Origin of the sequence: Serpentinimonas maccroryi (genome assembly GCF_000828915.1) — a bacterium.
In the GTDB taxonomy this organism is placed as follows: Bacteria; Pseudomonadota; Gammaproteobacteria; order Burkholderiales; family Burkholderiaceae_C; genus Serpentinimonas; species Serpentinimonas maccroryi.
Genome location: NZ_AP014569.1, coordinates 2531653 through 2577500 on the forward strand (window position 1 = coordinate 2531653; position 45848 = coordinate 2577500).

The 45848-nt window shown below is 66.9% G+C and carries 42 protein-coding genes and 1 pseudogene (1 of these 43 running past the window's edge); 23 read left to right on the top strand and 20 right to left on the bottom strand.

What is annotated here, in order from left to right:
- The 6 genes from SMCB_RS11580 to SMCB_RS11605 all read right to left on the bottom strand — a co-directional run.
- Window positions 1–168, bottom strand: partial view of a carboxysome peptide B gene (locus SMCB_RS11580; RefSeq protein WP_082027383.1) — the 5' portion only. Its footprint begins 156 nt before the window's first position; 168 of the gene's 324 nt are visible here — the first part of the coding sequence; the start codon lies at window positions 166–168; the stop codon falls past the left edge of the window.
- Window positions 168–428 carry an alpha-carboxysome shell vertex protein CsoS4 gene (locus SMCB_RS11585; RefSeq protein ID WP_045537168.1) on the bottom strand — a complete coding sequence of 87 codons (261 nt, stop codon included), beginning with the start codon at window positions 426–428 and terminating at the stop codon, window positions 168–170. Before SMCB_RS11585 ends, SMCB_RS11580 begins: the two co-directional genes overlap by 1 nt.
- Before the next feature lie 17 nt (window positions 429–445).
- Window positions 446–1975 carry a carboxysome shell carbonic anhydrase gene (locus tag SMCB_RS11590; protein ID WP_045537170.1) on the bottom strand — a complete coding sequence of 510 codons (1530 nt, stop codon included), beginning with the start codon at window positions 1973–1975 and terminating at the stop codon, window positions 446–448.
- A gap of 48 nt (window positions 1976–2023) precedes the next feature.
- Window positions 2024–3883 carry an alpha-carboxysome scaffolding protein CsoS2 gene (locus tag SMCB_RS11595; protein ID WP_045537171.1) on the bottom strand — a complete coding sequence of 620 codons (1860 nt, stop codon included), beginning with the start codon at window positions 3881–3883 and terminating at the stop codon, window positions 2024–2026.
- Window positions 3884–3992: 109 nt separating this feature from the next.
- Window positions 3993–4319: a ribulose bisphosphate carboxylase small subunit gene (locus SMCB_RS11600; protein ID WP_045537173.1), complete on the bottom strand. Its 327-nt coding sequence runs from the start codon at window positions 4317–4319 to the stop codon at window positions 3993–3995.
- A 53-nt stretch (window positions 4320–4372) separates the two neighbouring features.
- Complete coding sequence (locus tag SMCB_RS11605; RefSeq protein WP_045537175.1) at window positions 4373–5794, bottom strand: form I ribulose bisphosphate carboxylase large subunit; 1422 nt, start codon at window positions 5792–5794, stop codon at window positions 4373–4375.
- 151 nt (window positions 5795–5945) lie between these two features.
- Here SMCB_RS11605 and SMCB_RS11610 point away from each other — a divergent pair, with 151 nt between their 5' ends.
- Window positions 5946–6890, top strand: coding sequence for a LysR family transcriptional regulator (locus tag SMCB_RS11610; protein ID WP_045537176.1), 945 nt, complete (start codon window positions 5946–5948; stop codon window positions 6888–6890).
- Window positions 6891–7017: 127 nt separating this feature from the next.
- Entirely contained in the window at window positions 7018–8448 is a 1431-nt protein-coding gene (gene pyk, locus SMCB_RS11615; protein ID WP_045537177.1) for a pyruvate kinase, read from the top strand.
- On the opposite strand, the gene SMCB_RS11620 is transcribed toward pyk, so the two are convergent.
- Window positions 8426–9373, bottom strand: a complete 948-nt coding sequence (locus SMCB_RS11620) for a LysR family transcriptional regulator (RefSeq protein ID WP_045537178.1) — start codon at window positions 9371–9373, stop codon at window positions 8426–8428. The two genes, pyk and SMCB_RS11620, sit on opposite strands and share 23 nt — an antisense overlap.
- A 99-nt stretch (window positions 9374–9472) precedes the next feature.
- Between SMCB_RS11620 and SMCB_RS11625 the strand changes: the two genes are divergently transcribed.
- The 8 genes from SMCB_RS11625 to fba all read left to right on the top strand — a co-directional run bounded on the left by SMCB_RS11625 (window position 9473) and on the right by fba (window position 18570).
- A complete protein-coding gene (locus tag SMCB_RS11625) occupies window positions 9473–10249 on the top strand; it encodes an HAD-IA family hydrolase (RefSeq protein WP_082027384.1) in 777 nt (258 codons plus the stop codon).
- A 53-nt stretch (window positions 10250–10302) separates the two neighbouring features.
- A complete protein-coding gene (locus SMCB_RS11630) occupies window positions 10303–11397 on the top strand; it encodes a class 1 fructose-bisphosphatase (RefSeq protein ID WP_045537179.1) in 1095 nt (364 codons plus the stop codon).
- 53 nt (window positions 11398–11450) lie between these two features.
- A complete protein-coding gene (locus tag SMCB_RS11635) occupies window positions 11451–12335 on the top strand; it encodes a phosphoribulokinase (RefSeq protein ID WP_045537181.1) in 885 nt (294 codons plus the stop codon).
- A gap of 27 nt (window positions 12336–12362) precedes the next feature.
- Window positions 12363–14384 (top strand): transketolase, encoded by a 2022-nt coding sequence (tkt, locus tag SMCB_RS11640; protein ID WP_045537183.1) that lies wholly within the window; start codon window positions 12363–12365, stop codon window positions 14382–14384.
- An 80-nt stretch (window positions 14385–14464) separates the two neighbouring features.
- On the top strand, window positions 14465–15163 hold the full coding sequence (gph, locus tag SMCB_RS11645; protein WP_045538138.1) for a phosphoglycolate phosphatase: 699 nt from the start codon (window positions 14465–14467) through the stop codon (window positions 15161–15163).
- A gap of 62 nt (window positions 15164–15225) precedes the next feature.
- Window positions 15226–16233 carry a type I glyceraldehyde-3-phosphate dehydrogenase gene (gap, locus tag SMCB_RS11650; protein ID WP_045537184.1) on the top strand — a complete coding sequence of 336 codons (1008 nt, stop codon included), beginning with the start codon at window positions 15226–15228 and terminating at the stop codon, window positions 16231–16233.
- Between the two features lie 13 nt (window positions 16234–16246).
- Window positions 16247–17437: a phosphoglycerate kinase gene (locus SMCB_RS11655; RefSeq protein ID WP_045537186.1), complete on the top strand. Its 1191-nt coding sequence runs from the start codon at window positions 16247–16249 to the stop codon at window positions 17435–17437.
- Window positions 17438–17502: 65 nt separating this feature from the next.
- Window positions 17503–18570, top strand: coding sequence for a class II fructose-bisphosphate aldolase (gene fba, locus SMCB_RS11660; RefSeq protein ID WP_045537188.1), 1068 nt, complete (start codon window positions 17503–17505; stop codon window positions 18568–18570).
- 100 nt (window positions 18571–18670) lie between these two features.
- Here the strand turns inward: fba and SMCB_RS11665 are convergent, their stop codons facing one another.
- Together SMCB_RS11665 and SMCB_RS11670 are read right to left on the bottom strand one after the other, a co-directional pair.
- A complete protein-coding gene (locus SMCB_RS11665; protein ID WP_144400357.1) occupies window positions 18671–18997 on the bottom strand; it encodes a P-II family nitrogen regulator in 327 nt (108 codons plus the stop codon).
- A 170-nt stretch (window positions 18998–19167) separates the two neighbouring features.
- Entirely contained in the window at window positions 19168–20169 is a 1002-nt protein-coding gene (locus SMCB_RS11670; RefSeq protein WP_045537192.1) for a sodium-dependent bicarbonate transport family permease, read from the bottom strand.
- Between the two features lie 251 nt (window positions 20170–20420).
- Between SMCB_RS11670 and SMCB_RS11675 the strand changes: the two genes are divergently transcribed.
- The 4 genes and pseudogenes from SMCB_RS11675 to SMCB_RS11690 all read left to right on the top strand — a co-directional run.
- Window positions 20421–20990, top strand: coding sequence for a thioredoxin family protein (locus tag SMCB_RS11675; RefSeq protein WP_045537194.1), 570 nt, complete (start codon window positions 20421–20423; stop codon window positions 20988–20990).
- Window positions 20987–21892, top strand: coding sequence for a CoA transferase (locus SMCB_RS11680; protein WP_045537196.1), 906 nt, complete (start codon window positions 20987–20989; stop codon window positions 21890–21892). Before SMCB_RS11675 ends, SMCB_RS11680 begins: the two co-directional genes overlap by 4 nt.
- A 177-nt stretch (window positions 21893–22069) precedes the next feature.
- Entirely contained in the window at window positions 22070–24397 is a 2328-nt protein-coding gene (locus SMCB_RS11685; RefSeq protein WP_045537198.1) for an NADP-dependent malic enzyme, read from the top strand.
- Window positions 24398–24701: 304 nt separating this feature from the next.
- Window positions 24702–25097, top strand: a pseudogene (locus tag SMCB_RS11690) (barstar family protein); the annotation flags it as partial.
- 137 nt (window positions 25098–25234) lie between these two features.
- Here SMCB_RS11690 and rsmA read toward each other — a convergent pair.
- From rsmA to SMCB_RS11705, 3 genes are read right to left on the bottom strand one after another with little or no spacing between them, the layout of a single operon-like run.
- Window positions 25235–26140: a 16S rRNA (adenine(1518)-N(6)/adenine(1519)-N(6))-dimethyltransferase RsmA gene (rsmA, locus tag SMCB_RS11695; RefSeq protein ID WP_045537200.1), complete on the bottom strand. Its 906-nt coding sequence runs from the start codon at window positions 26138–26140 to the stop codon at window positions 25235–25237.
- Window positions 26141–26155: 15 nt separating this feature from the next.
- A complete protein-coding gene (locus tag SMCB_RS11700) occupies window positions 26156–27586 on the bottom strand; it encodes a peptidylprolyl isomerase (RefSeq protein ID WP_045537201.1) in 1431 nt (476 codons plus the stop codon).
- A complete protein-coding gene (locus SMCB_RS11705) occupies window positions 27579–30200 on the bottom strand; it encodes an LPS-assembly protein LptD (protein WP_052468527.1) in 2622 nt (873 codons plus the stop codon). The genes SMCB_RS11700 and SMCB_RS11705 overlap by 8 nt, the downstream gene beginning before the upstream one ends.
- A 58-nt stretch (window positions 30201–30258) precedes the next feature.
- Here SMCB_RS11705 and SMCB_RS11710 point away from each other — a divergent pair, with 58 nt between their 5' ends.
- Both SMCB_RS11710 and SMCB_RS11715 read left to right on the top strand, forming a co-directional pair.
- Window positions 30259–31368 carry an aminoglycoside phosphotransferase family protein gene (locus SMCB_RS11710; protein ID WP_045537202.1) on the top strand — a complete coding sequence of 370 codons (1110 nt, stop codon included), beginning with the start codon at window positions 30259–30261 and terminating at the stop codon, window positions 31366–31368.
- Window positions 31369–31409: 41 nt separating this feature from the next.
- Entirely contained in the window at window positions 31410–32174 is a 765-nt protein-coding gene (locus SMCB_RS11715) for a 16S rRNA (uracil(1498)-N(3))-methyltransferase (protein WP_045537203.1), read from the top strand.
- 84 nt (window positions 32175–32258) lie between these two features.
- On the opposite strand, the gene SMCB_RS11720 is transcribed toward SMCB_RS11715, so the two are convergent.
- Window positions 32259–32819: a YaeQ family protein gene (locus SMCB_RS11720; RefSeq protein WP_045537204.1), complete on the bottom strand. Its 561-nt coding sequence runs from the start codon at window positions 32817–32819 to the stop codon at window positions 32259–32261.
- A 274-nt stretch (window positions 32820–33093) separates the two neighbouring features.
- On the opposite strand from SMCB_RS11720, the gene SMCB_RS11725 reads away from it, so the two are divergent.
- From SMCB_RS11725 to SMCB_RS11740, 4 genes are read left to right on the top strand one after another with little or no spacing between them, the layout of a single operon-like run.
- Window positions 33094–34230, top strand: a complete 1137-nt coding sequence (locus tag SMCB_RS11725; RefSeq protein ID WP_045537205.1) for a Re/Si-specific NAD(P)(+) transhydrogenase subunit alpha — start codon at window positions 33094–33096, stop codon at window positions 34228–34230.
- A 47-nt stretch (window positions 34231–34277) separates the two neighbouring features.
- Entirely contained in the window at window positions 34278–34598 is a 321-nt protein-coding gene (locus SMCB_RS11730; RefSeq protein ID WP_045537206.1) for an NAD(P) transhydrogenase subunit alpha part 2, read from the top strand.
- On the top strand, window positions 34595–36028 hold the full coding sequence (locus SMCB_RS11735; protein ID WP_045537207.1) for an NAD(P)(+) transhydrogenase (Re/Si-specific) subunit beta: 1434 nt from the start codon (window positions 34595–34597) through the stop codon (window positions 36026–36028). Before SMCB_RS11730 ends, SMCB_RS11735 begins: the two co-directional genes overlap by 4 nt.
- Before the next feature lie 13 nt (window positions 36029–36041).
- Window positions 36042–36383, top strand: coding sequence for a YgiW/YdeI family stress tolerance OB fold protein (locus SMCB_RS11740; RefSeq protein WP_045537210.1), 342 nt, complete (start codon window positions 36042–36044; stop codon window positions 36381–36383).
- Between the two features lie 33 nt (window positions 36384–36416).
- On the opposite strand, the gene SMCB_RS11745 is transcribed toward SMCB_RS11740, so the two are convergent.
- Window positions 36417–36758 carry a hypothetical protein gene (locus SMCB_RS11745; protein WP_045537211.1) on the bottom strand — a complete coding sequence of 114 codons (342 nt, stop codon included), beginning with the start codon at window positions 36756–36758 and terminating at the stop codon, window positions 36417–36419.
- Between the two features lie 243 nt (window positions 36759–37001).
- On the opposite strand from SMCB_RS11745, the gene SMCB_RS11750 reads away from it, so the two are divergent.
- Window positions 37002–38546 (top strand): helicase HerA-like domain-containing protein, encoded by a 1545-nt coding sequence (locus tag SMCB_RS11750; RefSeq protein WP_045537213.1) that lies wholly within the window; start codon window positions 37002–37004, stop codon window positions 38544–38546.
- Between the two features lie 27 nt (window positions 38547–38573).
- On the opposite strand, the gene SMCB_RS11755 is transcribed toward SMCB_RS11750, so the two are convergent.
- The 3 genes from SMCB_RS11755 to SMCB_RS11765 all read right to left on the bottom strand — a co-directional run bounded on the left by SMCB_RS11755 (window position 38574) and on the right by SMCB_RS11765 (window position 40180).
- Entirely contained in the window at window positions 38574–38909 is a 336-nt protein-coding gene (locus SMCB_RS11755; protein ID WP_045537215.1) for a BTH_I0359 family protein, read from the bottom strand.
- Window positions 38910–39008: 99 nt separating this feature from the next.
- Window positions 39009–39791 (bottom strand): DUF3108 domain-containing protein, encoded by a 783-nt coding sequence (locus tag SMCB_RS11760; RefSeq protein WP_144400359.1) that lies wholly within the window; start codon window positions 39789–39791, stop codon window positions 39009–39011.
- 5 nt (window positions 39792–39796) lie between these two features.
- The gene (locus SMCB_RS11765; RefSeq protein ID WP_045537219.1) at window positions 39797–40180 is read right to left on the bottom strand and encodes a TraR/DksA family transcriptional regulator; all 384 of its coding nucleotides are present in this window, start codon (window positions 40178–40180) and stop codon (window positions 39797–39799) included.
- Window positions 40181–40369: 189 nt separating this feature from the next.
- Here SMCB_RS11765 and SMCB_RS11770 point away from each other — a divergent pair, with 189 nt between their 5' ends.
- Window positions 40370–41170, top strand: coding sequence for a PhaM family polyhydroxyalkanoate granule multifunctional regulatory protein (locus SMCB_RS11770; protein ID WP_045537221.1), 801 nt, complete (start codon window positions 40370–40372; stop codon window positions 41168–41170).
- Here the strand turns inward: SMCB_RS11770 and tgt are convergent.
- Window positions 41076–42278, bottom strand: coding sequence for a tRNA guanosine(34) transglycosylase Tgt (tgt, locus tag SMCB_RS11775; protein WP_045537223.1), 1203 nt, complete (start codon window positions 42276–42278; stop codon window positions 41076–41078). The two genes, SMCB_RS11770 and tgt, sit on opposite strands and share 95 nt — an antisense overlap.
- A 218-nt stretch (window positions 42279–42496) precedes the next feature.
- Here tgt and SMCB_RS11780 point away from each other — a divergent pair, with 218 nt between their 5' ends.
- Window positions 42497–43930 (top strand): bifunctional enoyl-CoA hydratase/phosphate acetyltransferase, encoded by a 1434-nt coding sequence (locus tag SMCB_RS11780; protein WP_045537224.1) that lies wholly within the window; start codon window positions 42497–42499, stop codon window positions 43928–43930.
- Between the two features lie 18 nt (window positions 43931–43948).
- Here SMCB_RS11780 and SMCB_RS11785 read toward each other — a convergent pair whose 3' ends face one another.
- Both SMCB_RS11785 and queA read right to left on the bottom strand, forming a co-directional pair.
- A complete protein-coding gene (locus SMCB_RS11785) occupies window positions 43949–44644 on the bottom strand; it encodes a DUF3334 family protein (RefSeq protein ID WP_045537225.1) in 696 nt (231 codons plus the stop codon).
- A 48-nt stretch (window positions 44645–44692) separates the two neighbouring features.
- Entirely contained in the window at window positions 44693–45772 is a 1080-nt protein-coding gene (gene queA, locus SMCB_RS11790; RefSeq protein WP_045537227.1) for a tRNA preQ1(34) S-adenosylmethionine ribosyltransferase-isomerase QueA, read from the bottom strand.
- Window positions 45773–45848: the final 76 nt, after the last annotated feature.

Sequence of the window (45848 nt, forward strand, 5' to 3'; positions counted from 1 at the left end):
CGCGCTGCCGGTGGTGACGAAGACCCACTTGCCCTCGGGCACCCCGACCGGGTCGGACGCCACCGACACCACCCCCTGCTCGCTTTGCAACACGCGCAGCGACACCGCCTGCATGCCCTCGACGCGCCGGGTGCACACCAGATCGGCCACAACTTGCAGCACTTCCATCAGGCGCTCCCCTCTGGCGTCCAGCGGTCGATGATGCCGACGATGGTCAGGTCGGAGGGGAAGTCGCGGCCGCCGGCGGCTTCGCGCGCGGCCGACGAACCGACGCAAATCACCCAGTCGCCCGGCACGCAGCCGATGGCATCGACCGCCACGCTACGCGCTCCGCCGGCGCGCTCTTGCAGCACCAGCAACGGCCGGTGGCCAAAGGCTTCGATCCGGTTGGTCGAAACCAGGGTTTTTTCCACGCACATGATCTTCATGGTTCGGCTCCTGCGCTTTAGTGCCCAGCCACCGTGGCTGCGGGCGCATCGGCCCATTCGAGCCGCTGGCCGCTGTGGCGCTCGCTCACCGCCACGCGGCAGTGCAGCAGACCGCGCTCGGCCAAGTGGGCAAAACGCTCCCGCGCCGCCTGCGCCACGCGCAAACCGCGCGCCACCGCGCGCTCGCGCGAACCCGGCACACGCGCGCTGTAGGTGAAATGCACCAGCAGCGGCAGCGGCAAACCGCGCTGCACGTTCAGGCCCTGAAAGATGCGCGCGCCCACGTCGAGGTCGGCGGCACCTTCTTCGACCGTGTCGAGGTGGGCAAAATAAAACTGGTTGCGCAACTGCAGCGAGGGCACGGCCTCGCCGGCGCAGACAAAGGCTTCGTCGTGGCCGATCACGGCGTAGCGCCCGCCGTGGTGCTGTTGCACGTAGTCGAGCTGCGAGAAGTTGCCGACCAGCCAGGCTTGGGCCAAGCCCAGCAGCCCGTGTGGGAGGTGGTAAAGCGCAGCGCCGCCGAGCTCGGTGGCATAGCGCTGCAGCGCAGCATCGAGCGCCTGCTGCGCTGCATCGGCGCTCAGGCCCAGCGTGGCGCGGTACAGCGCGGCGCTGTCGAGGTAGCGCTCGGCGCGCAACTGGCCGCTGGCGTCGGGCAGGTGGATGCGGATCGCGTCGCAATCGGTGTCAACCCCGAGCAGCAGCACCTGGGGCGCGGCGCCGTGGCCATAGGTGTTGTCCACCGCCACTTGCAGCGCGTGCAGGCGCTCGATCGCGGCGGCCACAGCGGCGGCGTCGTGGCTGCCGTGGGCGGCGCAACCTTGGTCACAGGGGGCCGAGCTGCTGTAGTGGTAGGCCGCGACTTTGAGGTAGTCGAGCCGGTCGCCGCCTTCGATGGCCCCGGTGAGGCGCTCGAGCTCGCGCTGGGTCCAGTCGGCCACGTCGTGCTCGACGTCAAACAGCGCGCCGGCGTAGGCCTTGACCCAGACGAAAGGCGCGGGCGCGGTGCGCAGCACAAAGGGCAGCAGGCCCTGCAAGCGGCCGTCGGCGCAGGGGCTGATGTCGATGGTGTGAAAACCCAAGGCGTGCCAGTGCACGCTCTGCAGCGTCATGCGCGGCTGCCAGCAGGCTTGGTCGATGCCGGCGTGATCCACCGAAGCGGCAATGGTCGCAAACAGGCAGTGTGCGTACATTGCCGACATATCGACACCCTGCACCCAGGCGCTGGCCAGCCAGTCGGCGGGCAACTCAAAGCCCAGCCGCTCGAGCGCCAGCGCTTGCGCCTGCTGCGCAAAGTCGCGCTCGTGCTGCAGATTGGAGAGTGTGCGCAACACATCGGTGACGGCAGCAAAGCGGCCGCGCAGCGTCAGCTCGTAGTGGCGCAGGCAGTCGTTGAGCGCCGCATCCACCAGCGCATGTTGTGGGCGCTCTGGGACCAGCGGCGCACCAGCCGACCGGGTGCGCGCCGACGCCCCTGCCCGTGCGGTGGGCGCAGGGTGGCTGCTGGCGCGTGCGCTCAGGGCCAGACGGCGTTGCAGGGTGTTCATGGTTGGCGCTTCAAGGTCAAACGAGGTGGACAAAGGCGGTGGTGGCGCTCAGCCGCGCGCGCCGCCCGATACCGTGACCGTGGCGCCGCGCCCGGTGCTGCCCGAGGAGCCGGTGACTGGGCTGGGCGGAATTTCGGGGCGCACTTGTTCGCGCACCTGCTCGCGCGCTGCCCGTGCATCCATGCCCACGCCGCGCGGCTGGCCGCGCAGCGTCGGGTTGCGTCCTTGGGACCAAGCGCCTTCGGTGCTCGAGACGCGGCTGTTGCCGCTCCAGGCGTCGCCGGTGACGCGGCTGCCCTGCTGGCGCCCGTCGCCCGAGATCTGGCTGGAGGCCGTTGCAGGCGGTGTGGCCGGGGCGGCGGGTGCGGTCGGCGCGGCTGGCGTGCGATCGCTGGCAAGCAGGCGCCCAGTGGCACGGGGGCTGGAGCCGTGGCGGAACTCGGGCGTGCCGGTGATCATGCCTTGGGCCTTGAAGCCGGGGCCGGTGATGCGCTCGCTGGCGCCGCCGCTGCCGCTGGCCACGCCGGTGACCGAGCGCACGCGCTCGGGGGCGCGCTGGCGCGCCGGCGGCACGATGCTAAAGCCCTGTGGCGCCGTGGGCACCTGCTCCAGCGCCAGCTCGGGGTGGCGGGTGAGCCAGGCGCCGTCGATGCGGCACGAGGCGTGCTGGTTGTCGGGCCCGATGTAGGCCGTGCCGGTGACCGGCTCGCAGGCGCCGCGTTCATCACCCGTGACACCGCCGCCGCCCACGCCGGGCCGATCGCCGGTGAGCGACTGCGGCCGCCAGCTGGCTGGCTGCACTTGCGTTTTCGCGCTGCTGGAGCGGGCATACTGGGTGCCGGTGATCGGGCGCTGCGCGCCGGCTTCGCCGCCGGTGACGCTGCCACCGCTGTGCAGCGTCACGCCGGTCACGGTCTGCTGGCCACGGCTGGACATCACGCTGACCTTGTGCGGGCCGCCGCGCAGCCCCTCGTCTTGGCACAGCTGCAGCGTTTCGGCGGCCAGGTACTGCGTGCCGGTGATGCCGCGGCAAGCGCCGGTCTGATTGCCGGTGACCACCGGTTTGGGATCGACTTCGGTGCCGCTCACGGTCTGCTGTTGCACCGTGGTGAGCGACTGCCCGACTTTGGGCGGGCGCGGTTGCGGCCGCGCTTCGCACCAGGCTTCGAACTGCTCTTGGCCAATGTATTCGGTGCCGGTGACGTTGCGGCAGGTGCCGGGTTCTTGGCCGGTGACCTTGCCGCTGCGCTCGACTTGGGTGCCGGTGACTTCTTGTCCGCTCAGGGTGTGGCCGGCTTCGACCTTTTGCAGCACCGGCCGGGTGCGCCCGCTGGGGCGCATGGCGGCCGAATGGCTGCTGGCTTCGGTGCGGCCAGTGAGCGAGGCCACCAAGCGTTTTTGCATTGCCAGCTGCCGACCGGTGGCGCCTTGCTCGAGCGCGGTCTGCCAATCGGCGCGGTCGGGCATCGAAGCGGCGATGCGCGTGGCATTGGCCACGCGCTGGATGCCGGGTTTGCCCACGGCGGCCAGCGCTTGGCGCCGTGCGCGGGCCAAGGTGCGGCCCGTGGGGGCGGCGTAGGGGTTGCGCACAGGCGCCGCTGCAACACTCACGGCTTCAGCAGGCGCAGCGTTGTTGCAGCCGCAGCCGCCCGCAGCGCCGGTGCAAGCGCATTCGTTGGCTGCATCGGCGCGCGGCAGTTCAATCTGCGGGCTTGGGCTCGTATGGGCAGCGGCCAGTGCGGCCCCGCCCAAGCCCGAACGGCTGCCCGATTGGGCCTGCGCCAGCAGCGACTGCGCGCTGGCGCGGCTCGCCACCTTGCCCGCCGTGGCCATGGCTTGGCGGCGCAGGCGCGCCAGTTCGCGCCCGGAAAGCGTCACGTCGCCGTGTTTGACAGTGCTAGGCCCCATGGCACACCCCTCGATACTTTCTGGCGCGCAGCAAAGCCGCGCCGCCCTTGCGATGCTTGTGGATACAAAAAAGAGGGCGCTTACAGCGGCTGCCGAGCGCCCAGCGCTTTCAGCGATAGACCACGAAGGCCAGACCCTGGCTTTGCGAGTAGTTGTCGTAGGCCACGAAGCGCACCACGTGGTTTGGGAACTCGCGGTGGCAGGCTTCGACCTCGGTCAACACCGCATCCACGCTTTGTTCGCCAAACAGCGGCAGCTTCCACATGTACCAAAAGCTGCTGGTGGCGGCGGTGCCGCGCTCGGTGTGCTCGACCGCTGGGTTCCAGCCTTGGGCAATCGCGTAGGCGATCTGGCGCCGCACCTGCTCGGGCTTCATCGGCGGCAGGTAGGAAAAGGTCTCGTAGCGCTGGGTTTGTTGGTAGGCTTGTACGGCCATGATGGGCTCCTGTCAATGCTCGATGGGGTTGCTGGAAGGTGTGGACGCGGGCATCACTTGTGGGTCACGTCGAGCTTGTCGACGGTGTCGAACTCGAACTTGATCTCTTTCCAGGTTTCCATCGCGATCTTGAGTTCCGGGCTGTGGGCGGCGGCGGCGCTGAGGATTTCTTTGCCCTCTTTTTCCAGTTGCCGGCCTTCGTTGCGCGCTTGCACGCAGGCTTCGAGCGCCACCCGGTTGGCGTGTGCGCCGGCGGCGTTGCCCCAGGGGTGGCCGAGCGTGCCGCCACCGAATTGCAGCACCGAATCGTCGCCAAAGATGCTCACCAGCGCCGGCATGTGCCAGACGTGGATGCCGCCCGAGGCGACTGCGAACAGACCGGGCATCGAGCCCCAATCTTGGTCAAAGAAGATGCCGCGGGCGCGGTTTTCGGGCACGAACGATTCGCGCAGCAGATCGATCCAGCCCAGCGTGGCCTCGCGGTCGCCCTCGAGCTTGCCGACCACGGTGCCGGTGTGCAGGTGGTCGCCGCCCGAGAGGCGCAAAATCTTGGTCAGCACACGGAAGTGGATGCCGTGGTGCGGGTTGCGGTCGATCACGGCGTGCATGGCGCGGTGGATGTGCAACAGCATGCCGTTTTCGCGGCACCAGTTGGCCAAGCCGGTGTTGGCGCAAAAACCGGCCGTGATGTAGTCGTGCATGATGATCGGCGCGCCGATCTCTTTGGCGTACTCGGCGCGCTTGTACATTTCCTCGGGCGTCGGGGCGGTGACGTTGAGGTAGTGGCCCTTGCGCTCGCCGGTCTCGGCCTCGGCCTTGAGCGTGGCTTCTTGCACAAAGTCAAAGCGCTGGCGCCAGCGCATGAACGGTTGGCTGTTGATGTTTTCGTCGTCTTTGGTGAAATCGAGCCCGCCGCGCAAGCATTCGTAAACGGCGCGGCCGTAGTTCTTGCCGCTCAAGCCGAGTTTGGGCTTGATGGTGCAGCCCAGCATCGGGCGCCCGTACTTGTTCAGAATGTCGCGCTCGACCTGAATGCCGTGCGGTGGGCCGCCACAGGTTTTCACGTAGGCGATCGGGAAGCGCACGTCTTCGAGGCGCAGCGCACGCACGGCCTTGAAGCCGAACACGTTGCCCACCAGCGAGGTGAAGACGTTGACCACCGAGCCCTCTTCGAACAGGTCGATCGGGTAGGCGATGAAGGCGTAGAAGCAGCTGTCGTCGCCGGGCACGTCTTCGATGCGGTAGGCGCGGCCCTTGTAGTAGTCGAGGTCGGTGAGCAAGTCGGTCCAGACCGTGGTCCAGGTGCCGGTGGACGATTCGGCTGCCACCGCGGCTGCGGCCTCTTCGCGATCCACCCCCGCCTGTGCGGTAATCTTGAACACCGCCAACAAGTCGGTGTCGAGGGGGATGTAATCGGGCATCCAATAGGTTTGACGGTATTCTTTGACACCGGCACTGTAAGACTTGACAGCCATGCTTGCTCCTGTTTGTAGAAGGGTGGAACCAAGTACCTGCACCCTTGCTGTGTTGAGTGCCGATCCAATGGTTTGCATTGTTGGCCCCTTTTTTGTTTGATGCAAGTAAATTGTTCAGACTGTCATGTTTTATTGAAGTAAACTTACGCCCATGAACCTGCGCCACCTCACCCTGCACCAGCTGCGCATCTTTCACGCTGTGGCGCGCCACGCCAGTTTCGCCCGCGCTGCCGAGGCGCTGCACCTGTCGCCGCCCACGCTGTCGCTGCAAGTCAAGCAGCTGTCCGAGACCGTCGGGCAGCCCTTGTTCGAGCAGATCGGCAAAAAGATTTTTCTCACCGCCAGCGGCCGCACGTTGGCCGACGCCTGCCACGACATCGAAGCGCGCATGGAGCGCCTGAGCGCCGACCTGTCGGCCCTGCAAGGGGTGGAGCGTGGCAGCATCAAGCTGGCGATCCTGACCACCGTCAAGTACACCGTGCCCAAGCTGCTGGGGCGTTTTTGCGCCGTTCATCCTGGTATCGAGGTCAGCATGCAGGTGGGCAACCGCGAGCTGCTGCTGCAGCGTCTGGCGCAAAACCTGGACGACCTGACCATCATGGGCCAGCCGCCCGAGCAGCTGGCGTTGGTCTGCGAGCCCTTTGCCGACAACCCGCTGGTGCTGGTGGCGCCACCCGATCACCCCTTGGCCGGCCAGCGCCAGATCGACCCGCAGCGCCTGCAGGGCCTGCCCTTTGTGCTGCGCGAACCGGGCTCGGGCACGCGCTTAACCAGCGAGCGCTTTTTTGCCAACCAAGGGATTGCGATCAAACCCCGGCTCGAGCTCGCCAGCAACGAGGCCATCAAGCAGACCGTGGCCGGCGGCTTGGGGCTGGCGGTGCTGTCGGCGCACACGGTGGTGGCCGAACTGGCGCTGGGCGAACTGGTGCAGCTCGACGTGCAGGGTTTCCCGCTGATCCGGCGCTGGTACGTGGTCTATCCGCAGGGCAAGCGCCTGTCGGCGGCGGCGCTGGCCTTCAAAGACTGGCTGTACACCCACCGCAGCCCCGAGAGGGCCGGAGAGCACAGCGCCGGCGCCGAATCAGGCGATGCTTAAGCGGGGTCACAAAAGAATTGAAGGCGTTGACAAGGCACAAGGGCCAAGCAGGGGCGGCGCCGTCACGGGCCGCACTTCACGATCTGGAATAATGTTTCATCCATCACCGCAGCAGCCCGGAGCCCCCATGACACCACGCGCCACCAAGATCGTCGCCACCCTCGGGCCGGCTTCCAACACGCCCGAGATATTGCAAGCCATCATCGAGGCCGGCGTGAACGTGGTGCGGCTCAATTTCTCGCACGGCACCGCCGACGAGCACCGCCAGCGCGCAGCCATGGTGCGCGCTGCGGCGCAAAGCGCCGGGCGGGTGGTGGGCATCATGGCCGACCTGCAAGGGCCGAAAATCCGCGTCGGCAAATTTGCCCAAGGGCGCGTGCAGCTGCAAACGGGCCAGCCCTTCGTGCTCGACGCCGCGCGCAGCCTGCCGGGCGACGAAACCGCCGTGGGGCTCGACTACAAGAGCCTGCCCGACGAGGTGCAGGTGGGCGACGTGCTGCTGCTCAATGACGGCCTGATCGTGCTGCAGGTGCTGCGCCTTGAGGGCGCGGCGGTTCACACCGAGGTGCTGCAAGGCGGCGAGCTCTCCAACCACAAGGGCATCAACAAGCGCGGCGGCGGCCTCACCGCCCCGGCGCTCACCGCCAAAGACATGGAAGACCTGAAGGTGGCGATGGCGCTGCAGGTCGATTTTGTGGCCGTGAGCTTCCCCAAAGACGCGGCCGATATGGAGCTGGCGCGCCAGCTGTGCCACTTGGCCAACCCAGACGGCCCGCAGCCGGCCCTGATCGCCAAGATCGAGCGCGCCGAAGCCATCCCCGTGCTCGAAAGCATCGTGCTGGCCAGCGACGGCATCATGGTCGCGCGCGGCGATCTGGCGGTCGAGGTCGGCAACGCAGCCGTGCCGGCGCTGCAAAAGCGCATGATCCGGCTGGCGCACGCGCACGACCGCTTCGTCATCACCGCCACGCAGATGATGGAGAGCATGATCCACGCCCCCATGCCCACGCGCGCCGAAGTCAGCGACGTGGCCAACGCCGTGCTCGACGGCACCGACGCCGTGATGCTCAGCGCCGAAACCGCCGCCGGCAAGTTCCCGCTCGAAACGGTGCGCGAAATGGCCCTGATCTGCGAGGCCGCCGAACGCGCCGACCGGCACGACCTCGAGTCCGACTTCAGCGGCAAAACCTTCACCCGCATCGACCAGTCGATCGCCATGGGCGCGCTCTTCACCGCCTCGCACCTAGGCGCCAAGGCGATCGTGGCGCTGACCGAATCGGGCTCGACCGCGCTCTGGATGAGCCGCCACAAGGTGCACATTCCCATCTATGCCCTAACGCCGCGCCTGCGGGCACAGCGGCGCATGGCGGTCTATCGCAACGTGCACCCAATGCTGGTGGACTCCAGCACCGACCGCGACACCGCGCTGGCCCAGGCCGAGCAGCACCTCAAGGCGCGCGGTATCGTCGCCGCCGGCGACGTCTATGCCATCACCTGCGGCGAACCCATGGGCACCCCGGGCGGCACCAACATGCTCAGAATTTCGCGGGTGGGTTAAAGGGCAGCAACTGTCCGAAGCGCGCCGCCAGAAAACCCTCGCCGCGCTCGAGGATGAAGTAGCGAAAGGCCTCGGCCGCCGGCGAGAGCACTTTCGACAAGGTGTGCACCAGATTCCACGCCCGCACCACCGGCGTGGCCTCCACCTCGAGCCGGGCAATCAGGCCGTGCTGCAGTTCCAACCCGATGGTGTGCAGCGACAAAAAGCTCAAGCCCATGCCGGCCATCACCGCCTGCTTGATGGCCTCGTTGCTCGACATCTCCATCACCACGCGCGGCTGCAAGCGGGTGCTTTGCAAAAACTTCTCCATCGCCGCCCGGGTGCCCGAGCCGCGCTCGCGCACGATGAAGCCATAGGGCTCCAGCGCTTGCGCCGTGGGGTGGCCGATTTTGAGCAGCGGGTGATCGATCGAGGCCACGAACACCAGCGGGTTGGCGGCAAAGGGTTCGGTGCGCGTGGCCAGTTCTTTGGGCGGCTGGCCCATGATGGCGATATCGACTTCACCGCCTTGCAGCATGCGCAGCAGCTGGTCGTGGTTGCCCAACACCAGCCGCGTTTCCACGCCCGCGTGTTCGAGCCGGAACTGGCCGATCAGGTGCGGCAAAAAATACTGCGCCGTGCCCACCATGCCGATCGTCAGCTGCCCAACCTCGACCCGTTTGAGGCGCGCGGCGGCGTCTTGGGCGTCTTTGAGCGTGGCCAAAATCTTGCGCGCATAGACCAGCATGTACTCGCCGGCGGTGGTCAGCGACACCTTGCGGCCGCTGCGCTCGAACAGCGGCAGCCCCACGTTGTCTTCCAACTCCTTGATTTGCATGGTCACGGCAGGCGGCGTGAGGTGCAGGGCTTCGGCGGCGCGGGCAAAACTGAGGTGGCGCGCGACCTCAGTGAAAACCCTGAGTTGGCGAAAGGTGGTGTTTTTCACTCAGCTTATCCTGAATCGGTTGTGAATAAAACGTAAATTTACCTTATCTGGCTTTGAAACTACATTGCGGTTTCCCCCTAAATTTGCACGCCGCTTTCTATGCTCAATGCCCTGATCTTCGACGTCGATGGCACCCTGGCCGACACCGAGAGCGTGCACCTCGCAGCGTTCAACCACGCCTTCGCGCAAGAGGGGCTGGGCTGGCATTGGGACGTGCCGCTCTACACCCAACTGCTCGACGTCTCGGGCGGCAAAGAGCGCCTGCTGCACTACTGGCGCATGGTGCAGCCGGGTCTGAAAGAGGTCGATGGCGGCGCCGTGCGCGACACCGTGGCGCGGCTGCACGAAATCAAAACCGCTTGCTACGAGCAAGCCATCAGCGCCGGCGCGGTGGCGCTGCGCCCGGGCGTGCTCACGCTCATGCAGGCCGCGCTCAACCAGGGCCTGCAGCTGGCGATCGCCACCACCACCTCGCCGGTGAACATCGCGGCGCTGCTGCGCACGGCCATCGGGCCAGACTGGCGCAGCCACTTTCTGGCCATCGGCGACGCCAGCAACGCGCCCCTCAAAAAACCGCACCCGCAGGTCTATCTCAAGGTGCTGGCCGACATGCGCCTCGACCCGGCGCAGTGCGTGGCCTTCGAGGACTCGGCCAATGGCCTGCAGTCGGCCACGGCGGCGGGGCTGGCAACCGTCATCACCCCCAGCAGCTACACCGCGCAGCACGATTTTGGCACCGCGCTGCGCGTGCTGCCCGACTTGAGCCAGCTCGATTTGGGGCAGTTGCGCCAGTGGTTGGTCGAGCGCGAAGCCACTCGGGCCACCCTTGGCGCCCGGCGCCCAGCGGCCAAGCCCCAGGGCGGCACCAAACGTTGACGCCCCCAATCTCCAGCCGCCCCCCACTTTCATAAAAACCACCGAGACAAACCATGCTCCAGACCAACCGCTCCACGCTGACCCAGTTTTTGATCGAGGAGCGGCGCCGCTTCCCGCAGGCCAGCGGCGACTTCAACGCCCTCATCCTCGATGTGACCTTGGCTTGCAAAGCGATTGCGCGCACCGTGGCCTATGGCGAACTCGGGGGGGCCATGGGCAACTATGCGCCCGAGGTTGGTGGCAGCGTCAACGTGCAGGGCGAAACGCAGAAAAAACTCGACGTGCTGAGCAACGAATTGTTCCTGCAGCGCACCGAGTGGTCGGGCCACTTGGCGGGCATGGCGTCCGAAGAAATGGACTTGCCGTATCAAATCCCGGTGCAGTACCCGCGCGGCCACTACCTGCTGGTGTTCGACCCGCTCGACGGCTCGAGCAACATCGATGTCAACGTCTCGGTGGGCAGCATTTTTTCGGTGCTGCGCGCCCCCAAAGAGGTGGTTGAAAGCGGCCGCGATGTGGTTGAAGCCGATTTTTTTCAGCCCGGCGCTACCCAAATGGCCGCCGGTTACGCCATCTACGGCCCCACCACCATGCTGATCCTGACCGTGGGCCGCGGCGTCAACGGCTTTACGTTGGACCCGAACCTGGGTGAATTCATGCTCACGCATCCCGACATGAAGGTGCCGCCGGATACGCAGGAGTTTGCCATCAACGCCTCCAACAGCCGCTTCTGGGAGGCGCCGGTCAAGCGCTACGTCGATGAATGCCTGGCCGGCAAGACGGGGGTGCGCGGCAAAGACTTTAATATGCGCTGGATCGCCTCGATGGTGGCCGAGGCGCACCGCATCCTGATGCGTGGCGGCGTCTTCATGTACCCGCGCGACACCAAAGACCCGCTCAAGCCGGGCCGGCTGCGCCTGCTCTACGAAGCCAACCCGGTCGGGATGCTCATGGAGCAAGCCGGGGGCCGCGCCAGCACCGGGCGCGAGCCCATGATGGACGTGGTTCCGACCTCGCTGCACCAGCGCATTGGCTTGGTGTTTGGCAGCAAGAACGAAGTTGAGCGCATCGAGCGCTACCACCGCGAACCCGCGCAGGCCAAAGAGGGCGAGCCGCTGTTCGCTTCGCGCTCGTTGTTCAGAGACTGAAGCCCTGCCGCGGCGCAAGCCGCCCTTAGCCATACACAATCTAGGAGACCGCCATGTCTGAACGCCACCCCATCATCGCCATCACCGGTTCATCGGGTGCCGGCACCTCGACCGTCACGCGCACCTTTCAGAACATTTTTAGGCGCGAGGGCGTCAAGGCCGCCGTGATCGAAGGCGACAGCTTCCACCGCTTTGAGCGTAAGGCCATGAAGCAGCGCATGGCCGAGGAGGAGGCCGGCGGCAACCGGCACTTCAGCCACTTTGGCGCCGAGGGCAATATGTTCGAGCAGCTCGAGGCGCTGTTTCGCGATTACGCGGCCAGCGGTCAAGGCAAAAGCCGCCTGTACCTGCACAACGAGCTCGAGGCCGCGCCCTACGGACTAGAGCCCGGCACCTTTACCCCGTGGACCGACTTGCCCGCCGGCACCGATTTGCTGTTCTACGAGGGCCTGCACGGCGCCGTCAAGACCGAGACCGTGGATGTGGCGCGCTACCCCGATTTGCTCATCGGCGTGGTGCCGACCATCAACCTCGAGTGGATTCAGAAGCTGATCCGCGACAAAACCCAGCGCGGCTACAGCCAAGAGGCGGTGGTGGACACGATTTTGCGCCGCATGCCCGACTACGTGAACTACATCGTGCCGCAGTTTGGCCTCACGCACGTCAACTTCCAGCGCGTGCCGGTGGTGGACACCTCGAACCCGTTCATCACGCGCGACATCCCCACCGCCGACGAAAGCGTGTGCGTGGTGCGTTTTGCCCAGCCCAAGGGCATCGATTTCCAGTATTTGCTGAGTATGATCAACGGGTCGTGGATGAGCCGCGCCAACACCATCGTGGTGCCCGGGGGCAAGATGGAACTGACGATGCAGCTCATCTTCACGCCCTTCATCTGGCGCATGATGGAGCGCAAAAAGCGTGCGCTCGGTCTGGCCTGAAACTGATTCCGACCTCAAACTCTACGCATGAACACCCCCACCCCCGAACTGGCGCGCCAGATGGCGAACGCGATCCGCATGTTGGCCGTCGATGCCGTGGAAAAAGCCAAGAGCGGCCACCCCGGCGCCCCGATGGGCATGGCCGAGATCGCCGAAGTGCTCTGGAACCGCCACCTCAAGCACAACCCCACGAACCCGCTCTGGCCCGACCGCGACCGCTTCGTGCTCTCCAACGGCCACGGTTCGATGCTCATCTACGCGCTGCTGCACCTGAGCGGCTACGACCTGCCGCTGAGCGAGCTGCAAAACTTTCGCCAACTGCACAGCAAGACCGCCGGGCACCCCGAAGTCGGCATCACCCCGGGGGTGGAGACCACCACCGGCCCGCTGGGGCAGGGCTTGGCCAACGCGGTCGGCATGGCGCTGGCCGAAAAGCTGCTGGCGGCCGAATTCAACCGCCCCGGCCACCGCGTGGTCGATCACCACACCTACGTCTTTTTGGGCGACGGCTGCCTGATGGAGGGCATCAGCCACGAAGTCTGTTCGCTCGCCGGCACGCTGCGCCTGCCCAAGCTGATCGCTTTTTACGACGACAACGGCATCAGCATCGACGGCCACGTCGAGGGCTGGTTCACCGACGACACGCCCAAGCGCTTCGAGGCCTATGGCTGGAACGTGATCGCGCGCGTCGATGGCCACGACCCGGCGGCGGTGGACGCGGCGCTGCGGCAAGCCAAACAGCAATCCGCCGCCGCCGACGGCAAGCCGACCCTGATCTGCTGCCAGACCGTGATCGGCAAGGGCGCGCCCAACAAAGCCGGCACCCACGACGTGCACGGCGCCGCCTTGGGCGCGGCCGAAGTCGCGGCCACCCGCGCCGCGCTGGGCTGGGAGCACGCCCCGTTCGTGGTGCCGGCCGACGTCGCCGCCGCGTGGGATGCGCGCGCCGCCGGCGCCCAAGCCGAGGCCGAATGGCAGCAGCGCTGGCAAGCCTATGGCCGCGAATTTCCGCAACAGGCGGCCGAGTTCGAGCGCCGCATGGCGGGCCAGCTGCCGCCCGACTTTGAAGCCCGCCTGCCGGCGCTGCTGGAGGCCATCGCGGCCAAGCCCGAAGCCATCGCCACGCGCAAAGCGAGCCAAAACGCGCTCGACGCGCTGGCGCCGCTGCTGCCCGAGTTCTTTGGCGGCAGCGCCGACCTCACCGGCTCCAACCTGACCAATTTCAAGGGCTGCGTCAAGGCCGGCCGCGACACCTGGGGCAACCACCTGAGCTACGGCGTGCGCGAGTTCGGCATGGCCGCGATCATGAACGGCATCGCCCTGCACGGCGGCTACCTGCCCTACGGCGGCACCTTCCTCACTTTTAGCGACTACTCGCGCAACGCCATCCGCATGGCGGCGCTGATGAAGCAGCGCGTGATCCACGTCTTCACCCACGACAGCATCGGCTTGGGTGAAGACGGCCCCACGCACCAGTCGATCGAGCACGTGCCGAGCCTGCGCCTGATCCCGAACCTCGACGTCTGGCGCCCGGCCGACGGGCTCGAGACCGCCGTGGCTTGGGCTTGCGCGATCGAGCGCCGCGACGGCCCGGCGGCCCTGTGCCTGTCGCGCCAGAACCTGCCGCGCGTGAGCACGCTGGCGCAGGCCGACGCCATCCGCCAGGGCGGCTACGTGCTGGCAGAAGTGGCCGCTGCGCAGGCGCTGATCGTGGCCACCGGTTCCGAGGTCGAAATCGCCTTGCAGGCCCAAGCCCTGCTGGCCGCCGAGGGCGTGCGCGTGCGCGTGGTGTCGATGCCTTGCACCAACGTGTTCGACCGCCAGCCGCCAGCTTACCAAGACCAGGTGCTGCCGCCGGGGCTGCCGGCGCTGGCGCTGGAGGCGGCGCAGCCCGACTTTTGGCACAAGTACGTGGGCCGCAGCGGCAAGGTGCTGGGCATCGCCACCTATGGCGAATCGGCCCCGGCCAAAGACCTGTATCGCCACTTTGGCCTCACGCCCGAGCGCGCCGCCGACGCGGTGCGCGCCCTGCTGCGCCGCAGCGTCTGAAACTTTGGCTCGAACTCTTAGAGCCCACCCCCTAGCCAACCCTTACAGCCCAGCCCCCAGCACACCCCTTGCCGCACGACGTGAACACCACCCCCCTTGGCGACCGCCCCTACGACCTGATCCTGTTCGACCTCGACGGCACGCTGATCGAAACCGCACCCGAGATCGCCGACGCCGTCAACGACACCCTGCTGCAGTTTGGCTATGCCCCGGCCAGCCAGCAGCAGATCACCGACTGGATCGGCCACGGCACGCGCGAACTGCTGATCCAAGCCCTGGCCCAAGCCACCCACACCACGGCCGACGCGGTGCGCGGCTCGGCGCAGTTTGCGACCATCGAGGCCGCCTTTGGCGAGCACTATTTGCGCCGTTGCGGCAGCCGCAGCCAGCTCTACCCGCAGGTGCGCGCCACGCTCACGGCGCTGCGCGCTGCCGGCGTGCGGCTGGCGCTGGTGACCAACAAAGAGGCGCGCTACACCCAAGCCGTGCTGGCCGCGCATCAGCTGGACCAGGCCTTTGACCGCGTCGTCTGCGGCGACACGCTGGCGGTCAAAAAACCCGATCCGGCCGGCATCGAGTCCTGTTTGCAGCAGTTTGGCGTGGCGCCAGAGCGCGCGCTGTTCGTCGGCGACTCGTCGATCGACGTGGCCACGGCGCGCAACGCCGGCATCGCGGTCTGGGTGCTGCCCTACGGCTACAACATGGGTCAGCCGATCGCCGCCAGCGCGCCCGATCGCGTCATCGTCGATGTGAGCGCCTTGCTGCCCACGGCGTTTTAAAAACCAGAGCGCCGCAGGGCAAGCCTTACAATTTTTGTTTTCAACCCCGGAGACATTCCATCATGAGCATCAAAGTCGGCATCAACGGTTTCGGGCGCATCGGGCGCATGGTTTTCCGTGCCGCCATCGCCGAGTTCAAAGACATCCAAATCGTTGCCATCAACGACTTGCTCGAGCCCGAGTACCTGGCCTACATGCTGCAATACGACAGCGTGCACGGCCGTTTCAAGGGTGAGGTGGCGGTCGAGGGCAAGGACCTGATCGTCAACGGCCAGCGCATCCGCCTGACGGCCGAAAAAGACCCGGCCAACCTCAAATGGGGCGAAGTCGGCGCCGAGGTGGTGATCGAAGCCACCGGCCTGTTCCTGACCCAAGAGGGCGCGCAAAAGCACCTCGACGCTGGCGCCAAAAAGGTCATCATGTCGGCCCCGTCCAAAGACGACACGCCGATGTTCGTCTATGGCGTCAACCACAACAGCTACGCCGGTCAGGCCATCATCAGCAACGCCAGCTGCACCACCAACTGCCTGGCCCCGGTGGCCAAGGTGCTCAACGACAAGTGGGGCATCAAGCGCGGCCTCATGACCACCGTGCACGCCGCCACCGCCACCCAGAAAACCGTCGATTCGCCCAGCAACAAAGACTGGCGCGGCGGCCGCGGCATCCTAGAGAACATCATCCCCAGCAGCACCGGCGCGGCCAAGGCGGTGGGCGTGGTGATTCCGGCGATCAAGGGAAAGCTCACCGGCATGGCGTTTCGCGTGCCCACCAGCGACGTGTCGGTGGTCGATCTCACGGTCGAGCTCAGCAACCCGGCCAGCTACGCCGAGATCTGCGCCGAAATGAAGGCCCAGAGCCAAGGCGCGCTCAAGGGCGTGCTCGGCTACACCGAAGACAAGGTGGTGGCGAGCGACTTCCGCGGCGAGCGCTGCACCAGCGTGTTTGACGCCGATGCCGGCATTGCGCTCGACAGCACCTTCGTCAAGGTGGTGGCGTGGTACGACAACGAGTGGGGCTACTCCTGCAAGTGCCTCGACATGGCGCGCGTGGTTGCCCAGGCAGCCAAATAACCAAGGGCGCGCGATGAACTTCCTGCGTTTTTCTGATGTATGCGCCAGTGGCCAGGCCACGGGCAAGCGGGTGTTCATCCGCGCCGACCTGAACGTGCCGCTGACCCCGGACGGCCAGATCAGCGAAGACACGCGGGTGCGCGCCAGCATGCCGGCGGTGCGCATGGCGCTCGACGCCGGCGCGGCGGTGATGGTGACCTCGCACCTCGGGCGCCCAAGCGAAGGCGTGTGGCGCCCCGTGGACTCGCTGGCCCCGGTGGCGGCGCGCATGGCCGAGCTGCTGGGCCGCCCGGTGCCCTTGGTCGCCGACTGGGTCGATGGTGGCTTCGAGGTGCAGCCGGGCCAGGTGGTGCTGCTGGAAAACTGCCGCCTCAACCCCGGCGAGAAGAAAAACAGCCCGCAGCTGGCGGCCAAGCTCGGGCGCTTGTGCGATATTTTTGTGCACGACGCCTTTGGCACCGCGCACCGCGCCGAAGCCAGCACCTACGGCATCGCCGAGACCGCGCCGCTGGCTTGCGCCGGCCCGCTGCTGGCGGCCGAAATGGACGCCATCGGCCTGGCGCTGGCCAACCCCAAGCGCCCGCTGCTGGCGATCGTGGCCGGCTCCAAGGTCAGCACCAAGCTGAGCATTTTGCAAAGCCTGTCCGACAAGGTCGATGGCCTGATCGTGGGCGGCGGCATCGCCAACACCTTCATGCTCGCCGCCGGGCTGCCGATCGGCCACAGCCTGGCCGAGCCGGACCTGGTGGAGCAAGCGCGCAGCGTGATGCAAGCCATGAAGGCGCGCGGGGCCGAGGTGCCCATCCCCACCGACGTGGTGGTGGCCAAGCGCTTTGCCGCCGACGCCGAGGCCTGCGTCAAAGCGGTGGCCGACGTGGCCGCCGACGACCTGATCTTGGACATCGGCCCCGAGACCGCCGCGCGGCTGGCGGCGATGCTCGAGCGCGCCGGCACCATCGTCTGGAACGGCCCGGTGGGCGTGTTCGAGTTCGACGCTTTTGCACTAGGCACCGAGGCCATCGCGCGCGCCATCGCCGCCAGCCCGGCCTTCAGCATCGCCGGTGGCGGCGACACGCTGGCGGCCATCGCCAAATACGGCATCGAGTCGCAAGTCGGCTACATCTCCACCGGCGGCGGCGCCTTCCTCGAAGTGCTCGAGGGCAAAACGCTGCCGGCTTTCGAGGTGCTGGCGCGGCGCGCCTGAGAGGCTGCAAGCCTCTGCGAGCTTCCCCTTTTACACCCCCCCAGCCCCGACCGAGAGGATTTACCATGGCCCTGATTTCATTGCGACAACTGCTGGACCACGCCGCCGAGCACGGCTACGGTCTGCCCGCCTTCAACGTCAACAACCTCGAGCAGGTGCAGGCCATCATGCAGGCCGCCGCGGCGGTCAACAGCCCGGTGATTCTGCAAGGTTCGGCCGGGGCGCGCGCCTACGCCGGCGAGCCCTTTTTGCGCCACCTGATCGCCGCCGCCATCGAGATGTACCCGCACATCCCGGTCTGTATGCACCAAGACCACGGCGCCACGCCGGGCGTGTGCTTTCGCTCCATCCAGTCGGGCTTTAGCTCGGTGATGATGGACGGCAGCCTGCGCGAAGACGGCAAAACCCCGGCCAGCTACGAGTACAACGTTGAAGTCACGCGCAAAGTGGTCGAGCTCGCGCACGCCTGCGGCGTCTCGGTCGAAGGCGAGCTGGGCTGCTTGGGCTCGCTCGAAACCGGCAAAGCCGGCGAGGAAGACGGCCACGGCGCTGAAGGCGAGCTCGACCACTCGATGCTGCTCACCGACCCCGACGAAGCCGCCGACTTCGTGCAAAAAACCCAAGTCGATGCGCTGGCCATCGCCATCGGCACCAGCCACGGCGCCTACAAGTTCAGCAGCAAGCCCACCGGCAAGGTGCTGCGCATCGACCGCGTCAAAGCCATCCACCAGCGCATCCCCAACGTGCACCTGGTGATGCACGGCAGTTCGAGCGTGCCCGAAGACTGGCTGGCGGTCATCAACCAGCACGGCGGCGACATGGGCCAGACCTACGGCGTGCCGGTGGAAGAAATCGTCGAAGGCATCAAAAACGGCGTGCGCAAGGTCAACATCGACACCGATTTGCGCATGGCCAGCACTGGTGCCATCCGCCGCCACTTGGCCACCGATCGCAAAAACTTCGACCCGCGCAAATTCCTCAAAGAAGCCACCAAAGCCATGCAAGCGATCTGCGAAGACCGCTACCGCGCCTTTGGCTCGGCCGGCATGGCGTCCAAAATTGGCGCCATCTACTCGCTGGAAGCGATGCAAAAGCGCTACGACAAAGGCGAGCTCAAACCGCTGATCGGCTAAACACCAAAGCCACCCCAAGCCTGCATGGCAGGAGGTGGCAGTATTGGGCAGGAACCACAATCCCTGCGCACCGACCCCCGCCCACAAAGCGGGGGTTTTTTTATGCGCCGGCTGGAGCCTCAGCCACCTTGCGTGGCAGGATCTGGATGTCTTGCACGATCGCCTTGATGCGGTAGCCGCGCTCCATCAGAGCGTCGATGTCTTCAAGCACCCCGACCAGACGCCGCTCCGACAGAATGATGTGGATCATCACATTGCTGTCGCTGGGCAGGGTGCCGGTGTTGAGCCCCGAGGTGCCGGCGCCGGTGACCGTGGAGATGGTGTAGCCGCCGATGCCGCGCGGGGCCAGGGTTTCAATCACCATGCGCTGCAAGGGCTTGGCGGCGATCAGGATGAGCATCTTTTTTTGTTCGAGTTGGCGTTTCATGGCGGGTCTCCAGAGAGTTTCAATGGGCTGACGGGGTTTGAGGGCTTGTAGGTCTTGGTGGGCTTTAGCATGCTGGTGTTGCAGCAGCGCCGACAGCTCGGCGCTGCGCAACAGTATGGCTTTGGGTATTCAAAAGGTCATTACAGCCCACAGATATCAGCAAACGGTTTTTAAGTGAAGTTATACAGCCAAAGAGCATAGCTGTAAAACAACGGCAAACCCAGCAGCAGGTTGAAGGGCAGCGTGATGCCCAACGACGAAGTCAGGTAGATGCCCGGGTTGGCCTCAGGCAGCGAAGCGCGGCAGGCCGCAGGCGCGTCGATGAACGAGGCGCTGGCGCACAGGGCCCCAAAGACGAAGGAGCTGCCTATGTCCAGCCCGATCAACTGCGCCAGCGTAACCCCGACTATTCCATTAAAAGCCGGTACCAAGGTGCCAAAGCCGAGCATGAACCAGCCCACCTCACGAAAGGCGCGTATGTGGCGCGCCGCCGTCATGCCCATCTCGAGCAAGAAAAGCATCAAAATGCCGCGGAACAGGTCGTCGTAAAAAGGAGCAATCCGCTCCCATTGCGAATCGCTGGTCAAGGCACCGATGGCAATGCCGCCGCCAAGCAAGATGATGCCGCGCCCGCGCAACGTGTCGAGCAGCAGTTCGCCTACGCGAATCTGGTTTTTGTTTCCTGGATTGTTGGCCGCCAGTTCGCGCGCCATGGCCACGCGCGCGATCAGCAGCGAAAAGATGATGGCAAACTCCATCAGCGCCACCATCGCCACCATGTAGCCGGCGGCTGGGGTGCCCATGGCAGTGGCCAGGGTAAGCGAGGAGAAAAAGGTGGCGGTCGAGACCGAGCCGTAGTGCGCCGCCAGCGCCGCCGCGTTGCTGATGTCAAAGCGCCCCAGCAGCCGCGTTACTGAATAGACAAAAAGCGGTATGGCCAAGACCATGAACAGCGTCAGCCCGATCAGGGGGAGGAGCCCGCCTAGGTCGGCCTGCGCAAGCTCGCGCCCGCCCTCGAGACCGATGGAAAACAGCAAGTAGATCGCCAGCAGGCTGACTACTGCAGCAGGCAGCTCGAGTTCGCTGCGCAAAAAACCCGCAATTGCCCCCAAAACGAAGGCCAGGATGATGGGCTGGATGAGGTTGGCGATGAGTAAGTCGAAGCCAGGCATGGTGTCACTTTCAGTTGTTGCTCAGGGCAGTTGCGCATTAGACCGATGATGATGATTCAGGTAAAGTCATAAATAATTTATAGTCGAGTAAGGTGAAAATTAACCATGACCGCTGGCCCAAACTGAGCCGACGCAAAAGGCTGGGCTTAGAATGAGCGCCAGCCGCTGGGGCGCACGCAGGGCCAGTCTTGCGCGCCCACGCCCGCGCTTGCCTTGTCTGACCACCTCGCCACGTTGGAGGCAACACACCTATGGCCCGCACCCCCTCGACCATGCGTGCGCTGGGCAGCGCCGCACCCGATTTCTCTTTGCCCGAGCCGCTCAGCGGGCGCTTGGTGCAGCGGTCTGGCTTCAGCGGCCAGCCGCTGCTGGTGCTGTACACCTGCAACCACTGCCCGTTTGTGCTGCACATCCTCGACGAGCTGGTGCGGCTGCTCAACCACTACCAGGCCCAGGGCTTGGCGGTGGTGGCGATCAACGCCAACGACGTGACGCGCTACCCCGACGACGCGCCCGACCAAATGGCGCAACTGGCGCAGCGCAGCGGCTTTGCTTTTCCCTACCTCTACGATGAAACGCAGGCGGTGGCGCAGGCTTACCAAGCCGCCTGCACGCCCGATTTTTTCCTCTACGACGCGGCGCACCGGCTGGTCTATCGCGGTCAGTTCGACGACGCCCGCCCCGGCAACGGCGTGCCGGTTACGGGGCAGGACTTGCGCGCCGCCATCGAGGCCGTGCTGGCTGGGCGCGCCCCCGTGGCCGAGCAGCGCCCCAGTCTGGGCTGCAACATCAAGTGGAAGCCGGGCCACGAGCCGCAATGAATTCGGGTCGCGCCTCGGGCAGCCTCAAGCTCAACGCCTTGCAAGGCACGCGCCTGCTCAGTCTGGCGCTGAATCTGCCCGGTCCAGCGGCCTTGCAGCGCCTGCATGCCATGGGGGCGCGCTGCACCCAGGTGCTGCCGCCCAGCGGCGACCCGATGGCGCAGTACAGCCCACGGGCGCAGCAACAGCTGTGCCGCGGCATCTGGCAGACCACGCTCGACCTCAAAAGCCCCGTCGGTCAGCGCCGCTTGCACGCCCTGTTGGGGCGCGCCGATGTGCTGCTCACGTCCTTTAGGCCCGCCGCCTTGCGCCGCCTCGGCCTCGAGGCGGCCGCGTTGCGCGCGCGTTACCCCAAGCTGTGCACGGTGGCCATCGTCGGGGCAGCGGGTGCGCGCGCCGACGAGCCCGGCCACGACCTGAGCTACCAGGCCGAGGCCGGGCTGGTGCCGGGGCTCGAGATGCCCGTGAGCCTGCTGGCCGACATGGCCGGGGCCCTGCTGGCCAGCGAGGCGGTGCTGCAGGTGCTGGCACAGCGCCAGCGCAGCGGCAGCGGCGCGCACCGCGAAGTCTCGCTCACCGAGGCCGCGCACTGGCTGGCTTTGCCGCGGCAATGGGGCCTGACGTCAACCGGTGCCTTGCTAGGCGGTGGGCAGGCCACGTACCGCATTTACCCCTGCTTGGACGGTCGGGTGGCGCTGGCGGCGCTGGAGCCGCATTTCGCCGCCGCGTTGGCGCGTTTGGTCGGTTTGGCCGGCCCGGGCGGTGCCGCCGCAGCGCCCGACTGGGGCAGCGCCCAGGCGCACCGGGCGGTGGCCGCCTTCATGGCGCAGCGCAGCTGCGCGCAGTTGGAACAGCTGGCCATGACGCACGATCTGCCCCTGCACATACTGCCCGTTGGCTGAGAAGCTCGGAAGCAATCACTCAACCCGCCTTAACGCGCCCAGCTGTGGCACCAGCTTGGGCTTGGGGGCTCTATGGGAGCGGCCCGCACCGGCAGCATCGACATGGCTTCGCGCCTACAATGCTTTTGCCCCGCCTAGCCCGGCGGTTGAACCTTACACCAGACGAAGGCCAGCACCATGTCCACCCATTCCGATGACCAACGCGCCGAATTGCGGCGCGCCGCGCTCAAATACCACGAGTTCCCCACGCCGGGCAAGGTCGCGATACGCGCCACCAAGCAGCTCACCAACCAGCACGATCTGGCGCTGGCTTACTCGCCCGGGGTGGCGGCGCCGTGCGAAGAAATCGTCGCCGACCCGGTCAACGCCTACAAGTACACCAGCCGCGGCAACCTGGTGGCGGTGATCACCAACGGTACGGCGGTGCTGGGGCTGGGCGACATCGGCCCGCTGGCGGCCAAGCCGGTGATGGAAGGCAAGGGCGTGCTGTTCAAAAAGTTTGCCGACATCGACGTCTTCGACCTCGAAATCAACGAAAAAGACCCCGACCGCCTAGTCGAGATCATCGCCGCGCTCGAGCCCACCTTTGGTGGCATCAACCTCGAAGACATCAAGGCCCCGGACTGCTTCTACATTGAGCGCAGCCTGCGCGAGCGCATGCAGATCCCGGTGTTCCACGACGACCAGCACGGCACCGCGATCGTGGTCGGGGCCGCGCTGCTCAACGGCCTCAAAGTGGTCGGCAAGCGCATCGACCAGGTCAAGCTCGTGACCTCGGGCGCCGGGGCGGCGGCGCTGGCTTGCCTGGGGTTGCTGGTCAAGCTCGGGCTGCCGCGCAGCAACATCTGGGTCACCGACTTGGCCGGGGTGGTCTATCAAGGCCGGACCGAGCTCATGGACCCCGACAAGGTGCAGTTTGCGCAAGACACGCCGCTGCGCACGCTGGCGCAGGTGATCGATGGCGCCGACGTGTTTCTGGGCCTGTCGGCCGGTGGCGTGCTCAAGCCCGACATGGTGCGCTGCATGGCGGCGCGGCCGCTGATTTTTGCCTTGGCCAACCCCACGCCCGAAATCTTGCCCGACGAAGTGCACGCGGTGCGTGGCGACGCCATCATGGCCACCGGCCGCAGCGACTACCCGAATCAGGTCAACAACGTCCTGTGTTTTCCCTACATCTTTCGTGGGGCGCTCGATGCCGGGGCGCGCACTATCACCGATGAAATGGAAATCGCCGCCGTGCACGCGATCGCCGAGCTGGCCGAGGCCGAACAAAACGAGGTCGTGGCGGCGGCCTACGTGGGCGAGCAGCTGTCTTTTGGGCCACAGTACCTGATCCCCAAGCCCTTTGATCCGCGCCTGATGATCAAGATCGCGCCGGCGGTGGCCGAGGCGGCCGCGCGCTCGGGCGTGGCACAGCGCCCGATCGCCGACCTCGAGGCCTACCGCGAGAAGCTGCAGAGCTTCGTCTTTGCCTCCGGCACCATCATGAAGCCGGTCTATGCCATCGCCAAGCAGGCGCAGCACAAGCGCATCGCCTTTGCCGAGGGCGAAGAGGAGCGCGTGCTGCGCGCCTGCCAGATTTTGGTCGATGAGGGGCTGGCGCGCCCGACGCTGATCGGGCGCCCGGCGGTGATCGGGCAGCGCATCGAGCGCTTTGGGTTGCGCCTGCAAGTCGAGCGCGATTTTGATGTCGTGAACATCGAGCACGACGCGCGCTACCGCGAGCTGTGGCAGGATTACCACCGCTTGCAAGAGCGCCGGGGGGTGACCGAGCAGATCGCCAAAATCGAGATGCGCCGCCGCCTGACCCTGATCGGCGCCATGCTGCTGCGCCGCGGCGACGCCGACGGCCTGATCTGTGGCACTTGGGGCACGCCGCAGATCCACCTCAACTACATCGATCAGGTGATCGGCAAGCGCCCCCACGCCAGCTGCTACGCCGCCATGAACGCGCTCATGCTGCCCGGGCGCCAGGTGTTCATGGTTGACACCCACATCAACTACGACCCGAGCGCCGAACAACTGGCCGAAATCACCCAGATGGCGGCGCGCAAAATGCTGCGCTTTGGCGTCACGCCCAAGGCGGCGCTGCTGTCGCATTCCAACTTTGGTTCGTCGGACCAGCCCTCGGCGCTCAAGATGCGCCGCGTGCTGGAGCTGCTGCGCGAGCACGCGCCGTGGCTCGAGGTCGAGGGCGAAATGCACGGCGACGTGGCGCTCGACGCCGCGGCGCGGGCGCGCCTGATGCCGCGCAACACCCTCGAAGGCGAGGCCAACCTGCTGGTGTTGCCCAACGTGGACGCTGCCAACATCGCCTACAACCTGCTCAAGACCGCCGCCGGCGGTGGCATCGCCGTGGGGCCGATGCTGCTGGGGGTGGCCAAGCCGGTGCACGTGCTCACCGCCAGCGCCACGGTGCGGCGCATCGTCAACATGACGGCGCTGTGCGTGGCCGAGGCGAATGTGGGGCCGCGCGCCGTCGCTGCGGGTGCAGAACCGGCCTGATGCCCGTGCGCCGCAGCGGATTGGGCTTGCTTTTTTGGGGTGCTTGAGGCAAAATCACGTCTTCGTTTCACAGCTGGGGTGGGGTAGGCAGGTGCAGACCTTGCCCAAGCTGCCGGTTCATGTTTTTTGTTGCGCACAGCCCCCTGTCTCTAGCCACGTGTCGCTACGTCAGACGCAATGCCGCCTCGGGCTGTGGCTGGGTGTGCCATGGCGTGGCTTAGCAAGGCGTGAGGCCCAGCGCACACGAACAGTTGCCGGTTTCGATTTCCTCGATTTTTTACTATTTTTTTGGACTTGCGCCGAGATGGACAACCCCCTTCGTCACGTGCGAACCAACATCGTGCAGTCGATCCGTGCCCACACGGTCAAAGACTTGCAAGCCGCGGCCGAGCAACTCGGACACCGCTTTTTGTACGCCGACTTGGCCGCTGCCCTGACCAAGCAAGACGTGATCGACCTCGTCGGTCAGCACCCCAGCTTGCCGGCTCAGGCGACCAAAAACTTCGACGCCCTGCACGACAAGCTCACCGATGCCCTGCACAAGTCGGGCCCGCAAGCCGGCTTCATCGTCGTGCTCGAACACATCCCCACCGGGCCCAAGTTCGACAAAGAGGCGCGCGAGCAGCTGCTCGACATTTTCCGCGACGTGGCCGACTACTGGAGCGAGCGCAAGGTGGCGTTTCGCTGCTTTTACTCGTTCTCGGTGGCCCGTGCGCCCAAGGCGGCCGACCTGCAGGCCGGGGTCGAGCCGGTGCTCACCGACAAACTGGTCGATGTGAGCCCGCAGGCGCTGCGCATGAGCAGCCCCTTCAACGCCGGCTATTGGTTGTCGGCGGCTTAAGCGCCCAAGGTGGCGGCGGTGGCGGGGTGGGCCGCCGGGGTTGGCGTTGCACCGGTGCCCAGCGCCTGCGCCAGCGCCACGTATTCGGCCACCGGCACCTCTTCGGCCCGGCGCTGCACGTCAAAGCGCCCGCCGTAGCCCTGTTCCTCGAGCCAGCGCCCTAGGCTGTGGCGCAGCAGCTTGCGCCGTTGCGAAAACGCCACCCGCACCAGGTTTTCTAGTGTCGGCATGTGCAGCGCCGCCGGCTGCGCCCGCGGCACCATGCGCACCACCGCGCTGTCCACCCGCGGCGGCGGCGTAAAGCTGTGCGGTGGCACCTCCAGCACGTTGTCCATCGCGTAGCGCCATTGCAGCACCACGCTCAAGCGGCCGTAGTCGGCGCTGCACGGGGCGGCCACCATGCGCTCGATCACCTCTTTTTGCAGCATGAAGTGCTGGTCTTGCACCCACTGCGCCCAAGGCAGCAGGTGAAACAGAATCGGGCTCGAGAGGTTGTAGGGCAGGTTGCCGACGATGCGCAAGCGCGGCGGTGGAGCGGCCTCCGGTGCGTCCACAGCGCACGGCGCGGGGCCGGGCTCGGGTGTGGGGAATAGGGCGGCAAAATCGACCCGCAGCACGTCGGACTCGATCACCCGCAGTTGCGGGTGCGCGCGCAGGCGCTGCGCGAGGTCGCGGTCGAGCTCGATCACCGTCAGGCTGCCCAGGCGCTCGACCAGCGGTTGCGTCAGGGCCGCCAGGCCGGGCCCGATCTCCACCATGAGCTGGCCGGGGCGGGGCGCGATAGCGTCCACCAAAGCGCCGATGATCGCTGGGTCGGACAAAAAATGCTGGCCAAAGCGCTTGCGCGCCCGGTGGCCATCGAGCTTGGCCGATGGGCTGTGTGCGGGGTTGCGCGGCGACACCGGGGTTGCAGCCGCTTAGCGCTCGGTGAGCCGCAGCTCGACGAAAGCGCGGCTGCGCAGTTCGCGCGCCCACTCTTCGTAGGCCTGATCGCTGCGCTGCTCGCGCAACCGCGCGCGCACCCAGTTGCGCCGCTCCAGCGCCGTGGTCTCGACCTCGCGCCGCTGCACCACCTCGATCAGGTGCAGGCCAAAGCGCGAGCGCAGCGGTTGCGACACCTCGCCCGGTGCCAGCCGGTTCATGACTTGCTCAAATTCGGTCACGAACTGTCCTTGGCTGGCCCAGCCCAAGTCGCCGCCCTCGGAGGCCGAGCCGTCGGCGCTGTGCTCGCGCGCCAGCTCCTCGAAGCGCGCCGTGCCGGCCACCAAGCGCGCGCGCCATTCGTTGAGGCGCTGTACGGCAGCGGCTTCTTCGGCGGCGTTGGTCGGGCGCAGCAGAATGTGGCGGGCGCGGGTTTGCACCTGGTGCGTGGGCGGCAGGTTGAGGTTGCGCTGCTCGAGCACCTGCAGCACGTGAAAGCCGGCGCCGCTGCGCAGCGGCCCCACCACGGCGCCGCGCGGCTGGCCCAGCACCGCTTCCACGAACAGCGTGGGGTAGCGGTCGGCGCTGCGCAAGCCCATCTGGCCGCCCATGGCGCGCTCGGGGCCTTCGGAATACTGGCGCGCCAGCGCGGCGAAGTCGGCGCCGGCGCGGGCGCGCTGCGCCAAACCGGTGGCCAGCGCTTGGCGCTCGGCCACCGTGGCCGCGTCGGCGCCCTCGGGCACGGCGATGGCGATTTGGGCAAGGTGCAGGGCCGTCTGGGCCAAGGCCACCGCACCGCCGTGCTGGCGCAGGTAGGCGTCGATCTCGAGTTCGCTGATGCGCACCCGCGCCGCCACTTCGCGCTCGCGCACGCGCAGCAGCAGCAGCTCGTTTTCTAGGTTGGCCCTAAAGCCGCTCAGGCTCAGGCCATCGGCTTGCAGGCGCTGGTGCAGTTGCGCCACGGTGACACCGTTTTGCCGCGCCACCGTGGCTTCGGCTTCGGCCAAGGCGGCGGCGTCGATGCGCATACCCGTCTGGCGCGCCCATTGGATCTGGGTGCGCTCGACGATCAGCAGCTCCAACACCTGGGCCTCGAGTTGCGCCGGCGGCGGCAAGTTGGCCGCTTGGGTGGCCTGCACCCGTTCGATGCGCTGGCGCAGCTCGCGCTCGGTGATCGGCTCCGAGTTGACCAAGGCCACGATGCGGTTGAGCTCGCGCGCCGGCGCGGCGGCGGGCAGCGGCGCTGGGCGGGGGGCAGTGGGTGCGGCTTGCGGGGCGGAAACGGGGGCGGCTTGCAACGCCGGGGCGGCTTGGGCCGGCCTTTGCAGTTGGGCGTGGGCGGGCGACCAGAGGCAGGCCAACGTGGCCCAGAGCAACAGGGCCAAGGGAGCGGGGCGGGCCCGGCGGCTGGAGGGGTGTTTATTCATGGCGCTGAAAGCGGCTGGGCGGGTTGATCTCTTCACGCAGGAACTGGTAGCGCGGGATGTGGTCGCGCAGCACCTGCAAGGGGTTGGAGCCAAGGCGCGAAAAGCCAGCAAACTCGAGCTGGAACAGGATGCGCTGGTTGGCCTGGGTGCGGCTTTGTTGCAGCCGCTCGACCACGATGCGGGCGATCCAGCACCCAGCATCGTACTCGAAACCAGCGATCAGATCCACGATGCGGCGCTCGGTGAAGCTGTAATTGACGCGCCCCACGCTGAACCAGTGCCCCGGCCCCAAGCCGCGCCCTGGCCCCAGCGCAGCCCCCGAGGGGCCGCGCAGCAGATCGCTCAGCGGCCACTGCCAGCCAAAGTCGATCTGCTCGCTGGTGTCGCGCTGCAAGCGGTAGGCGACGTTGAAAACGCGGAAATCGCCCGGGCTGTAGCGCGCGGCCAAGGTGGTGCGCTCGGTCTGGCCCAGTTCGGGGTTGTATTGCAGCGTGCCGTTGAAGGCCCACTGCGGGCTCCAGTTAAGGTTGGCAGCGAACAGCACATCGCTCAGCTCCTCGCGTATGGCTTGCTGCCCGGGCAGCACCACCTCTTGGTCGCGCAGCCGCAGCCGCTGCGCCACGCTCAAGTTGGCCCATTCGGCCCCGGTGGCCGGGTCGAGCAGGCGCGTGGTGGCCCCCAGGGTGACGGCGCTCAGATCGGCGATGCGGTCGTGGCCGCCAAAGGGGTTGGCAGAAAAAATCGAGTTCAGGTTGAAGTCGAAGGCCGAGCTGTCATAGACCGGCAGATAGCCTTGGCGGCGGTACGGGGTGTGCGCCACAAACAGGCGCGGCTCCAGCGTTTGCAGCACCGCGCGACCAAAATAGACCGCGTCGCGCTCCAGCACCAAGCCGGTATCGACAGAGACCGTGGGCACCAGCACGCTCGGGTTGCGTTCGCGTGCCCCCAGCGGCCCCACGGCCTGTTCGAGCTGATATTGTCGAGCGTGCAGCTGCAAAGCCGGGCGCAGGTAGGCGCCGGGGGTCTGCCAGGTTTTGTCCACGTTGAGCACGCCCAGCCAGCGCGTGCCGTTGACGTCGGTGCGCTGGTTGAAGGCGCCGATCAGCGGCTGGCGGTCGGTGCGAAACTGCGTCACGTCGGTCAGCAGCGACACGCTCCAACCCGCGCTCCCGGCCCAGCCAAAGGGGCCGCTGCGGTAGCTGGCCGACAGCGAAGGCAGGCGGTCGTAGGGGGCTTCGATGGGGGCGTCGCGGTCTTGCAGCGTCTGCCAGGTGTAGGCGCCAGCGCGCAAGGCCCAGTTGCCGCGGTTGGCAAGCAGTTCGATGTCGTTGCGCAGGAGGCGCGAGGTGAGCGAGGTGCCGGTGCGCGGGAAGTCGCGCCAGTAGTTGTCGTCGCTGACGCGGTTCAGGTCCAGCCGCAGGCTGGGCGCGCCGAGCCCGCCCAAGGCAGGCAGCGCGTGCTGGTGCTGCAGCGACACACCCCAGCGGTCGGCGTCGCGCAGGCGGTCGTCGGGCATGAAGGCGGCGCGCACCTGGCCGGCGTAGCGCGGCTCAAGGTAGCGAAACTCGCCCGCCCAATCGATGCCGCGCTCGCTCATCAGGGTCGGAAACAGGGTGGCGTCGCGGTTCGGAGCCAGGTTGAAGTAGTAGGGCAGGGTGAGCTCGAGGCCGCTGATGTTGTCAAGGTTGAAAGTCGGGGCCAGAAAGCCCGATTTGCGCCGGTCCGAGAGCGGAAAACTGATCCACGGCGCGGCCAGAATCGGCAGACCTTTGAAATTGAGCACCGCGCCGGTGGCGGTGCCGGTATCGGTCTGCTGGTCGAACACGATCCGGTTGGCGCTCAGGTACCAGTCGGGCTCCCAGTCGGCTGTGCGCGGGCGCGGGCAGGTGCTGTAGCGCACCTGGTGCGCCACGGTGCGACCCGGCCCCTCAAAGTCCACCCGGCTCGCTTCTCCGTAGCCGCCGTGGCGCAAAAGGCTAAATTTAGGCGATTCGAACTGGCCTTGGCGCGTGTCGAGTTGCAGCGTCAGCGCCGGGCCCTCGAACACATCGCCTAGGCGGTTGATGCGCACCTGCCCTTGGGCATGGGCGGTGCCGGTGGCCGCCTCGTAGCGCAGGGTGTCGGCGCGCAGCACGAGGTCGTGGCGGCGCAACTCGGCTTGGCCCTCGAGCTGCACCTCGTGCCCGGCTTGCCCGCTCATGCGCTCTGCCGACAGCAGCAGCGCCGCTTCGGATAAGGCCGCAGCGGGCAGCGCCTCTTGCAAGCGTTCGCTCAGCGTCAATGCAACGGCGCCAGCGCCGGCTGCGCTGGGTTTGGGCGCAGCAGGTGCCAGAGCAGCCGCAGCTGGTGTGGCTGCGGCGGCCTGCGCCGCATCCTGTGCGTGCGCTTGCGCCAGCAGCGCCGGTGCGCAGCAGGCCAGCAGGCTGGCGCGCGCCAGCGCACTCAAGCGCAGCCGCACCGAAGCGGGCGCGGCGCGCTGGACGGGGCTGCCTAGGGTCAGAAGTTGTGCGGAGCGCGGCAACAAGGGCATGAGGTGCAAAACGATCGGGGGGCGATCAGGTGGCATGGCCACCGAGCCAAGCAGCCAGCCAGCACGGCCAAAGGCACGGTCCATGCGGCTGCGTAGAATCAGCGGCCATTATCCACCAGCGCTGCGCCCGACCGCTCCACCCATGAACCCTGCCGACCCGATTGCGCCCGAGCCCATCACCTGGAGCGACCCGGCGCGTGCGGCCGCCTTTGAGGCCTGGCTGGCCGAGCAAGCGCCGGCGCACGCCTTGGTGCCCGCCAGCTTGCGCTTGGCCTCGGCCGACGCCAGCTTCAGGCGCTACCTGCGCCTCGACCGCCTGCAGGGGGGCAGCTGCATCGTCATGGACGCGCCGCCCGAGCGCGAAGACTGCCGGCCCTTCGTGCAGGTGGCGGCCTTGCTGCGCCAAGCCGGGGTGCGCGTGCCCGAGGTACTGGCGTGGCAGCCCGAGCAGGGCTTCATGCTGCTGAGCGACCTGGGCGCGCAGACCTTGCTCGAGGTGCTGGACCCGGCCCAGCCCGACGCCGCCTTGCCCTACTTCAAAGACGCGCTCGCCGCCTTGCTGGCCTGGCAGCAAGCCAGCCAGCCGGGGCTGCTGCCGGCCTACGACGCTGCCTTGCTGCGGCGCGAGCTGCAGCTGTTCCCCGATTGGTATCTGGGGCGCCACAAGGCGTTCGAACTGAGCGCGGCGCAGCAGGCCAGCTTGCAGCACAGCTTCGATCTGATCGTGCAGCGCAACCTCGCGGCCCCGCTGGGCTTTGTGCACCGCGACTTCATGCCGCGCAACCTCATGCTGCCCCACGGCGGTTTCGAGCCCAGCCAAGCGCAGCGCCGCTTGGGCGTGCTCGACTTCCAGGACGCCGTCTATGGCCCGCTGACCTACGACATCGCCAGCCTGATGCGCGACGCCTTTTTGAGCTGGGACGAAGAAGTGGTGCTCGACGTGACGGTGCGCTACTGGGAGCAGGCGCGCCGCGCCGGGCTGCTCGACTTCGACGGCTGGAGCAGCGACTTCGGCGCTTTTTACCGCGCGGTGGATTGGATGGCGCTGCAGCGGCACCTGAAGGTAGCGGGCATTTTTGCGCGCCTCACCTTGCGCGACGGCAAAGCCAAGTACCTGGCCGACGCCCCGCGCTTCATCCACTACATCCGCTCCACGGCGCTGCGCTACCGCGAGCTCACGCCGCTGCTGCGCCTGATCGACGAGGTCGAAGGCTGGCAAGGGGCCAGCGGTTTTGCCTACGGCCGCGTCTGAAGGCGCTCGGCCCCAGTCCTAGCTCCAGTCCTAGCCCCGCCATGCCGCGCATCCACCACCCCGAGCCGCTGCACCCGGGCCAGACGCTGGAGCTGGGTGCCGCCGCCACGCGCCACGTGCAGGTGCTGCGCCTGCAGCCGGGCGCTGCGCTCACCCTCTTTGGCGGCTGCGCGCACGGCAGCGAGGCCGTGGCCGAGGTGCTGCAGATGGGGCGCAACCGGGTGCAGGTGCAGGTGCATGCGCTGCGCCCCGGCGCGCCCGCGCCGCTGCGGCCGGTGCACCTGGCCGTCGGCATGCCGGCCAACGAGCGCATGGACTGGCTGGTGGAAAAGGCCACCGAACTCGGCGTGGCCAGCATCCAGCCGCTGCACACCGAGCGCAGCGTGCTGCGCCTGCAAGGCGAGCGCGCCGCCAAAAAAGTGGCGCACTGGCAGGCGGTGGCAGTGAGCGCCTGCGAGCAGTGCGGCGCCAACCACGTGCCGCCCATCCTCCCGGTGCAAGCCCTGCTGCCGTGGGTGCAGGCCTTGGGGGCCTTGGATGGCGCTGTGGGTGCCGAGTCCGACGCGGCGGCACCGTGGCGCGCCGTGTTGTCGCTGGCCTCTGGCAGCCAGCCTTGGCCGGCCGCGCTGGCGCAGGTGCAGCCGCGCACGCGGCCGCTGTGTCTGGTGCTGGGGCCCGAAGGGGGGCTGGCGGCGGCCGAGGAGCAGGCTCTGCGGGCCCACGTCTTTGCCCCGGTCAGCCTGGGGCCGCGGGTGCTGCGCAGCGAAACCGCGGCCTTGGCGGCGCTGGCCTTGGCGTTGGCCTGAACACGGGCCTACTCGCTGGCTAAGCCCGGCCTAGGTGGCCCAATCACGGACCCGCTGGGCCGGGGGTCGGCCCTATGGGAAGGCTTATTGCCAGCGCAGCGGCTCCAGCGTCACCGTGGCGCTGGGGCTCGAGAGCGTCAGCGCCCCGTCGTGCAGCGTGGCTTGCAAGGCCATGCTGCGCTCGGCCAAGGCGGCCAGCGCCTGCATCTCGGCGCTGGGCAGGCGCCAAACCTGCAGTTTGTCCAGCCGCGCCAGCGCGCCCTGTGCCCCCTGCCACCAGACCTCGGCCGCCGGCCCATAGGCATAGACGCGCACCGCATCGGCTTGGCTGCAGGCCTTGGACAGGGGTTTGGCCTCGGGCTGCCCCACCTCCACCCACAGCCGCTTGCGCCCGGTGAAGTCTGTCAAATGCACGTCCGGGTCTTGCGGGTCGGATAAACCGGCGCCAAAGGCCAGCGTGGCGTCGCCGCCGCACCAGTCTTTGATCAGGTGCGCGTTGAGCACCAGCGCCACCAGCCGCGCCATCAGGCGCGCGTCGGTCTCGCTCGGGTGCCGGGCCAGCGTCAGGGCGTGGTCGGCGTAGTAGCCGTGGTCGATGTCGGCGATGTGCAGGCTGGCTTTGAAGACGGTGGATTTGAGTGCCATGGGTTGGGGCTTTATACCGGCTGGTGTATATTCTTCCTGTCTAGAGGCGGCTGCCCGTGCGTTCGTTCAAGGCGGCCGCCCTCAGGCGCGGAGTTCAGCGCAGGTTCGTGCGGATCGATTATCGGGCCACAACGCGCAACGCAGGGCGCACCGTGCGCCCGCGCGCTTGCGGTAGTTGAGGCCGCATCGGCACAGCGCCCGCGCAAAAAGGGCTGAAAATGCCTGTAAGCTACGGGCAAGCGCGGATAGTCAAATTGAGTTGCAGGAGTTGCATATGTACATTGGTGTTCCGGCCGAAAGCGCGGCAGGCGAAACGCGGGTCGCTGCCACGCCCGAAACGGTCAAAAAACTGGTGGCGCAGGGTCATAGCGTGCGCGTGCAAAGCGGCGCCGGCGTGGCTGCCAGCGCCCCCGACGCCGCCTACCAAGCGGTCGGGGCCGAAGTGGTCGCTGCCGCCAGCGCCCTAGGGGCCGAGCTGGTGCTCAAGGTGCGTGCGCCCAGCGCGCCCGAGCTGGCCCTCATGCGCCCCGGCGCCACCTTGGTCGGTATGCTCAACCCCTTCGATGCGGTGGGCTTGGCGGCGCTGGCCCAAGCCGGCCTGACCAGCTTCGCCCTCGAGGCCGCGCCGCGCACCACGCGCGCCCAAAGCCTCGACGTGCTCTCGAGCCAAGCCAACATCGCCGGCTACAAGGCCGTGATGCTGGCCGCCAACCAGTACCAGCGCCTGTTCCCCATGCTCATGACGGCGGCGGGCACCATCAAGGCCGCGCGTCTGGTGGTGCTCGGGGTCGGGGTGGCCGGCTTGCAGGCCATCGCCACCGCCAAGCGCATGGGCGCGGTGATCGAAGCCTCCGATGTGCGCCCCAGCGTCAAAGAGCAGGTCGAATCGCTGGGCGCCAAGTTCATCGACGTGCCCTTTGATACCGCGGAAGAAAAAGAAGCCGCCGAAGGCGTGGGCGGCTACGCCCGGCCGATGCCCCCGAGCTGGCTCGAGCGCCAAAAGATCGAGGTCGCCAAGCGCGTGGCGCAGGCCGACGTGGTCATCAGCACCGCCCTGATCCCCGGCCGCGCCGCCCCGACCCTGATCACCGAAGACATGGTGCGCAGCATGAAGCCGGGCTCGGTGATCGTCGATCTGGCCGCCGGCAAAGGCCCCGACGGCGTGGGCGGCAACTGCCCCCTGACCGAGGCCGATCGCACGGTGCAAAAGCACGGCGTGTTTCTGATCGGCGAGACCAACCTGCCCGCGCTGGTGGCCGCCGACAGCTCGGCGCTGTACGCGCGCAACGTGCTCGACTTCCTCAAATTGGTGCTGCCCAAAGACGCCAGCGCGGTGCAAGTGCCGCTGGACGACGACATCGTCGCCGCCTGCCTGATGACGCATCAGGGCGAAGTGCGGCGCAAGCCCTAAAGCCGCTGCGCCCCACCACACCCCACCCCCAACGAGGAACCCGCGCCATGGAAGCCGTCTCACCCATCGTTTTTAACTTCATCATCTTCGTGCTGGCGATCTACGTCGGCTACCACGTGATCTGGAACGTCACGCCGGCGCTGCACACGCCGCTCATCGCCCTGACCAACGCGATCTCGGCCATCATCATCGTCGGCGCCATGCTGGCCGCTGCCCTGACCGAAACCACGCTGGGCAAAACCATGGGCGTGCTGGCGGTGGTGCTGGCATCGGTCAACGTCTTTGGCGGCTTTCTGGTCACGCGCCGCATGCTCGAGATGTTCAAGAAAAAAGAGCGCAAATCTGCTGCTGAAGGGGCTGCCAAATGAGCATGGATCTGGTCGTTTTGTTGTACTTGGTGGCTTCGGTCTGCCTGATCCAAGCCCTCAAGGGCCTGAGCCACCCAACGTCGGCCCTGCGCGGCAGCGTGTTTGGCATGACCGGCATGGGCATCGCCATCCTCACCACCTTTGGCTTGATTTTCACCATGGCGCAGCACCTAGGGGTGAACGCCACCCAAGGCGTGGTGTGGATTTTGCTCGGCATGGTGGTCGGTGGCGGCTTTGGCACCTATCTGGCCAAACGGGTCGAAATGACCAAGATGCCCGAGTTGGTGGCCTTCATGCACAGCATGGTCGGGCTGGCGGCGGTGTTCATCGCCATCGCCGCCGTGGCCGAGCCCTGGGCCTTTGGCATCGCCGAGCGCGGCGAGGCCATTCCCCTGGGCAACAAGATCGAGCTCTTTTTGGGCTCAGCCATCGGTGCCATCACCTTCAGCGGTTCGGTGATCGCTTACGGCAAGCTCAGCGGCAAATACAAATTCCGCCTGTTTCAGGGCGCGCCGGTGGTGTTTGCCGGCCAGCACAAGCTCAACCTCGTGCTCGGGCTGGTGATCATCGCCCTGGGCGCCTATTTTGCCGCCACCGGCAACTGGACCGCGTTCATCGTGCTCACGGCGCTGGCCTTCGTCATCGGGGTGCTGATCATCATCCCCATTGGCGGCGCCGACATGCCGGTGGTGGTCTCCATGCTCAACAGCTACTCGGGCTGGGCGGCGGCGGGCATCGGTTTTGGCCTCAACAACAGCATGTTGATCATCGCCGGCTCGTTGGTGGGCAGCTCGGGCGCGATCCTGAGCTACATCATGTGCAAGGCCATGAACCGCAGCTTCTTTAGCGTCATTCTGGGTGGCTTCGGCGGCGAAGAGGGCGTAGTGGCCGCCGGTGCCGCGCAGCGCAGCGTCAAGAGCGGCAGCGCCGACGACGCCGCCTTCATCTTGGGCAACGCCGAGACCGTGATCATCGTCCCCGGCTACGGGCTGGCGGTGGCGCGGGCGCAGCACGCGGTCAAAGAGCTGGCGCACAAGCTGGCCGACAAAGGCATCACGGTCAAGTACGCCATCCACCCTGTGGCCGGCCGCATGCCGGGCCACATGAACGTGCTGCTGGCCGAGGCCGAAGTGCCCTACGACCAAGTATTCGAGATGGAGGACATCAACAGCGAGTTCGGCCAGGCCGACGTAGCCATCATCCTGGGCGCCAACGACGTGGTGAACCCGGCGGCGCTGCAAAAAGGCAGCGCCATCTACGGCATGCCGATCCTCGAGGCCTACAAGGCCAAGACCGTGATCGTCAACAAGCGCTCCATGGCCGCAGGCTACGCCGGCCTCGACAACGACCTGTTCTACATGGACAAAACCATGATGGTGTTTGGCGACGCGAAAAAGGTGGTCGAAGACATGGTCAAGGCCATCGAATAAAGGAAGCCACACCATGCACAAAATCCTCGCCGCCGCGCTGCTCGCTGCAGGCGTTTCTCTGGCCCAAGCCCAGTTCACCGGCCCCAGCGTGAGCGTCAGCGCCAGCACGGTGCTGCAAGCGCAACAGGTGCGGCTGGGCAGCTATGTCACCCTCAGCGGCCACATCGTGGCGCACCAGCGCGAGCAGTACTACCTGTTCCGCGACGCCAGCGGCGAGATGCGGGTCGAGATCGAGTCTGCCCTCTGGCAAGGCCGCCGCGTCAGCCCCGAAACCCGGGTGCAGCTGCACGGCGAGATCGACCAAGGGCTGCGCGGGCGCTACATGTGGGTCAAGTCGATCCAGATCGTCAACTAAAGCGCCAGCACCCGGTGCCAGTCGGGCGGTGGTTTAGCGCCGATCGAGGTGTTCCGGTCGCGCCACGATGTCGCGCTTGGACACATCGACCTTCCAGTAGGTGTAGGTGTCGCCGTCGGTATCGACCAGTTTGATGTCGAAGATCGGGCTGCGGTAGCCGTTGAGCGTGACGCGCTGGGTCGCATCCCGGGCCAGCACCTTGTTGCCCAGCACGTCTGCTTCCCAGCTGCTCGAATCGGCTGGGCTGATGTAGATGTGCGTGATCACGAACCCGGTGCGGTTGGTGATGTCCACGTAGTAGCTCTGCGCCCACGCGCCGGCGGCAAACCAGAGCGAGGCCAGCAGCAGAAGCCAAAACCGGATGTGTTTGTGCATGAAAGTACTCCTGGATTTAAGGTCAACCTAAATTTGTCGGCATAGGGCCTGCAAGGTTGCAGCAGCCTGAAAGGTGCCACGTACGGCCCCCACTCCAACGCCTGCAGTCTAAAGCAAATGATTGTTTTGGTAAAGTGACAGTGTCTGTTTGTCTAGACCCGCCCAGCGGGTCAGCGCAGCCCACCATTGGCCCCTTGGCCCAGCCCTTACACTGCGTGAGTTCAATTTTGGGAGCCCCAAGCCATGCCCGAACCGCTGTTGATCGCGCGCAACGCCACCACCGAATGCCAGCTGCTGCCCGGGCTGGCGAACCGCCACGGCCTCATCACCGGGGCCACCGGCACCGGCAAAACCGTGACCTTGCAGACCATGGCCGAGCGTTTCTCGGGCTTGGGGGTGCCGGTGTTCATGGCCGACGTCAAGGGCGACCTGAGCGGCATCAGCCAGCGCGGCCAGATCGGCCCCAAGCTGGCGCAGGTGCTGGCTGATCGCGACTTGGCTGCGCCCGAGCCGCTGGCTTGCCCGACCACGCTCTGGGATGTGTTTGGCGAGCAGGGGCACCCGGTGCGCGCCACCGTGTCGGACATGGGGCCGCTGCTGCTGGCGCGCATGCTCGACCTCAACGACACCCAGGCCGGCGTGCTCAACCTGGTGTTCAAAATCGCTGACGACCAAGGCCTGCTGCTGCTCGACCTCAAAGACTTGCGCGCCATGCTGCAGCACCTGGGCGACAACGCGCGCCAATACACCACCGAATACGGCAACATCAGCGCCGCCAGCGTTGGCGCGATCCAGCGCGGTCTGCTGCAGATCGAGAGCCAGGGCGGCGAGCAGTTCTTTGGCGAGCCCATGCTCGACCTGAACGACTTCATGCAAACCGTGGGCGGGCAGGGCGTGGTCAACATTTTGGCCGCCGATCGGCTGTTGAACGCGCCACGCCTCTACGCCACCTTTTTGCTCTGGATGCTGTCCGAGTTGTTCGAGCAACTGCCCGAGATCGGCGACCCCGAAAAGCCCAAGCTGGTGTTCTTTTTTGACGAGGCGCACCTGTTGTTCAAAGACGCGCCCAAGGTGCTGGTCGAGCGCATCGAGCTGGTGGTGCGGCTGGTGCGCTCCAAGGGCGTGGGGGTGTATTTCGTCACGCAAAACCCGCTCGACATCCCCGATGCGGTGCTGGGCCAGTTGGGCAACCGCATCCAACACGCGCTGCGCGCTTTCACCCCGCGCGACCAAAAAGCGGTGCGCGCCACGGCGCAGACCATGCGCCCCAAGGCCGGGCTCGACATCGAGGCTGCGATCACCGAACTGGCGCTGGGCGAGGCGCTGGTGAGCCTGCTCGACGCCAAGGGCCGGCCGCACGAGACCGCGCGCGCCTACGTGCTGCCACCGGGCAGCCAGCTCGGCCCGATCACGCCGGCGCAGCGCCAGACGCTGATGCAGCAGTCGCTGGTGGCCGGGGTCTATGAGCAGGTGCTGGACCGTGAAAGCGCCTACGAGCTGTTGCGCCAGCACGCCGAAGCTGCGCTGGCCAATGAGCCCGCAGTCGGCACGCGAGGCCAGGCTGCCAGCACAGGGGCACGCGCACCAGCCAGCGCAGCCGGCTCGGGCGGCATGGCAGGCATGCTGCAAGATGCCTTGCTCGGGCGCACCGGGCCACGCGGCGGTCAGACCCACGGTCTGCTGCAAACCATGGCCCAGACGGCAGCGCGCGCTGCCGCCAGCCACGTCGGGCGCCAACTGGTGCGCGGCGTGCTGGGCAGCCTGCTGGGGGGTGGGCGCAGGCGTTAAAAGGGTGATGGGCGCTCCGTGCGCCCCTCAGTGCACCGCCACCGGAGTTTGCGCCAGCGTGGCGTAGCCTTCCAGCGTGTCTTCCACTTCCTCTTGGGTCGGGGTGTTGCGCTGCCAGGCGTGGATCTGCTGCTGGAACAGTTCGGCCCAAGAGCCGTCCAGATAGACCTCTTTGCCCGAGCGCTTGTCCACGATCTCGAAGCCGTGCCGGGGCATTTGGTGCGCGGCCGTGTCGGGCGCGGATGTCGCAACCAAGCCTTCAATGCCGAGCTGCGCCACGCCGGGCAACCCCGCCGGCAGGGACGGGGCTTGCGCCAAGATGTGGACCACCACGAAGGTGTCGGAGTCGTAGAGCGTGTGCATGGTCGTACTGTGCGCTGAAACGGAAAACCTTGCAAGGGCTTGGGCTGCGGTGGCCGCCGCGAGGTGCATGGTCTTTAGATGGGGCGCTAGCGCATTTGTTCAAGCTTGGGGCAGTTGCCGCAGGCGCTGGTCAGCCCAGTCGCCATCGGGTTCTTGCAGCAGGATGCGCACGGGCAAAAAGTGCACGGTTTCGGCCAGCCACAGGCTCATGCGCGTGTCCTCGGGTTGCGTGTTGTGGCGCGCCAGCCGCCACGCCGGCAACACGCCCGCCGGGGTTTCGGTGGGCTCTTGGGCGCGCAGCCGCAGCGTCCAAGGCTGCACCCCGCCCGCGCCCAGCACGGGCACGGTCCAGAGCGCATCGGCAACCGGAGGCTGCAGGCGCAACCGCCGGGCGAGCTCGAAAAACAAGCTGAGCCGGTCTTGGGTGCCCGTTTGCAGGGGGCCGACCTGCTCGGCCTCGTGGTCGCGTTGGTGGCGGTAGCGCAGCGCGGCCCAGTCCAGCTCGAAGCGGCGCAGGCGCCGGGTTTGGTCACTGAAAGCCAGCGGTTGCACACCATTGGGCAGCAGCCGCCCGCGCGAGCGCTGGATGCGCGCGCCCACCAGCGGCAAGCGCATGGTCAGGCTGGCCTCGTACAGGTCGCCTTGCAGCAGCCACTGCAGTTGGCCGCTGGCGCGCAGCGGCAGGGAGCCCACGCGCGCGCTGACCTCGTAGTCCAGCTGCAGCCGCTCGGGCCATGCCGAAGGCCCCTTGCGCGGGTTCATCTGCGCAGCCGGGGTGGCTTGGGCTGCGCCGCCGCCAGCCAGGCCCAGCGCCAGCGCCCAAGCCAAGCATTGGCGCCGATTCGGCTGCTCAGCCGTGCCAAGCTCGCAGGCGGACTGCACGGCGCTTACATCGATGGATGGGGCTCGGCGCGCGCATGCTCGAGCTGGCTTTGGCAGCTCACGCAGCGCGCCGCCGTCGGGTTGGCGTGCAGGCGCGCGGTCGGGATTTCGACCCCGCAGGCGGTGCACAGGCCATAGCTGCCGGCTTCGATGCGCTTGAGCGCAGCGTCGATGGCCGACAGGGCTTCGGTCTCGCGCACATCGATGGCCATCGCCAGATCGCGTTCGGCCTCGTTTTGCGCCCGGTCTCCGCTTTGCACGTCGTGGCGGTCGGGCGCCGCCTCGGCGCGGCCAATCTTGCCACCGCGCTGCGCCCGCAACTGCGCGATCAGATCGGTGCGCATTTGCTGCAACTGCGAGGCAAAGGTGTCGGAAATGTTCAGGCTCATGGCGAAGGCTCCTAGTGCTGCATACGCTTGCATTGTGCGGCAAAAACCCGCGCCGGGTGTTGACGCAGCGCAAGGGTGCCGTTGCGACAGTGCCATCCATGCCGCCCCTCCCGCGCCATCCGTGCCGATAGACGCGCACCACAGCGCCCGTGTCCTGTGGCATGATCTGCGCAAGCAGAGGAGCGCGCCATGTCAAGCCAAGAACCACCGAATCACGCCCACACCATACCCGGCTTCGATTTTTTGAGCAAGCTCAGCCAGCACGGCGCGACCGGTTTGGGCGGCGCCGCCGCTGCGCTGCCGGGTCTGCCGCCCATGAGCCACTGGATCGCACCGGTGTTCGATCCCGAGGAACTCGACAAACGCATCCACGACTTGCGCGCGGTGCATTTCTGGCTCGATCAAAACACCAAGGCCCTGGCCGCCACGATCCAGGCGCTGGAGTTGCAGAAAATGACCCTGCTCACGCTCCGGGGCATGAACGTGAGCATGCAGGAAATGGCCGAGTCCTTTGTGGCCAAACCTGCGCCTGCCGCAGAGGCCGCCACCGGCGCAGCCCGCACCACCGCCGGCTGGCCGCAAAGCGCCCAAAGCGCCCAAGCCGAGCCGGCGCCGGCGCCGGCGCCGGCCGCCAAGCAGGCCGCCAAGCAGGCCGCAGCCGCTGATGCGCCCGCGGCGCCCGCGCAGCCGGGCACCACGCCGCCCGCAGTCGATCCCGTGCAGTGGTGGGGCGCCCTCACCGAGCAGTTTCAAACCATCGCCAATGAGGCGCTGCGCGACATGTCCGCGCACGCCAGCCGCGCCACCGAGCACATGGCACACAGCGTGCAAGCCAGCACCGAAGCCATGGCCAGCGCCCAATCGGCCGCAGCGGCGGCACCGGCCGAAGCCGCCGCTACACCCCGCGCGAGCGCTCCACCGCAAAGCGCGCGCGCCAAGCCGCGAAAGCGCCCGCCTCCAGCGCCGCGCGCAGCTCGCGCATCAAGTTGAGGTAGTAGTGCAGGTTGTGGATGCTGGCCAGCATCGGCGCCAGCATCTCGCCGCAACGCTCGAGGTGGTGCAGGTAAGCGCGGGAAAAGCCGCCGCGCCCGCCTTGCTCCCAGGGCACACCCTCGGGGCCCGCGCAGGCGGTGCAGCTGCACGAAGGGTCGATCGGCTGCGGGTCGTGGCGGTGGCGGGCATTGCGGATTTTCAGGTCGCCATAGCGTGTGAACAAGGTGCCGTTGCGCGCGTTGCGTGTCGGCATCACGCAGTCGAACATATCCACGCCGTCGGCCACGCCCTGCACCAAATCCTCGGGTGTGCCCACCCCCATCAGGTAGCGCGGCTTGTGCGCCGGCAGCCGGTGCGGGGTGTGGGCCATGATCTGGCGCATCAGCTCCTTGGGCTCGCCCACGCTCACGCCGCCGATGGCGTAGCCGGGCAAATCCAGATCCACCAGCGCCTGCAGCGATTCCAGCCGCAGGTGCTCGAACATCCCGCCTTGCACGATGCCAAACAGCGCGTTCGGGTTTTGCAGGCGCGCAAACTCGGCCTGCGAGCGCCGTGCCCAGCGCAGGCTCAGCTCCATGCTGGCGCGCGCCTCGGCCTCGGTCGTCACGTGGCCGCTGCCGCCCTTGGCCGCAGCCGCACCATCGCCTTGCCAGTAGGGGGTGCATTCGTCGAACTGCATCGCGATGTCGCTGTCGAGCACGGTCTGAATCTGCATGCTCACCTCGGGCGACAGAAACAGCTTGTCTCCATTCACCGGGCTGGCAAACTGCACCCCCTGCTCGCTGATCTTGCGCATCGCGCCCAGGCTCCAGACCTGGAAGCCACCCGAATCGGTCAAGATCGGCGCCTGCCAGTTCTCAAAGCCGTGTAGGCCGCCAAAGCCTTGCACCACCTCCAGCCCCGGGCGCAGCCAGAGGTGAAAGGTGTTGCCCAAAATGATCTGCGCCCCCATCTGTTGCAAGCTCTGCGGCAGCACCCCCTTGACGGTGCCGTAGGTGCCCACCGGCATAAAAATCGGGGTTTGCACCACGCCGTGGCGCAGGCTCAGGCGGCCGCGGCGCGCGTGGCTGGTGGGGTCGGTAGCGAGGATTTCAAACTGCAACATGGGCGCGATTTTCGCCCAGTCGGCGGTGCGGGCGCCGCAACCAGCCCGTTGGCGTCACAAAAGTTGTTTTAAGGTCGCATTGCAGTGCTAGGATGAGGGCCAATAGGATTTGGATTGCTGCCGTGGGCCGGTCCGCATCGCGCCTAGGGGGTGTGAAGGCGTTGTCGGAGGTGCGCGCTTCATCCCATGTCGCGCGCCCAACACCCCTGCTTAGCCAAATGGACAACATCACCCCATCAGTTGCCGAGTGGCTCGAAAACCACACCTTCGACGAACTGGCGCTGGGCCAGACGGCGCGCCTGCTGCGCACCCTGACGCAGCAAGACATCCAAGCCTTCGCCGCCGTGTCGGGCGATACCAACCCCACCCACCTCGATCCGCAGTATTCCCCGCACACCCGCCTGCACGGTGTGGTCGGGCACGGCATGTGGGGTGGGGCGCTGGTCTCGGCGCTGCTGGGCACGCAGTTCCCGGGCCCGGGCACCATCTACCTCGAGCAGCAGCTCACGTTTTTGCAATCAGTGCACATCGGTGACACGCTCGAGGTGTTGCTCACCGTGGTGTCCAAAGACGAGGTCAAAAAGCGCGTCGAACTCGACTGCAGCGCCACCAACCAGCACGGGGTGCGGGTGTTGCAGGGGCTGGCGCGGGTGCTGGCCCCGACGCAAAAGCTGCGTTTGCCCCGGCCCAACCTGCCGCGCCTGCAGTTGCTCGACCCCGAGGCCCGGTTGCGCGAGCTGCTCTCGCTGGCCGACGGCATGGCGCCGATGCGCTGCGCCGTGGTGCACCCGTGCGACGCCGGCTCGCTCTCGGGCGCACTCGACGCCACCCGCCACGGCCTGATGATCCCGTTGTTGATCGGCCCCAAGGAAAAAATCCTGGCGGTGGCGCGCGAAGCCGGGCTCGACTTGGCTGATTGCCAAATCCTGCCCGTGCCGCACAGCCACGCCGCCGCCGAGCTGGCGGCCGATCTGGCCGCCACCGGCCAAGTCGATGCCCTGATGAAAGGCAGCCTGCACACCGACGAGCTGATCGCGGCCGTGCTGCAGCGGCGCGAGCTGCGCACCGGGCGCCGCATGTCGCACGTGTTTCGCTTCGACGTGCCGCTCTACAGCAAGCCGCTGCTGATCACCGACGCCGCGCTCAACATCCGCCCCTCCTTGAGCGAAAAGGTCGACATCGTGCAAAACGCGATCGACTTTGCGCGCATCTTGGGCGTGGAGCAGCCGCGAGTGGCGATCTTGTCGGCGGTCGAGACCGTCAACCCCAACATCCCCTCCACCATCGAAGCCGCGGCGCTGTGCAAAATGGCGGATCGGGGCCAGATCAAGGGCGGCGTGCTCGACGGCCCGCTGGCTTTCGACAACGCCATTTCGGCGCAGGCCGCGGCCATCAAGCACATCGAATCGCCGGTCTCGGGCCAGGCCGACATCCTGATGGTGCCGGATTTGGAGAGCGGCAACATGCTGGCCAAGCAGCTCGAATACCTGGGCGGCGCCACCGGCTCCGGCATCGTGCTGGGCGCGCGCGTGCCGATCGCGCTCACCAGCCGCGCCGACGGGCCGCAGTCGCGCGTGGCCTCGGCGCTGCTGGCCTTGCTGGTGGCCAACCACGCGCGCCGCCCCCTGCCGCGTGAGGCTTGGGGCCGCTAAAAGCCTGTGCTCAGCCGCTCACATGCCCAGCGAGCGCAGCAAGGCGTCGGTGTCGCTGTCGCCGCCCCCTTTGGCGGCCGCTGGTGCAGGAGCCTGTTGCGCGGCGGCCTGCTCCATTAATTCATCCGGGTTTGGCGCTTCCTGGGGCTCAAAATCATACAGCCGTACAAACTCGGTGCGGTCGGTGGCAAGTTCCAAGTAAAAAATGTTGTTGCGTGCGGTGTAAAACGTCACGCGCCGCGCCTCCGGCTGGTCCAAATGTGCGTCCACGCTCAGCACCACCTGCTTGCTCAGCACCAGCATCTTGGGCTGGCTCTGCAAAATGTGGGTGTGCAGTTCGCGCTGCACCTTGCTGGTGAAATCGCCCAGCACCTGGTTCATCAGCTCACCCATCACGTTGCCCACCTCGTCCGAGGTGTGCGAGTTGGCCAGATCCTCCCGCGCCATGCCCATGCTCACCAGGTAGCTGTGGTAGATCTCCAGCGCCGCAGGGGCGCTGAAATTGAGGATCACCAAGCCCGAAAAGCCGCCGTCAAACAGCACGAAGCAGCCAATGTCGGGTTTGAGGCAGGTCTTGTGGATGCGCTGCACCATGCCCGAGTAGGTGATCGAGCTCTGCGTGGCCACACCCAGCACCTTGGTGACCGAGTTGCACAGGCTGGTCAACAAGTCTTCGGTGTTGAAAACGACTTCGGTGCGTTGGACGGGGTTCATGGGGGAGGCAGTGGAGCGGTGTGGTGGGGTGGACGGTTGCAAGTGTGCTCAGACGCTCGCGCGCTGCAGCAGCATCGAATCGCCGTAGCTAAAAAAACGGTAACGTTGCGCCACCGCATGACTGTACAGCGCCATCACGTGATCGTAACCGGCAAAGGCCGTCACCAGCATCATCAGCGTGCTCTTGGGCAGATGAAAGTTGGTGATGAGCCGATCCACCAGCGCGAACTCAAACCCGGGCGTGATGTAGAGCGCCGTGTCGCCACTGGCCGCACCCGTGCGCGCCCAGCTCTCCAGCGTGCGCACCGAGGTCGTGCCCACCGCCACCACGCGGCCGCCGCGAGCGCGCGCGTCGGCAATGGCTTGCTGGGTGGCCGCAGGCACCTCGTACCATTCGCTGTGCATCACATGCTCATGGATGTTTTCGCTCTTGCAGGGCACAAAGGTGCCGGCCCCGATGTGCAGCGTCACGCTGGCGCGCTGCACCCCGAGCCGATCCAGCGCATCGAGCACGCCCTGATCAAAGTGCAGCGCCGCCGTCGGGGCCGCCACGGCGCCGGGGCGCTGGGCAAACACGGTTTGGTAGCGCTCCTCGTCTTGCGCGTCATCGGCGTGTTCAATATAGGGCGGCAGCGGCACGTGCCCGTGCGCCGCCATCAGCGCATAAGGGTCTTGATCGAGCGCCAAGCGAAACAAGGTGCCCTCCTCATCGGGCCAGCGCCCCAGCAGGGTGGCTCGGGCAGCCACCGAGCGGCCATCGCGCTGCCACAGGTGCAGCACCGTGCCTGCAGGCGGCTTCTTGCTCACCTTCAGGTGCGCCAGCACCTCGTGGCCAGAGCTGGGCAGCACGCGCTCGATCAGCAGCTCCACCTTGCCGCCCGAGGGTTTCTCGCCATACAGGCGCGCCTTCATCACCTGCGTGTCGTTGAACACCAGCAGGTCCAGCGGGCTGAAGAAATCCGGTAGGTCGCGGAAAATGCGATCCCTTGGGGGCCAGCGGGTGCCATCGAGCAAGCGCGCTGCGCTGCGCTCCGGCGTGGGGTGTTGCGCGATCAACTCAGGCGGCAGGTGGTAATCGAAGTCGCTCAGCGTGAAAGCGCGTGAGGCGTCAGGGGGTGCAGATGGCATGGTGTGCTTGAGGGCCGGACAGGCCCGTTCCAAGTTGATAAGGGGTCTATTTTGCCGGGCTTTGGAGCCGGTGCTC

Excerpts from the sequence above, each read along its gene's own strand:
- SMCB_RS11785 (WP_045537225.1), bottom strand. The coding sequence starts at position 44,644 with ATGAACCCCGTCCAACGCACCGAAGTCGTTTTCAACACCGAAGACTTG.
- SMCB_RS11685 (WP_045537198.1), top strand. The coding sequence starts at position 22,070 with ATGTCCACCCATTCCGATGACCAACGCGCCGAATTGCGGCGCGCCGCG.
- SMCB_RS11770 (WP_045537221.1), top strand. The coding sequence starts at position 40,370 with ATGTCAAGCCAAGAACCACCGAATCACGCCCACACCATACCCGGCTTC.
- SMCB_RS11585 (WP_045537168.1), bottom strand. The coding sequence starts at position 428 with ATGAAGATCATGTGCGTGGAAAAAACCCTGGTTTCGACCAACCGGATC.
- SMCB_RS11765 (WP_045537219.1), bottom strand. The coding sequence starts at position 40,180 with ATGAGCCTGAACATTTCCGACACCTTTGCCTCGCAGTTGCAGCAAATG.
- SMCB_RS11625 (WP_082027384.1), top strand. The coding sequence starts at position 9,473 with ATGCTCAATGCCCTGATCTTCGACGTCGATGGCACCCTGGCCGACACC.
- SMCB_RS11720 (WP_045537204.1), bottom strand. The coding sequence starts at position 32,819 with ATGGCACTCAAATCCACCGTCTTCAAAGCCAGCCTGCACATCGCCGAC.
- SMCB_RS11725 (WP_045537205.1), top strand. The coding sequence starts at position 33,094 with ATGTACATTGGTGTTCCGGCCGAAAGCGCGGCAGGCGAAACGCGGGTC.
- SMCB_RS11755 (WP_045537215.1), bottom strand. The coding sequence starts at position 38,909 with ATGCACACGCTCTACGACTCCGACACCTTCGTGGTGGTCCACATCTTG.
- SMCB_RS11705 (WP_052468527.1), bottom strand. The coding sequence starts at position 30,200 with ATGGACCGTGCCTTTGGCCGTGCTGGCTGGCTGCTTGGCTCGGTGGCC.
- SMCB_RS11710 (WP_045537202.1), top strand. The coding sequence starts at position 30,259 with ATGAACCCTGCCGACCCGATTGCGCCCGAGCCCATCACCTGGAGCGAC.
- SMCB_RS11750 (WP_045537213.1), top strand. The coding sequence starts at position 37,002 with ATGCCCGAACCGCTGTTGATCGCGCGCAACGCCACCACCGAATGCCAG.
- SMCB_RS11735 (WP_045537207.1), top strand. The coding sequence starts at position 34,595 with ATGAGCATGGATCTGGTCGTTTTGTTGTACTTGGTGGCTTCGGTCTGC.
- SMCB_RS11665 (WP_144400357.1), bottom strand. The coding sequence starts at position 18,997 with ATGAAACGCCAACTCGAACAAAAAAAGATGCTCATCCTGATCGCCGCC.
- SMCB_RS11680 (WP_045537196.1), top strand. The coding sequence starts at position 20,987 with ATGAATTCGGGTCGCGCCTCGGGCAGCCTCAAGCTCAACGCCTTGCAA.
- SMCB_RS11600 (WP_045537173.1), bottom strand. The coding sequence starts at position 4,319 with ATGGCCGTACAAGCCTACCAACAAACCCAGCGCTACGAGACCTTTTCC.
- SMCB_RS11610 (WP_045537176.1), top strand. The coding sequence starts at position 5,946 with ATGAACCTGCGCCACCTCACCCTGCACCAGCTGCGCATCTTTCACGCT.
- SMCB_RS11655 (WP_045537186.1), top strand. The coding sequence starts at position 16,247 with ATGAACTTCCTGCGTTTTTCTGATGTATGCGCCAGTGGCCAGGCCACG.
- SMCB_RS11740 (WP_045537210.1), top strand. The coding sequence starts at position 36,042 with ATGCACAAAATCCTCGCCGCCGCGCTGCTCGCTGCAGGCGTTTCTCTG.
- gap (WP_045537184.1), top strand. The coding sequence starts at position 15,226 with ATGAGCATCAAAGTCGGCATCAACGGTTTCGGGCGCATCGGGCGCATG.
- SMCB_RS11630 (WP_045537179.1), top strand. The coding sequence starts at position 10,303 with ATGCTCCAGACCAACCGCTCCACGCTGACCCAGTTTTTGATCGAGGAG.
- SMCB_RS11590 (WP_045537170.1), bottom strand. The coding sequence starts at position 1,975 with ATGAACACCCTGCAACGCCGTCTGGCCCTGAGCGCACGCGCCAGCAGC.
- SMCB_RS11605 (WP_045537175.1), bottom strand. The coding sequence starts at position 5,794 with ATGGCTGTCAAGTCTTACAGTGCCGGTGTCAAAGAATACCGTCAAACC.
- SMCB_RS11745 (WP_045537211.1), bottom strand. The coding sequence starts at position 36,758 with ATGCACAAACACATCCGGTTTTGGCTTCTGCTGCTGGCCTCGCTCTGG.
- SMCB_RS11730 (WP_045537206.1), top strand. The coding sequence starts at position 34,278 with ATGGAAGCCGTCTCACCCATCGTTTTTAACTTCATCATCTTCGTGCTG.
- pyk (WP_045537177.1), top strand. The coding sequence starts at position 7,018 with ATGACACCACGCGCCACCAAGATCGTCGCCACCCTCGGGCCGGCTTCC.
- SMCB_RS11595 (WP_045537171.1), bottom strand. The coding sequence starts at position 3,883 with ATGGGGCCTAGCACTGTCAAACACGGCGACGTGACGCTTTCCGGGCGC.
- SMCB_RS11715 (WP_045537203.1), top strand. The coding sequence starts at position 31,410 with ATGCCGCGCATCCACCACCCCGAGCCGCTGCACCCGGGCCAGACGCTG.
- tgt (WP_045537223.1), bottom strand. The coding sequence starts at position 42,278 with ATGTTGCAGTTTGAAATCCTCGCTACCGACCCCACCAGCCACGCGCGC.
- SMCB_RS11780 (WP_045537224.1), top strand. The coding sequence starts at position 42,497 with ATGGACAACATCACCCCATCAGTTGCCGAGTGGCTCGAAAACCACACC.
- queA (WP_045537227.1), bottom strand. The coding sequence starts at position 45,772 with ATGCCATCTGCACCCCCTGACGCCTCACGCGCTTTCACGCTGAGCGAC.
- SMCB_RS11635 (WP_045537181.1), top strand. The coding sequence starts at position 11,451 with ATGTCTGAACGCCACCCCATCATCGCCATCACCGGTTCATCGGGTGCC.
- fba (WP_045537188.1), top strand. The coding sequence starts at position 17,503 with ATGGCCCTGATTTCATTGCGACAACTGCTGGACCACGCCGCCGAGCAC.
- SMCB_RS11700 (WP_045537201.1), bottom strand. The coding sequence starts at position 27,586 with ATGAATAAACACCCCTCCAGCCGCCGGGCCCGCCCCGCTCCCTTGGCC.
- tkt (WP_045537183.1), top strand. The coding sequence starts at position 12,363 with ATGAACACCCCCACCCCCGAACTGGCGCGCCAGATGGCGAACGCGATC.
- SMCB_RS11670 (WP_045537192.1), bottom strand. The coding sequence starts at position 20,169 with ATGCCTGGCTTCGACTTACTCATCGCCAACCTCATCCAGCCCATCATC.
- SMCB_RS11675 (WP_045537194.1), top strand. The coding sequence starts at position 20,421 with ATGGCCCGCACCCCCTCGACCATGCGTGCGCTGGGCAGCGCCGCACCC.